General features: G+C 60.2%; 54 protein-coding genes and 2 pseudogenes (2 of these 56 cut by a window edge). 17 read left to right on the forward strand and 39 right to left on the reverse strand.

Annotated features, from left to right (window positions below; genetic code table 11):
• Positions 1 to 889: the 3' portion of an altronate dehydratase family protein gene (locus BSK43_RS30225; protein ID WP_077467212.1), read on the forward strand. 644 nt of this gene lie to the left of the window's left edge; only the last 889 of its 1533 coding nucleotides appear in the window; its start codon lies off the left edge, out of view; the stop codon is at positions 887 to 889.
• A 15-nt stretch (positions 890 to 904) separates the two neighbouring features.
• Here BSK43_RS30225 and BSK43_RS30230 read toward each other — a convergent pair whose 3' ends face one another.
• A complete protein-coding gene (locus BSK43_RS30230) occupies positions 905 to 1900 on the reverse strand; it encodes a GntR family transcriptional regulator (protein WP_077467213.1) in 996 nt (331 codons plus the stop codon).
• 221 nt (positions 1901 to 2121) lie between these two features.
• Here BSK43_RS30230 and BSK43_RS30240 point away from each other — a divergent pair, with 221 nt between their 5' ends.
• Positions 2122 to 2919: a creatininase family protein gene (locus BSK43_RS30240; RefSeq protein ID WP_077467214.1), complete on the forward strand. Its 798-nt coding sequence runs from the start codon at positions 2122 to 2124 to the stop codon at positions 2917 to 2919.
• On the opposite strand, the gene BSK43_RS30245 is transcribed toward BSK43_RS30240, so the two are convergent.
• Positions 2907 to 3875: a LysR substrate-binding domain-containing protein gene (locus BSK43_RS30245; protein WP_068393916.1), complete on the reverse strand. Its 969-nt coding sequence runs from the start codon at positions 3873 to 3875 to the stop codon at positions 2907 to 2909. The two genes, BSK43_RS30240 and BSK43_RS30245, sit on opposite strands and share 13 nt — an antisense overlap.
• Positions 3876 to 4059: 184 nt before the next feature.
• Here BSK43_RS30245 and BSK43_RS30250 point away from each other — a divergent pair, with 184 nt between their 5' ends.
• From BSK43_RS30250 to BSK43_RS30275, 6 genes and pseudogenes are all read left to right on the forward strand, one after another.
• Positions 4060 to 5076: an ABC transporter substrate-binding protein gene (locus BSK43_RS30250; RefSeq protein WP_077467215.1), complete on the forward strand. Its 1017-nt coding sequence runs from the start codon at positions 4060 to 4062 to the stop codon at positions 5074 to 5076.
• A 144-nt stretch (positions 5077 to 5220) separates the two neighbouring features.
• Positions 5221 to 6045 (forward strand): ABC transporter ATP-binding protein, encoded by an 825-nt coding sequence (locus BSK43_RS30255; protein WP_077467216.1) that lies wholly within the window; start codon positions 5221 to 5223, stop codon positions 6043 to 6045.
• On the forward strand, positions 6045 to 6911 hold the full coding sequence (locus BSK43_RS30260) for an ABC transporter permease (protein ID WP_077467217.1): 867 nt from the start codon (positions 6045 to 6047) through the stop codon (positions 6909 to 6911). Before BSK43_RS30255 ends, BSK43_RS30260 begins: the two co-directional genes overlap by 1 nt.
• Positions 6911 to 8223 (forward strand): annotated as a pseudogene (locus BSK43_RS30265) (cytosine deaminase). The gene BSK43_RS30260 and the pseudogene BSK43_RS30265 overlap by 1 nt, the downstream one beginning before the upstream one ends.
• Before the next feature lies 1 nt (position 8224).
• Positions 8225 to 9634: an FAD-binding oxidoreductase gene (locus BSK43_RS30270; RefSeq protein ID WP_077467219.1), complete on the forward strand. Its 1410-nt coding sequence runs from the start codon at positions 8225 to 8227 to the stop codon at positions 9632 to 9634.
• A complete protein-coding gene (locus tag BSK43_RS30275) occupies positions 9631 to 10212 on the forward strand; it encodes an NAD(P)H-dependent oxidoreductase (protein ID WP_077467220.1) in 582 nt (193 codons plus the stop codon). Before BSK43_RS30270 ends, BSK43_RS30275 begins: the two co-directional genes overlap by 4 nt.
• 70 nt (positions 10213 to 10282) lie before the next feature.
• Here BSK43_RS30275 and BSK43_RS30280 read toward each other — a convergent pair whose 3' ends face one another.
• The 16 genes from BSK43_RS30280 to BSK43_RS30350 all read right to left on the reverse strand — a co-directional run bounded on the left by BSK43_RS30280 (position 10283) and on the right by BSK43_RS30350 (position 26368).
• A complete protein-coding gene (locus tag BSK43_RS30280) occupies positions 10283 to 11974 on the reverse strand; it encodes an ABC transporter ATP-binding protein (RefSeq protein ID WP_077467221.1) in 1692 nt (563 codons plus the stop codon).
• Positions 11971 to 12915: an acetamidase/formamidase family protein gene (locus tag BSK43_RS30285; RefSeq protein ID WP_077467222.1), complete on the reverse strand. Its 945-nt coding sequence runs from the start codon at positions 12913 to 12915 to the stop codon at positions 11971 to 11973. The genes BSK43_RS30280 and BSK43_RS30285 overlap by 4 nt, the downstream gene beginning before the upstream one ends.
• Positions 12916 to 12994: 79 nt before the next feature.
• Positions 12995 to 14611, reverse strand: coding sequence for an ABC transporter substrate-binding protein (locus BSK43_RS30290; RefSeq protein WP_077467223.1), 1617 nt, complete (start codon positions 14609 to 14611; stop codon positions 12995 to 12997).
• A 26-nt stretch (positions 14612 to 14637) separates the two neighbouring features.
• Entirely contained in the window at positions 14638 to 15558 is a 921-nt protein-coding gene (locus BSK43_RS30295; protein ID WP_077467224.1) for an ABC transporter permease, read from the reverse strand.
• Positions 15558 to 16406 (reverse strand): ABC transporter permease, encoded by an 849-nt coding sequence (locus BSK43_RS30300; protein ID WP_077467225.1) that lies wholly within the window; start codon positions 16404 to 16406, stop codon positions 15558 to 15560. Before BSK43_RS30300 ends, BSK43_RS30295 begins: the two co-directional genes overlap by 1 nt.
• On the reverse strand, positions 16406 to 16603 hold the full coding sequence (locus tag BSK43_RS35885; protein ID WP_348641773.1) for an ANTAR domain-containing protein: 198 nt from the start codon (positions 16601 to 16603) through the stop codon (positions 16406 to 16408). Before BSK43_RS35885 ends, BSK43_RS30300 begins: the two co-directional genes overlap by 1 nt.
• On the reverse strand, positions 16579 to 16986 hold the full coding sequence (locus BSK43_RS30305) for a hypothetical protein (protein WP_246662730.1): 408 nt from the start codon (positions 16984 to 16986) through the stop codon (positions 16579 to 16581). Before BSK43_RS30305 ends, BSK43_RS35885 begins: the two co-directional genes overlap by 25 nt.
• On the reverse strand, positions 16983 to 18119 hold the full coding sequence (locus BSK43_RS30310; RefSeq protein WP_077467227.1) for a transporter substrate-binding protein: 1137 nt from the start codon (positions 18117 to 18119) through the stop codon (positions 16983 to 16985). Before BSK43_RS30310 ends, BSK43_RS30305 begins: the two co-directional genes overlap by 4 nt.
• 293 nt (positions 18120 to 18412) lie before the next feature.
• Positions 18413 to 19765, reverse strand: coding sequence for an FAD/NAD(P)-binding protein (locus BSK43_RS30315; protein WP_077467228.1), 1353 nt, complete (start codon positions 19763 to 19765; stop codon positions 18413 to 18415).
• A 91-nt stretch (positions 19766 to 19856) separates the two neighbouring features.
• Positions 19857 to 20876: a sulfate/molybdate ABC transporter ATP-binding protein gene (locus BSK43_RS30320; protein WP_077467229.1), complete on the reverse strand. Its 1020-nt coding sequence runs from the start codon at positions 20874 to 20876 to the stop codon at positions 19857 to 19859.
• Complete coding sequence (cysW, locus tag BSK43_RS30325; RefSeq protein WP_077467230.1) at positions 20873 to 21751, reverse strand: sulfate ABC transporter permease subunit CysW; 879 nt, start codon at positions 21749 to 21751, stop codon at positions 20873 to 20875. Before cysW ends, BSK43_RS30320 begins: the two co-directional genes overlap by 4 nt.
• A 2-nt stretch (positions 21752 to 21753) precedes the next feature.
• Positions 21754 to 22575 (reverse strand): sulfate ABC transporter permease subunit CysT, encoded by an 822-nt coding sequence (gene cysT, locus BSK43_RS30330; RefSeq protein ID WP_077467231.1) that lies wholly within the window; start codon positions 22573 to 22575, stop codon positions 21754 to 21756.
• 79 nt (positions 22576 to 22654) lie between these two features.
• Positions 22655 to 23641 (reverse strand): sulfate ABC transporter substrate-binding protein, encoded by a 987-nt coding sequence (locus BSK43_RS30335; RefSeq protein ID WP_077467232.1) that lies wholly within the window; start codon positions 23639 to 23641, stop codon positions 22655 to 22657.
• Positions 23642 to 23788: 147 nt separating this feature from the next.
• Positions 23789 to 24694, reverse strand: a complete 906-nt coding sequence (locus BSK43_RS30340; RefSeq protein WP_077467233.1) for a PhnD/SsuA/transferrin family substrate-binding protein — start codon at positions 24692 to 24694, stop codon at positions 23789 to 23791.
• A 62-nt stretch (positions 24695 to 24756) separates the two neighbouring features.
• Positions 24757 to 25749, reverse strand: a complete 993-nt coding sequence (locus BSK43_RS30345; RefSeq protein WP_077467234.1) for a fatty acid desaturase — start codon at positions 25747 to 25749, stop codon at positions 24757 to 24759.
• Between the two features lie 70 nt (positions 25750 to 25819).
• Positions 25820 to 26368, reverse strand: coding sequence for an OsmC family protein (locus BSK43_RS30350; RefSeq protein ID WP_077467235.1), 549 nt, complete (start codon positions 26366 to 26368; stop codon positions 25820 to 25822).
• 706 nt (positions 26369 to 27074) lie between these two features.
• Between BSK43_RS30350 and BSK43_RS30355 the strand changes: the two genes are divergently transcribed.
• The 4 genes from BSK43_RS30355 (at position 27075) to BSK43_RS30370 (ending at position 28940) form a co-directional block, all read left to right on the forward strand.
• Entirely contained in the window at positions 27075 to 27272 is a 198-nt protein-coding gene (locus BSK43_RS30355; RefSeq protein WP_077467236.1) for a hypothetical protein, read from the forward strand.
• 13 nt (positions 27273 to 27285) lie between these two features.
• Positions 27286 to 27477, forward strand: a complete 192-nt coding sequence (locus BSK43_RS30360; protein ID WP_077467237.1) for a hypothetical protein — start codon at positions 27286 to 27288, stop codon at positions 27475 to 27477.
• Positions 27478 to 27560: 83 nt separating this feature from the next.
• Positions 27561 to 28406, forward strand: a complete 846-nt coding sequence (locus tag BSK43_RS30365; RefSeq protein ID WP_077467238.1) for a VOC family protein — start codon at positions 27561 to 27563, stop codon at positions 28404 to 28406.
• Positions 28407 to 28640: 234 nt separating this feature from the next.
• Positions 28641 to 28940, forward strand: a complete 300-nt coding sequence (locus BSK43_RS30370; RefSeq protein WP_077467239.1) for a hypothetical protein — start codon at positions 28641 to 28643, stop codon at positions 28938 to 28940.
• A 71-nt stretch (positions 28941 to 29011) separates the two neighbouring features.
• Here BSK43_RS30370 and BSK43_RS30375 read toward each other — a convergent pair whose 3' ends face one another.
• The 7 genes from BSK43_RS30375 to BSK43_RS30405 all read right to left on the reverse strand — a co-directional run bounded on the left by BSK43_RS30375 (position 29012) and on the right by BSK43_RS30405 (position 35176).
• Positions 29012 to 29764, reverse strand: a complete 753-nt coding sequence (locus BSK43_RS30375) for a 2OG-Fe(II) oxygenase (RefSeq protein ID WP_077467240.1) — start codon at positions 29762 to 29764, stop codon at positions 29012 to 29014.
• Positions 29761 to 30309 carry a methylated-DNA--[protein]-cysteine S-methyltransferase gene (locus tag BSK43_RS30380; RefSeq protein WP_077467241.1) on the reverse strand — a complete coding sequence of 183 codons (549 nt, stop codon included), beginning with the start codon at positions 30307 to 30309 and terminating at the stop codon, positions 29761 to 29763. Before BSK43_RS30380 ends, BSK43_RS30375 begins: the two co-directional genes overlap by 4 nt.
• Positions 30310 to 30405: 96 nt before the next feature.
• Positions 30406 to 30657: a hypothetical protein gene (locus tag BSK43_RS30385; protein ID WP_077467242.1), complete on the reverse strand. Its 252-nt coding sequence runs from the start codon at positions 30655 to 30657 to the stop codon at positions 30406 to 30408.
• 115 nt (positions 30658 to 30772) lie between these two features.
• Positions 30773 to 31705 (reverse strand): DMT family transporter, encoded by a 933-nt coding sequence (locus tag BSK43_RS30390; protein ID WP_246662731.1) that lies wholly within the window; start codon positions 31703 to 31705, stop codon positions 30773 to 30775.
• 122 nt (positions 31706 to 31827) lie between these two features.
• Positions 31828 to 32925 carry a bifunctional DNA-binding transcriptional regulator/O6-methylguanine-DNA methyltransferase Ada gene (gene ada / locus BSK43_RS30395; protein ID WP_077467660.1) on the reverse strand — a complete coding sequence of 366 codons (1098 nt, stop codon included), beginning with the start codon at positions 32923 to 32925 and terminating at the stop codon, positions 31828 to 31830.
• A 218-nt stretch (positions 32926 to 33143) separates the two neighbouring features.
• Complete coding sequence (locus BSK43_RS30400; RefSeq protein WP_077467243.1) at positions 33144 to 33593, reverse strand: ester cyclase; 450 nt, start codon at positions 33591 to 33593, stop codon at positions 33144 to 33146.
• 248 nt (positions 33594 to 33841) lie between these two features.
• Positions 33842 to 35176: an epoxide hydrolase family protein gene (locus BSK43_RS30405; protein WP_077467244.1), complete on the reverse strand. Its 1335-nt coding sequence runs from the start codon at positions 35174 to 35176 to the stop codon at positions 33842 to 33844.
• Positions 35177 to 35491: 315 nt separating this feature from the next.
• On the opposite strand from BSK43_RS30405, the gene BSK43_RS30410 reads away from it, so the two are divergent.
• Positions 35492 to 39193, forward strand: a complete 3702-nt coding sequence (locus BSK43_RS30410) for an autotransporter domain-containing protein (protein WP_077467245.1) — start codon at positions 35492 to 35494, stop codon at positions 39191 to 39193.
• A gap of 85 nt (positions 39194 to 39278) precedes the next feature.
• On the opposite strand, the gene BSK43_RS30415 is transcribed toward BSK43_RS30410, so the two are convergent.
• Genes BSK43_RS30415 through BSK43_RS30445 form a run of 8 tightly spaced genes read right to left on the reverse strand, consistent with a single transcriptional unit; the run spans position 39279 to position 46351 of the window.
• Positions 39279 to 40595, reverse strand: coding sequence for an ArgE/DapE family deacylase (locus BSK43_RS30415; RefSeq protein ID WP_077467246.1), 1317 nt, complete (start codon positions 40593 to 40595; stop codon positions 39279 to 39281).
• Positions 40596 to 40597: 2 nt separating this feature from the next.
• Complete coding sequence (locus BSK43_RS30420) at positions 40598 to 41554, reverse strand: ABC transporter permease (protein WP_077467247.1); 957 nt, start codon at positions 41552 to 41554, stop codon at positions 40598 to 40600.
• The gene (locus BSK43_RS30425; RefSeq protein WP_077467248.1) at positions 41551 to 42528 is read right to left on the reverse strand and encodes an ABC transporter permease; all 978 of its coding nucleotides are present in this window, start codon (positions 42526 to 42528) and stop codon (positions 41551 to 41553) included. Before BSK43_RS30425 ends, BSK43_RS30420 begins: the two co-directional genes overlap by 4 nt.
• 17 nt (positions 42529 to 42545) lie before the next feature.
• Complete coding sequence (locus tag BSK43_RS30430) at positions 42546 to 43532, reverse strand: autoinducer 2 ABC transporter substrate-binding protein (protein WP_077467249.1); 987 nt, start codon at positions 43530 to 43532, stop codon at positions 42546 to 42548.
• A 31-nt stretch (positions 43533 to 43563) separates the two neighbouring features.
• Positions 43564 to 43896 (reverse strand): ATP-binding cassette domain-containing protein, encoded by a 333-nt coding sequence (locus BSK43_RS35890; RefSeq protein WP_348641774.1) that lies wholly within the window; start codon positions 43894 to 43896, stop codon positions 43564 to 43566.
• Positions 43830 to 44333: an ATP-binding cassette domain-containing protein gene (locus BSK43_RS30435; RefSeq protein WP_246662733.1), complete on the reverse strand. Its 504-nt coding sequence runs from the start codon at positions 44331 to 44333 to the stop codon at positions 43830 to 43832. Before BSK43_RS30435 ends, BSK43_RS35890 begins: the two co-directional genes overlap by 67 nt.
• A 25-nt stretch (positions 44334 to 44358) precedes the next feature.
• On the reverse strand, positions 44359 to 45126 hold the full coding sequence (locus BSK43_RS30440) for a glutamine amidotransferase (protein WP_077467250.1): 768 nt from the start codon (positions 45124 to 45126) through the stop codon (positions 44359 to 44361).
• A 37-nt stretch (positions 45127 to 45163) separates the two neighbouring features.
• Positions 45164 to 46351, reverse strand: a complete 1188-nt coding sequence (locus tag BSK43_RS30445) for a carbohydrate kinase family protein (protein ID WP_077467661.1) — start codon at positions 46349 to 46351, stop codon at positions 45164 to 45166.
• Positions 46352 to 46681: 330 nt separating this feature from the next.
• Here BSK43_RS30445 and BSK43_RS30450 point away from each other — a divergent pair, with 330 nt between their 5' ends.
• The 4 genes and pseudogenes from BSK43_RS30450 to BSK43_RS30465 all read left to right on the forward strand — a co-directional run bounded on the left by BSK43_RS30450 (position 46682) and on the right by BSK43_RS30465 (position 50628).
• Positions 46682 to 48058: a cache domain-containing protein gene (locus tag BSK43_RS30450; protein WP_077467251.1), complete on the forward strand. Its 1377-nt coding sequence runs from the start codon at positions 46682 to 46684 to the stop codon at positions 48056 to 48058.
• Positions 48055 to 48696: a response regulator transcription factor gene (locus BSK43_RS30455; RefSeq protein WP_077467252.1), complete on the forward strand. Its 642-nt coding sequence runs from the start codon at positions 48055 to 48057 to the stop codon at positions 48694 to 48696. The genes BSK43_RS30450 and BSK43_RS30455 overlap by 4 nt, the downstream gene beginning before the upstream one ends.
• 270 nt (positions 48697 to 48966) lie before the next feature.
• Positions 48967 to 49164, forward strand: coding sequence for a DUF3311 domain-containing protein (locus BSK43_RS30460; protein ID WP_068391887.1), 198 nt, complete (start codon positions 48967 to 48969; stop codon positions 49162 to 49164).
• A pseudogene (locus BSK43_RS30465) lies at positions 49154 to 50628 on the forward strand (sodium:solute symporter family protein). The gene BSK43_RS30460 and the pseudogene BSK43_RS30465 overlap by 11 nt, the downstream one beginning before the upstream one ends.
• 199 nt (positions 50629 to 50827) lie before the next feature.
• Here the strand turns inward: BSK43_RS30465 and BSK43_RS30470 are convergent.
• The 6 genes in view from BSK43_RS30470 to BSK43_RS30495 are tightly spaced (each overlapping or abutting the next) and all read right to left on the reverse strand, a layout consistent with a single transcriptional unit that may run on beyond the window.
• Positions 50828 to 51739, reverse strand: a complete 912-nt coding sequence (locus tag BSK43_RS30470) for an RDD family protein (protein WP_077467253.1) — start codon at positions 51737 to 51739, stop codon at positions 50828 to 50830.
• Positions 51736 to 52812 carry a stage II sporulation protein M gene (locus tag BSK43_RS30475; protein ID WP_077467254.1) on the reverse strand — a complete coding sequence of 359 codons (1077 nt, stop codon included), beginning with the start codon at positions 52810 to 52812 and terminating at the stop codon, positions 51736 to 51738. The genes BSK43_RS30470 and BSK43_RS30475 overlap by 4 nt, the downstream gene beginning before the upstream one ends.
• Positions 52812 to 54131: a DUF58 domain-containing protein gene (locus BSK43_RS30480; RefSeq protein WP_077467255.1), complete on the reverse strand. Its 1320-nt coding sequence runs from the start codon at positions 54129 to 54131 to the stop codon at positions 52812 to 52814. The genes BSK43_RS30475 and BSK43_RS30480 overlap by 1 nt, the downstream gene beginning before the upstream one ends.
• Positions 54132 to 55088, reverse strand: a complete 957-nt coding sequence (locus tag BSK43_RS30485) for a MoxR family ATPase (RefSeq protein ID WP_077467256.1) — start codon at positions 55086 to 55088, stop codon at positions 54132 to 54134. It lies immediately after the preceding gene.
• Positions 55075 to 56349 carry a hypothetical protein gene (locus BSK43_RS30490; RefSeq protein WP_077467257.1) on the reverse strand — a complete coding sequence of 425 codons (1275 nt, stop codon included), beginning with the start codon at positions 56347 to 56349 and terminating at the stop codon, positions 55075 to 55077. Before BSK43_RS30490 ends, BSK43_RS30485 begins: the two co-directional genes overlap by 14 nt.
• Positions 56342 to 56834, reverse strand: the 3' portion of a protein-coding gene (locus BSK43_RS30495; RefSeq protein ID WP_077467258.1) for a hypothetical protein. Its footprint extends 263 nt past the window's final position; only the last 493 of its 756 coding nucleotides appear in the window; the start codon falls outside the window, past its right edge; its stop codon occupies positions 56342 to 56344. The genes BSK43_RS30490 and BSK43_RS30495 overlap by 8 nt, the downstream gene beginning before the upstream one ends.

Consider the following 56834-nt stretch of genomic DNA (forward strand, 5'->3'; position numbering starts at 1 on the left):
TCTTGAACACTACAAGCTCGAAGAGGGGAACCGGCTGCGCACCATGACGATTCAGGATCTCGGCGGCACGCGCAAGACGATTGCCGCCGCATCCGAGATGATTCGTGACATGCTGCCAGAGGTAAACGCCGCCAAGCGAACCGTGCAGCCGCTTTCGGATCTGAAGCTTGCGCTGGAATGCGGAGGCTCTGACGGTTATTCCGGGATCTCCGCCAATCCGGCGCTCGGTTACGCATCCGATCTTCTCGTGCGCAATGGCGGCACATCAGTTCTCGCCGAAACCCCGGAGATCTACGGCGCGGAACACCTGCTGACGCGGCGTGCGGCAACACCTGATGTCGCCGAAAAGCTGCTCTCGAGGATCGACTGGTGGCGCGACTATACGCGCCGCAACAATGCCGAACTCAACAACAACCCCTCCTACGGCAACAAGCTCGGCGGTCTCACCACCATTCTCGAAAAGTCGCTTGGCGCCGTCGCCAAGGGCGGCACCATGCCGTTGAAGGCCGTCTATGAATATTCGGAGATCGTCGACAAGCCCGGCTTCGTCTTCATGGATACGCCCGGTTACGATCCGGTTGCCGTTACCGGCCAGGTCGCGGGCGGCTGCAACGTCATCTGCTTCACGACGGGCCGAGGATCGGTGTCGGGCTTCAAGCCGGCGCCCTGCATCAAGATCGCCACCAATACTGAGATGTACAATCACATGCGTGAGGACATGGACATCAATTGCGGTGACATCGTCAGCGGCGAGGACACGATCGAGGCGGCCGGCGAGCGGATCTTCGAAGACATCATTGCTGTCGCTTCGGGCAAGAAGACGCTGAGCGAAACCTTCGACTATGGCGACAATGAATTCGTGCCGTGGCAGGTCGGCGCCATCACCTGATATCATGCCGATGCTCTAGGTGATAAAACTATAGTCATCCGGCTGATAATGCTCGCGAATATAGGCAGCGCGCGCCTGGACGCTCGGCTGCGAGCCACGGATGTGGTCACGCATTGCCTTGCGCAGCCCCTCCTTGTCGCGCTTCATCATCATCTCGAATACGCCGATATGCTCAGCGAGAAACGGCTCATATTCCGGCCTCTTGATGCGGCTGCCGACGACATGCTTGCTGAGCGTCAGGATGCAATGGGTGCGCTTGAGGATGTTCAGGAACTCCTTGTTCGGGCAGGCCTGCAGGCTGCGAAGGTGAAGGTCAAGCTCCAGCTCGTACATGGTCGAAGCCGAAACATCCGGATAGTCGGCAAGCGCTTTCGAGAGCCGCGCCAGCATCGCGCCGATATGATCGTCCGATAGGCTGCCAAGGGCACTTGAGAGGGCCAGCGGTTCGATCTGCTCGCGCACCTCATAGAGATCGCGGATACGTTGGCTGTCGAGCGGGACGATCGACCAGCGAAAATTATCGTCCTTCTCGGTAATCCCGAGCGTTTCGAGCTTCAAGAGTACGTCGCGCGCAACCGCCCGTCCGACCCCGAAATGCCGCGCGAGCTCATTTTCATTGATCCGGCAGCGCCCGAAGAACGAACGATAAACAACTATACGCTCAACGTTTTCGTAAACCGCCTGCCAGGCAAGCATTGGCCGGGCGTCCGTCTCGATCAGCTTGCCGAGATAGTCGGCCAGGTTCGCCCGCCTCGGCGGTGTTCCCAACGAGCCGACGACAAAACCGCGGCCCTCGAAACGATTGATCAACCCGTCATCCACAAGCATCTGCAGCGCCTGCCGCACCGGCGCGCGGCTGCTGCCGACGATACCGGCAAGGGCGGCCTCTGTCAGCACCACGCCTTCCGGCACAGCCCCTTCCAGGATCTCAGCCTTCAGCCGTCCGTGAAGCTCCTCATAAAGGCTCCGCTTGCGCGGACTGCCGCCGCTCTCCAAGTCCGCTACGCTCATGCCATGCCATGTCCCAATTGCCTAGATCTCTCGCCGCAGCGAAAGCATCGCATAATTGCGAGAAGCACAACAACCCGGAAAGTTGATCAACGCCAACCTTCAAAGGCGCGCATCGCAAGCGCGCGCAAAAAGGCAGCGGCACGGCCGCAAATTGATGCTTTTCACCGTCATCATGCTTGCCGTATCCGTTACTCACGAAATGCTGACGCGAGGACACGGCAATGGCAAAGCCCTTTTACTGGAACGAGCTCAACACCTATGATTTCGCCGGTCTCTCGCCCGACACCACGATTGCCATCCTGCCGATTGCTTCGACGGAGCAGCACGGCCCACATCTGCCGATCGCAACGGATGTCGCGATCGCCCAAGGCATGCTGGCGGAGCTGAAGGCTCAGCGCCCCGACGATCTGGATTTCCTCGTGTTGCCCACACAGGAAATCGGCAAGGCCAACGAACATGTCTACGGCCCCGGCACGCTGTCGCTCGGCGCGGAACTGCTGATCCCGGTCTGGACCGCGATCGGCGCGAAGGTCGCCGAAGCCGGCATTCGCAAGATGGTGATCGTCAATTCCCATGGTGGCAATCTCGATATCATGGGCATCGTCGCGCGAGAGCTGCGCGTACGACACCAGATGGCCGTCGTCGCCACCCAATGGACGCGCTTCGGCACGCCTGATGGCATGATCGATGAACATGAGCAGCGCTTCGGCATCCATGGCGGCGACGTCGAAACCTCACTGATGCTGCATTTCCGCCCTGAGCTGGTGCGGATGGACAAGGCTGAGAATTTTGCTTCCAAGGCGGAATGGATGAAGGCGCATTCCAAATATTTGCAGCCGCTACCGCCGCATTCGCTCGCCTGGATCGCGCACGACCTCAACCCGAACGGCGTCGTCGGCAATGCCGCCAACGGCACGGCGGAAAAGGGTGCACTCATCTGCCGCCACGAGGTGGCAGGCTTCATCGAAATGCTGCGCGATCTGCGCGACTATCCGCTCGCCAACCTCTATTCGAAATAGGCATCCGCGCGGCGCCGCTCCGAAGGCGGCATGATATGCCCCTTTGCCTGCAGTTCCTCGACCATCCCGGCGAGTTCGGCGAGCAGGTATTCGACAAACAGGCTGGTGGCGGCGTCGAGCGACGCTCGTGTGCGGGCGAATAGTTTCATCGGCTGAGGCCGCGAATGCGGTTCAGCGATCGGCCGAAATACCAATTCGCCGCGCCGACACTCGGTAATCACATCGAGTGGATTGAGCAACGTCAGACCCGCCCCACACTTCACCAGCTGCTTCAGCATTTCCGATGCGCTGCTTTCCAGCACCGGCTCGACCTGCACGGAAAGGCGAGCAAGCGTCAGATTGATGACATCCCTGAGGCTGGTGCCCGGCTGCGCCAGCAGCAACCGCTCTTCCACGACGTCGGCAAGGTTGATCGGTCCCGGCCCTATCAGGGGATGGCCGGGCGGTAGAACGACGCCGATCGGAATATCGAAATTGCCGAGTGAGCGGATGCCAGGCGTCGCCGGTATGTTGAAGCCAAGGCCGATATCGACCTCGCCCGAAAGCACCGGCGCCATCGTCGTCGAACCGGAATCGTTGCGCAGCTGAATGAAGACGCGCGGATGTTCGGAAAGAAAGCGGGCGATGATCTCGGGCAGTGGTCCAGACGCCAACCCAACCGTCGCCACCATTCGAACCTTGCCGGCCTGTTGCATCTTGAGGCTGCGGATGCGCCCCTCCAGCCGCTCGTAGTTCTTCAACACCTCGCGGATGTGCTCGATACAGAGCTCCCCCGCCGCCGTCAGCCGCAGGCCGCGCGGCAGCCTCTCGAAGAGCGGGGCCCCCATCTCCTCCTCCAGCGCCAGAATCTGGCGGTTTATCGCCGATGACGCCACATTGAGCCGCGCCGCCGCCTTGCGGATCGAGCCGCAGCGGGCGATTTCATGGATGTAGAGAAGCCGTCTCGAGTGCAGCATGCGCATCCCCATTGCATAAATTTTGCCCAGGCCGCACAATTTAGGCACAGACCCAGGGACAGATGCCTAAAAGGCATCAATGCGCACGAATTTTGATGCTTTTCAAAGCGCAAGGCAATCGCTCAAATGCAGAAAATGGGCGTCACTGGCGGCGTCCCATGGCAGATAAGGGGAACAGTCAGCCATGTCCAATGCATTGAAGATCAAAGCATTTCTCGCCGTCATCGGCCTCTCGGCCGCCATAGCAGCGGCAGAGCCGGCAAATGCTCTCGACAAGGTGACCTATGGCACCAATTGGCTCGCACAGGCCGAGCATGGCGGCTTCTACCAGGCTGTTGCCGATGGCACCTACAAGAAATACGGCCTCGACGTGACGATCGTTCAGGGCGGACCCAATGCTGCCAATTCGGCGCTGCTGATCTCCGGCAAGATCGATTTCTACATGGGTGGTCCTCAGCAGGAAATCGACGCGGTGAAGCAGGGCATTCCGATCGTCGATGTCGCCGCGATCTTCCAGAAGGATCCGCAGGTGCTGATCGCCCATCCGGATGCCGGTGTTGAGAAGTTCGAGGATCTCGCCAAGCTGCCAAGCCTGTTCATGAGCAAGGACGGCTACATCACCTATTTCGAATGGATGAAGGCGAACTTCCCCGGCTTCAAGGACGAGCAGTTCAAGCCCTACAACTTCAGCCCCGCGCCGTTCCTCGCCGACAAGCAGTCGGCCCAGCAGGGCTATCTGACCTCCGAACCCTACGAGATCGAAAGGCAGGCCGGCTGGAAGCCGAAAGTCTTTCTGATCGCCGACGCCGGCTATTCGCCCTATTCGACGATGATCACGACGCAGACCGCATTGGTTCAGAAGAACCCGGACCTGGTGAAGCGCTTCGTTAACGCCTCGATCGAGGGCTGGTACAATTATCTCTACGGCGACAACAAGGCGGCCAACGATCTGATCAAGAAGGACAATCCCGACATGACGGACGGCCAGATCGCCTATTCCATCGCCAAGATGAAGGAATACGGCATCGTCGAGTCCGGCGACGCGCTCGACAAGGGCATCGGCTGCATCACCGACGCCCACTACAAGAAGTTCTTCGACGAAATGGTGCAGATCAAGGTCTTCGACGCCGACATCGACTACAAGAAGGCCTTCGATCCACAATTCGTCTGCAAGGGGTTTGGAATGGCCCTGAAGAAGTAAGTTTTAGCACCTCCCCCTTGGGGGAGGTCGCCGCAAAGCGGCGGGTGGGGGTGACGAGCCGAGATTTCGAAGGATCACCCACCCCGGAGCTTTGCTCCGATCCTCCCCCCTCAAGGGGAGGGTGGATCAACAAAGAGCCGAACCATGACCCTGTTTGACGCCACCACGATCACCAAAGCAGAAGTGCGCAAGCGGCCGCTTGTTGTCATGGAGCAGGTCTCCAAGATCTTCTCGAACGGCACGCTGGCGCTTTCCGGCATGTCGATCAATGTGGAGAGCGGCGAGTTCATCAGCCTGCTTGGCCCCTCCGGCTGCGGCAAGTCGACGGCCTTGCGCATCATCGCCGGCCTCGGCGGCGCTTCCGGCGGCAGGATCGACTGGCCGAGCTCGCGCATCAATGCCAAGGGCCTTCCAGACGGCGATATCAGCTTCGTTTTCCAGGAGCCGACGCTGCTGCCCTGGAAAACCGTCTTCGGCAATGTGCATCTGCCGTTGAAGCTGCGAGGGATTTCGAAGGCTGCAGCCTACGAGCAGATCATGGAGACTCTCGAAACCGTCGGCCTTCAGGATTTCGCCGAGGCCTATCCGCGTGAATTGTCCGGCGGCATGAAAATGCGTGTCTCGATCGCCCGCGCTCTGATCACCAAGCCGAAGCTGCTTTTGATGGACGAACCCTTTGCCGCGCTCGACGAAATCACCCGCCAGAAGCTCAACGATGACGTTCTGCGCCTCTGGCAGACGACGGGTATCACCGTGATCTTCGTCACTCATTCCGTCTATGAATCCGCCTATCTCTCCAACCGCATCGTCGTCATGAAGGCCCGTCCTGGCCGCGTCCACACGGATTTCCCGCTTGTGACAAGCGGCGAGCGCGATCCGCTTTATCGCTCTTCGGAAGAATACCGGCAGGTCTGCGAGAAAGTGTCCCGTTCCCTGATCGAGGCCATCGGCTGGCCGGAGGCCCATTGATGAGCGAAAGCACCAGCTTGCCCGCCGATCTCTCAGCCGAGATTGCCGACGCATCTCCGGCCGCAGTGGCGAAAAAGAGAAATGCCGAACGCGCGCTCGGCGTCACCGTACCGGTCCTGACCGTCGTCGTCCTGGTCGCCCTCTGGCAGCTCCTCGTCGTCGGCGCCGACATTCCGCAATATATCCTGCCGAGCCCGATCGCCGTTGCCAAGGCACTCGTCTCCGACTGGGGCATCCTGTGGCCGGCACTCTGGGTGACCACGCAGATCACCTTCATATCGCTGGTGCTGGCCTTGATAGGCGGCGTCGGCTTTGCCGTCTTCCTCGTGCAGTCTCGCTGGATCGAGCTCGCCTTCTATCCCCTCGCCGTCATCCTGCAGGTAACGCCGATCGTGGCGATCGCGCCGCTGATCCTGATCTACGCGCCGACGCGCGAGTCAGCGCTGCTGATTTGCGGCTTCCTCGTCGCCTTCTTTCCGATCCTGTCCAACATGGTGCAGGGATTGAAGAGCGTCGACCACAATCTCCTCAACCTCTTCGATCTCTATGGCGCATCCCGCTGGCAGGCGCTGCTGCATCTGAAGCTGCCGGCCGCCCAGCCCTATTTCATGACCGGGCTTAGAATCGGTGGCGGCCTGTCGCTGATCGCATCCGTCGTCGCGGAATTCGCCGCCGGCTCCGGCGGGCCCAATTCCGGCCTCGCCTTCCGCCTGCTCGAAGCGCAATACCGCCAGAACATGCCGCGCTTGTTTGCCGCCTTGCTGCTATTGTCGGCGCTCGGCGTCGCCATTTTCGCCTTCACCTCCTTCATCTCATGGCTGAGCCTGCATCGCTGGCATGAGAGCAGCCTCAAGCGGGAGAACTGATGTCCCACGCCTTCATGTCGCCGCCGAATGCTGCCCGCTTCGTGCTGAGCAATGCCACCGTTCCCGCCGTGACACTCTCCGGCTTTCGCGGAACTGCCAGCGAAGGGCTGGTCAAGGCCGATATCGTCGTCGCCGACGGCCTCATGAAGGATATCCTGCCGCCCGGCGCTGCACCCGCCGAGTTCGCCAGGGTCGATATGCGAGAGGGCATGGTCTGGCCGACCTTCGTCGACATGCACACTCATCTCGACAAGGGCCATATATGGGAGCGGCGCTCCAACCCGGACGGCAGCTTCATGGGCGCGCTCGATGCCGTGCGCACGACCGCGAGGCCAACTGGTCGGCCGATGATGTGCGCAGGCGCATGGAATTCTCGCTGCGCTCGGCCTACGCCCACGGCACCGGCCTGATCCGCACCCACCTGGATTCGCTGGCGCCGCAGCACCGCATCTCCTTCGAGGTCTTCACCTCGGTCCGGGAGGCCTGGAAGGACAAGATCGCGCTCCAGGCTGTTGCCCTCTTCCCGCTCGACAGCATGGCGGACGATGCCTTCTTCGCGGATCTGCTAAACGTCGTGCGCGATGCCGGCGGCCTGATGGGCGGTGTCACGCAGATGAACCCGGATCTTGACGCGCAGCTCGACAAGCTGATCCGCGCTGCCGCCGACAACGGCCTCGACATCGATCTGCACGTCGATGAGACCGAAGACAGAGAGGTGCTGACGCTGAAGGCGATCGCCGAGGCCGTGCTGCGCAATGGCTTTAGCGGCAAGGTCACCGCCGGCCATTGCTGCTCGCTTGCTCGCCAAGACGAGAAGGTCGCCCGCGCTACCATCGATCTCGTCGCCAAGGCCGGGATTTCCATCGTCTCGCTGCCGATGTGCAACATGTACCTGCAGGACCGCCATCCAGGCCGCACGCCGCGATGGCGTGGCGTCACCCTGCTGCACGAGCTTGCCGCCGCCGGCGTGCCGACAGCCGTTTCCTCGGACAATACCCGCGATCCCTTCTATGCCTATGGCGATCTCGATCCGGTCGAAGTCTTCCGCGAGGCCGTGCGCATCCTGCATCTCGACCATCCGCTGGATACGGCCGCCCGCGTCATCACCACCTCTCCATCAGCCATTCTCGGCCGCCCCGAGATCGGCCGCCTCGCCGTCGGCGGCCCGGCCGATCTCGTCCTCTTCAGCGCCCGGCGCTGGAGCGAATTTCTTTCCCGCCCACAGTCCGACCGCGTCGTCCTTCGCAAAGGCAAGGTGATCGACCGCAGCTTGCCGGACTATCGTGAACTCGACAGCGTCATTGGAGCGTAAAATGCCGGATTATCAGCGCATCAAGAAGGAACTCGAAGGCATCGCCATCGAAGACAATCCGGCGCTCGTGCGCCAGAAAAGCCGGGATTTCTACTGGTATTCGCCGATCCTGAAGGCCCAGCTCGACAACGTCACCGCCGACCTCGTCGTCACGCCGAAAACAGAGGAAGAGGTGATCCGCACGCTGAAGGTCGCCTATGCGCATGACGTGCCCGTCACACCGCGCGGCGCCGGCACCGGCAATTACGGGCAGGCCATGCCGCTCTCCGGCGGCATCGTGCTCAACCTCGCCGCCATGAACAGGATCAAGGAAATCTATCCCGGCCGCGTCGTCTGCGAACCCGGCATCGTCATCGCCGAGCTCGACCGCCAGACCAAGGCCCATTCCGGTCAGGAGCTGCGCTTCCACCCCTCGACCGCGCAAACGGCGACGATCGGCGGCTTCATCGCCGGCGGCTCCGGCGGCGTCGGCTCCATCACCTGGGGCGGCCTGCGCGATCTCGGCAATATTCTGCGCCTGCGCGTGGTGACGATGGAAGCCGAGCCCCGCGTCCTCGACCTCACAGGCTGGGACCTGACCAAGGTCAGCCATGCCTATGGCACCAACGGCATCATCACCGAGATCGAAATGCCGCTCGCCCCCGCCTATGACTGGGTGGACGTGCTGGTCGGCTACGATGATTTCATGGACGCCGTTCGCTTCTCCGACGCGCTTGCCAAATGCAACGGCATCCTCGTCAAGGAAATCGCGCCGATTGCGGCACCTATCCCGTATGAATATTTCACCCGCCACAAGCCCTATATTCGCGAAGGACAGTCGGTCGTGGCGCTGATGATCGCGCCGCACTCGATGGAACCCTTCGTAGCCTTCGCCGCGCAGCAGAGGGGCGAGATTACCTTCCGCTCCGACAAGGTGGAGAGCATGAAGGGCATCCCGCATGCCTATGAGCTCGCGTGGAACCATACGACGCTGCGGGCCATCAAGGTCGATCCAACGATTACCTATCTGCAGGTGCAGTATCCGGGGCCGGATCATGTCGCCAAGGTGCAGAAGATGGTCGAGATCTTCGGCGACGAAGTACCCGGCCATCTCGAATTCATCAGGTTTGACGGCCAGATCCAGTGCGCCGGCCTGCCGCTGGTGCGTTACACCTCCGAGGCACGGCTGGAGGAGATCATCAGGATTCATCAGGATCACGGCTGCCCGATCTTCAATCCGCACCGCTATACGCTGGAAGAAGGCGGCATGAAACAGACGGATGCCGTCCAGCTCGCCTTCAAGAAGGAAACCGACCCGAAGGGCCTGCTCAACCCCGGCAAGATGATCGCCTGGGACAATCCGGACTTCGACTTCAAATCCGGCAAGAACTACCTCTTCCCGGGTTTGGCGGCACTGATGGAGGCCTCATGAAGGTTCTCGTCCTTCATTCGCATCCGGTCGAGGAAAGTTTTGGCGGTGCGCTGCATCGCCAGACCATCGAGAGCCTCAAGGCCGCCGGCCATGATGTCGACGACTGCAATCTCTATGCCGAGGGTTTCGACCCCGTGCTGTCCCGTCATGATCGCCTGATCTACCATGACTATCCCGAGAATACGGAGGCGCTAAAGCCCTATGTCGAGCGGCTGGAGCGCACCGAGGCTCTGGTGATCGTCACGCCGGTCTGGAATTTCGGCTTTCCGGCCATTCTCAAAGGCTATTTCGACCGTGTCTGGCTTCCTGGCGTCTCCTTCGAACTCGTCGACGGCAAGGTGCGCTCCAAGCTGCAGCATATCCGCAAGCTCGGCGCAGTATTGACCTATGGCGCCGACCCTTTCCGCGCCTTCATCGCCGGCAATCCGCCGAAGAAGATCGTCAAGCGCGTGCTGCGGGCGCAGATCAAGCCCTTCGCTCCGGTCGTCTTCCTTGCTCACTACGACATGAACCGCTCGACCGACGAGACGAGAGGGCGCTTCCTCGAAAAGGTGAAGCAGGAAATGACGCGGTTCTGACCGTTGCACCAGTGTGACCGCGACCACATCGACGCCGGAGGTCGGGTCGGCCGAACGCCTTCAAACAGAACTACAGTACCGCCTGGCGCCCCATCCGATAATAGGCGGGATCGGGGACCGGAACCGCGGCCATGAGGTCTCGCGTATAGTCGTCGCTCGGATTTTCGAACACCTGCCGTCGCGTACCCATCTCAACGATCCGGCCGCCGCGCATGACGGCGACGTGATGCGACATTTTCTCGATGACAGCCATATCGTGAGAAATGAACAGATAGGCGAGGCCCATCTGCTCCTGCAGCTCCAGCATCAGATCCAGAACGCGCGCCCGAACCGAGACGTCGAGCGCCGCCACGCTTTCGTCGGCCACGATGAGTTTCGGTTCGAGCGCCAATGCCCGCGCGATGCAAATGCGCTGGCGCTGGCCGCCCGAGAATTCGTGGGGATAACGGCTTGCAGCGTCTGTCGTCAGCCCGACGCGCTTCAGCAGTGCTGCGACGCGGTCTTGTCGTTCGGAGGCATTGCCGACATTGTGGATGACGAGAGGCTCGGCTACCGCCGAACCGACGCTCATCCGGGGATCGAGCGAAGCGTAGGGATCCTGAAAGATCATCTGCGCGGCGCGACGCGTTGGCTGCATTTTCGAAGGGGAGAGACCGCTGGTCTCGCGGCCTTCGATTTTCACGCTGCCTGAAAAAGCGATGAGACTGAGGATCGCCTTGCCCGTTGTGGACTTGCCCGATCCGCTCTCCCCGACCAACCCGAGCGTTTGCCCCGCCTTGATCGCGAAAGAGACTTCGTTGACGGTCGGTGCGTTTTTTGCACCCCTGCCGAACAATCCTGCTTTTGCACCATAGGTCACGCTCAGCTTCTCCACCTCGAGGATGGAGCCAGCGGCTGGTGTCGCCTTCTTCGGCATGTCCGAAACGCGCGGCGGCTCATCGGTGCCGGCATGCGCGCCGAGACGCGGCACCGCAGCCAGCAATTCGCGTGTGTATGTCTGGCTTGGCGTACCGAAGATGGCAAGCGCATCGCCCTGCTCGACAATGCGGCCGTGCTGCATGATGGCGACGCGATCTGCCATTTCAGCCACCACGCCCATGTCATGGGTGATCAGCAGGATCGAGGTGTTGAATTCGTTGCGAAGCTCGCGCATCAGCGTCAGGATCTGCGCCTGCACGGTAACGTCCAGTGCAGTGGTCGGCTCATCGGCGATCAGCACCTTGGGACGGCAGGACAGAGCCATGGCGATCATGACGCGCTGGCGCATGCCGCCCGAAAGCTCATGCGGATATTGCTTCAGCCGTTTGGCGGCATCGTTGATCTGGACGGCGTCGAGCATCGATCTGGCAATCTGCACTGCGCCGCCTGCGGTGTCGGCCTGATGCTCGCGAATAGCTTCGACCAGTTGTTCGCCGATCGTCATCACCGGATTAAGCGAGGTCATCGGCTCCTGGAAAATCATCGCCACTTCGCCGCCGCGGATCTGGCGAAGTGCGCGATGCGGTATGCCGACGATATTGCGGCCTTCCAGCAGGATCTCGCCGGACGCGACCTTGAGCGAAGCCTTAGGCAGCAGGCCCATGATCGAAAGCGAGGTCACCGACTTTCCCGATCCGGACTCGCCCGCAAGGCAAAGCGTCTTGCCCGGCTCGAGGTCGAAGCTCACATCGTCGAGGATGCGCTTCAACCCTTCCGGCGTTCTGGCATCGACGCTCAGATTGCGGACGGAGAGAACCGAGGGGCGGTCGCTTTGAGTGGTCACGCGAAGACGATCCTTGGAAAGTAGAAGGAGACCACCCAGTTGGGCATGTCGACGATTTCGCTGATCCTCAGATCTCCACAAACCGAGCAAAGCATGTAGGCATCGACGGGATTGAGGCCGTGCTCGGCGGTAAGAAGATCGATCATGCGCATGACCGCCTCTTGCGCGCCGGTCATCAGATCCGGGCCGATACCCGTTGTCACTTCGTAGCCGGCGCCATCGAGATGCCGCGTCACCGGCTCGGTGGTCGTAAAGCGCGGCGTCTTGAGGTTTGCGCCCTTCACCAGATCGAGGGTCAGTTCCACATTCATCTGGCTCTCGATTGCCGTGCCGCAGACTTCGCCATCGCCCTGGGCAGCATGCGTGTCGCCGACGGAAAAGAGCGCGCCTTCGGTTTCGATCGGCAGGTAGAGCGTGACGCCCGCCGTGAGATCGCGAATGTCCAGATTGCCACCGACACGACGGGGTGGCACGACGGAATGAAGACCGGGCTCGGCGGGTGCCACGCCAATCGTTCCGGCAAATGGCTTGAGCGGCACCCGACCGCCGGGCCCGAATGCGGACGGCGCCATCGTCACGCTATCGTATTTCCAGACGTGCAGAGCCGGTTCCTTGAACTGGTCGGCCAGAAGGCCGAAGCCGGGAATATTGGCCGTCCAGCCGTGGCCGGTTGGGTGGAATTTGCGGATCGTCACCTTGAGAGCGTCACCTGGCTGAGCGCCCTCCACATAGACCGGACCGGAGACCGGATTGATCTTGCCGAAATCCAGATTTGCAAGCGTCTCCAGCGTAGCGTCGGCACCCAGCTGCCCGCCCGATGAATCCAGGCATTCGAACAGGATGGTTTCGCCCGCCTTGGCTGTCAGGGCCGGCGGAAAGTCCTTGTTCCAGCCGAAATTATGCTGTGCGCGATGAATGGTGTGGGTGCAGGCGATGCACATGATAGTCTCCGGGTTCAAATCCGCTGGCGATCATCTCCCCCGCGCACTGCGAGGGAGATGGCTTGGTTTCTTTGGCTTGCTACTTCACGAAGATCGCGTCGTAGTTGATGACGCGGGTCGGATCGACATAGATGCTGCCCGAACCACCCATGCGCGGCGACTTGGCGACCACGCGGCGCTCGTTGATCACAGGCACCCATGGAGCATCCGCCATGATGTCGGTGAAGATCTTGCCCCAGGCAGCCTGGCGTTCGACGACCTTGGCCGGGTCCGACATGGAGTCGGCGGCGACGGCGCGCTCGTCGAGAGCCTTGTTGCAATACCACGACCAGTTCCAACCGCCGGGAACGGCACCGGAGCAGCCGAGGATCGGGCCATAGAAGTTGGACGGATCCGGGAAGTCGGCGATCCAGGCCATGCCGCCGGACCAGATCATCGGCGCTTCGCCTTCGGTACCGCCGGCGGAGATGACATTGGCTTGCGCAAGCGCGCGTACTTCAGCCTTGATGCCGACGGCTGCCAGATCCTGCTGGATCGATTGAGCGATGCGCGGCTGCGGATCGGTATTGGTGGAATAGAGCACCGTCGAGAAGCCATCGGCATAGCCTGCTTCGGCAAGCAGGGCCTTGGCCTTTTTCACGTCATAGGCAAAGCCCTGAAACGACTTGTCGTATCCCGGCATCAGCGGCGGCAGGACCTGATTTGCCGGCGTTGCACGGCCATTCAGGATGCGCGTGATGCGGTCCTTGTTGACAGCCATGTTGACCGCTTCGCGGACCTTCAGATTGTCGAACGGCTTCACCCGGGTGTTGAGCGTAATGTAGCCCGTGTGAAGCTGCTCGCCGTCGACGATCATGTTCGCGCCATCGGGAGAGTTCTTGATCTCCAGGAACTTGGCCGGCGGTATGCCGTCGCCGACGATATCGACCTCCCCCTTCTGCAGTCGCAGCAACGCCACCAGCGGCTCCTGGCCGACCTCAACGGTGAAACTGTCGACGTGCGGAACATCCTTGGCGAAATAATCCTTGTTGCGCTCGAAGACGAGCTTCTGGCCGATAGTCCAGTCCTTCAGGACGAAGGTGCCGGAGCCGACCGGCTTCTTGCCGAAATCGCCGTTCGCAGCCTCTACGGCCTCCTTCGGCACGACGGAGGCGAAATTGATCGCCAGCACATGCAGGAAGGTCGCATCCGGGCGGCTCAGATGGAAGACGACTGTGCTTGCATCAGGCGCTTCGATGCCCGGAAGATTGTCGGCCTTGCCGGCCGACATATCGTCATAGCCCTTGATCGCGCCGAAGAAGCCGGCGCCGGGACCCTGTGTCTTCGGATTGACTGCGCGCTCGATCGAGTACTTGACGTCGGAGGCGACGACTTCACGGCCGTTCGAGAACTTCACGCCCTTGCGCAGCTTGAAAGTATAGGTCTGGCCGTCGGGTGAGACGGTGAAGCTTTCAGCGAGCGACGGGACCAGCTTTGCCGTACCGGGCTCATAGTCCATCAGCCGCGAAAACAGGCTCTTGATCATCGACCAGTTCACCCAGTCGTAGCCGATAGCCGGGTCGAGCGTCGTGATATCGTCCTTGTAGGTGACGATGATGTCGCCGCCCTGCTTCGGCTGATCGGATGCATGAGCTGCCAGCGGCATAAAGGCGAGGACGGCGGCTGTCGTCGTTCTGAGTAACCAGCTTTTGAACATAGGTTAGTTCCCCTTCTTGGTATGATTCAATGCGAGCGGATACGTGGATCGATAAGCGGTGCGATGAGGTCGGCAATGAGATTGCCGAGAATGATGGCCAGCGCCGAGGTGAGCGTGACGCCCATGATGATCGGGATGTCGACCTGCTGGATCGCTTGCCACGCAAGCTGCCCGATCCCCGGCCAGCCGAAGACGGCTTCCACCACCACAACGCCACCCATGAACTGGCCGATATCGATGCCGATCATGGCGATGATGGGCAGGATCGCGTTCGGCAACGCATGGCGCAGAATGATGCGCCGCCGCGAGAGGCCCTTTGCCCGTGCCGTGCGGATGAAGTCCTGGTTCAGCACGTCAATCATCGCCGAGCGAACCATGCGGGCATACCAGCCGGCGCCGAGCAACCCGAGCGTGGCGGCCGGCAGCACGATATTGGAGAAGCTGCCGTAACCGCTCATCGGAAACCAGCCGAGCGTCGCGGCGAAAAGATAGAGCAGGAGCAATGCCACGACGAATTGCGGCGCAGATACCCCGACGAATGCGGAGGCCATCACCAGGCGGTCGGTTGGGCCGCCGCGATCGAGCGCTGCGATGATGCCGAGCGTCAGCCCGAGCAGCACCTCGACGAAGATGCCCGCGGCCATCAAGGTGATCGTGGCCGGCAGGCGCGCCAGGATCAGCGTCATAACTTGCGTCTTCTGGGCATAGGAACGCCCGAGATCGCCGTGCAGCAGGCCGTTCAGATAGTGCAGGAACTGCGTTAGGAGCGATTGGTCGAGGCCAAGTTCGTGGCGAATATTGTCCACCGTCTGCGGTGTGGCGCTGCGGCCGGCGATCATGCGCGCCGGGTCCGCCGGCAGCGCATAGAGCAGGACGAAGGTGATGGCGGCAACGCCGAGAAGGATGAGTGCCGATTGAACGAGGCGCTTTGCGAGAACGTTCAGCATCAGCCTCTACCCCGCTGGGTCGGATCGAGAATATCGCGCAGTGCGTCGCCGACGAGATTGAAGGCAAGAGCGGTGAGCAGAATGACTGCGCCGGGGAAGAAGACGAGCCAGGGGGCTGCCTGGAAATAGCTCTGGCTTTCGAAGATGATGTTGCCCCAGGACGGTTGTGGCGGTTGAACCCCGACGCCCAGGAACGAGAGCGTCGCTTCCAGAAGAACGGTCGTGGCAATGCCGAGCGTTCCCCAGACGATGGCCGTGGGCACGAGATGCGGCAAGATATGCAGGATGACGATACGGATGCGACCGGCGCCAAGCGCCCGCTCGGCCATGATGAAGTCCCGCTCCACCAGTCCGCGGGTTTCGGTGTAGACGATACGGGCCACCTGGACCCAATTTACCAGCGCGATGACCATGACGACGATCCAGAGACTGGGCTTCAGGATAGCGGCGAGCACGATGGCCAGCAGCAATGCGGGAAAGGCCATCATCAGGTCTGTAAAGCGCATCAGCACGCTGCCGGCCCAGCCGCGCAGATAGCCGGCCATGACGCCGACGAAGAGGCCGATCGCGACCGCAACGCCATTGGCCACCAGACCGATGATTAATGATGTCCTCGCCCCAAACAGCAGCCGCGAAAAAAGATCACGCCCGAGCGTATCGGTGCCGAGCAGGAACTGGCCGCTCGGCGGTATCGGCGCACCCTCCAGCGTAAGGCCATCGAACATCTGATTATCGGGGTCGAAGGGCGCAAGCCATGGTGCGGCAAGCGCCATCGCGACGACGGCCACGACGATGATGAGACCGAACAGCCCCGCGGGCTGCCGGCAAAGTTCCCTGAGCACCCGCATCAGCCGACCTCGGACAGGGTTTCGGAGCCGACGAGAAAGAAGGCGGCGATCTGTTCGACCGGGAGACGCCGGCGCATGGCGCAGTTTCTCAAGATGGCATAGGCGCATTCGTCGTCGATGTGACGCTCGGCCTTCAGCCGCTCGATTGCCGAATAGACGACTGGACGCAGCTTCAGGCGCTCCTCCAGATGGGCGATGCGGCCGGCGCCTTGATGCGCTCTTCATGGATGGAGACCGCCAGCACAAGCGCGGGGAAGACGGCGGATGCCATCACCGGCTTCGGAATGATGGCGCCGGCACCCTGGCGCATGGCCCAGGCGATACGGCCCGGCGCTTCCGAGCCGAGCACGGCAACCACGGGCCGCAACGGCTTGTCGCCACTCCACGGGATGAGCTCATCCCAGCCACGGTCGACGTCAACGATGACGACATCGGGCAGATCGCCTGTCGCGATGGGCTTCCATTGGCGGTTCACCCGCATGCCGAGAACGATGAGCTGGCGGTTCAGCCTCTCGGTATTCGTATCTTCCCCGGCGAGGATCGTGACGTGCCATCCGGCAAAATTGGGCGTGCCGTTCATGACTGCACCACCCGAAGATGCCGGGCAGGCTTCTGCCTGCTGGTGATCAGATAGGGATCGGCGGGAATGGCCTGCTCCGAGGCGATGAGATCGAATCCCTGCTGCGCATTGATCCGCCCGAGATAGAAGGGTAACGCGGCGTGGTTTGTCGTCGGATCGACAACGAGGTCACCGAGAACTGACGGCCATGAGCGTGAGATGACTTCCTGCCTGACCATAACGGGATCGTCACTGCCGCAGGCTTCGATCGCGGCGATGCAAAGGGCGACGGCGGTATAGGAGCTGGCAAAGATGGTGGAAACCTTGCCGATTTCCGGGCGCCATGCGTTGAGGCGGGATTTGAAGGCAAGATTCTCGCTGGAGTTCAGACCATCGAAATAGGAAAGCGCCGAAAGCTGTCCCACCGCCCCACCTGCGATATCGGCCAGCTCGCATTCCGTCAGATCGCAGCTCGCAACCGGGCAGTTTTCCGGCAGGAAGTGAGGGTCGCGCTTGCCGAGTTCACCGATGGCAGCGAGGAAGGCGTAGCTCGACGGGCCGATCAGATTGTTGAGGATGAAGCTCGGCCGCTTTTCGGCGATATCGGCAATGATACGCTCAACCGCGGTCTCTTCCAGCGGCAGATAGCGCTCGCCGAGAATAGTCCCGCCGGCATTGACGATCAGCTCGCGGGCGAGCCGGTTCATTTCCCAACCCCAGACGTAATTCGCCCCGACGAGATAGGGTCTCGAGCCGTGACGAGGGATGAGATGCTCGAATAACGGAATGAGATGCTGGTTCGGACATGCGCCAATATAGATGACGTTTTCGTTGGCCTCGAACCCCTCATAGGGGCACATATACCAAAGCAGGCCATCATGCTTCTCGACCAGCGGGATGACTTCCTTGCGGGCGGCCGAGGTGATGGTGCCGACAATATGCCGGCAACCGCTATCACGCATCAAGCTGCGCGCGCCTTCGAGATAGGCGGCAAGGTCGGCATGCGGATCGAAGAAGACGAGCTCTGCCTTCCCGCCGCCATTCTGGTGATAGTCGTGAAGCGCGAACTCGGCGCCGAGCCGGGCCTCGCGGCCAAGCGAGCCATATGGCCCCGTGGTCGAGTAGAGAATGCCGATCTTCACGACGTCTTGCATCGAAACCCCAAAAATAAAAAATCCCACAACGCGGGTCCCGGAAACCGGGGCGTTGTGGGGCGCTATTGCCCTTCGACGAACGAAGTCATGTCAATAAGACGAGCGAATATGCTCATATCTTGAGCGTGATTAAAATACGGTCATTCCCGCTTTGTCAATGCGGCCGTTATCGTTTCTTGCTGCTGCTGATGCCGGCCGCAAGTTGTAGTGCACAACCCGTCCAAGGATGGGAAACGCCGCCGCCCTTTCGAATTGACTGCCGAGAGTTGCCTCTGCTGAAAGCCTCGAAGGTTTCACTGCACGCCGCCGGCAATCGCCTGCCCGACTTTTCTGGCCTGTACACGAATATCCGGTACGGCGGTAATCTCCCAGAATTGGCCTGCCGTCAGAGCGCCGACGGCGTAGATGGCGGGGCCGCTGCTTGTCGAGCGCGGGATGCGCGATTGGGCGTCGACAGTGATCCCAAGGTTCAACGGATCGGCCTCGATCAGTCCCTGATGCTGCATCTCGCGCAACAGCGGCGAATGCGAGATACCTGCCCGCTCCATGCCGGTGCAATTGACGACCCAATCCGCCTCGAGCGACGAGATATCGCTTCGTCCTCTCGGACGATAGCGCAGCGTCAGACCATTGGAGCCCTCGACATCAAGCAGATAGCCGGCGCGGATCGAGACCTGCCCGCTTCTTATCATCGAGTCGAACTTCCCGAAAACATCGGGCGCGACGCGATGGCGATGAATATTCCACCACGGCAATGCATGGCGCAGAAACCGCCGCCGCTCGACTTCAGGCAACCTCAGCCAAAGCGCCTGGGTCTTCGGGCGCAACCCATCCATGACGCTCCGCCAATCGCCGGAGGTCCGGCTTTGCTGACGTAGAGCGTGCAGAAGCTCGCTCATTCGTGTCGGCAATGCAGCAACGTCGATTTCCATTGCCAGCTTTGGCGCCCTGACGTGATCGAGCGGTGCGAGACCACGGCGCGACAGCACCGTGACTTTTCCGGTGAACCCGTGCGCCGACAGAGCCAGGACCTGGTCGATCATGGTGAGGCCGGAACCCAGAATGCAAACCCTGTCCGTCGCTTCCACACGCCTCAACCAAGAGAGCCGCCAGGGATTTTTGACGACATGCGCCAGCGCGCGCGGGGACAATGCCGAGAGATCGATTGGCAATTTGGCATTTCCGACGCCGAGACAGAGTACAATATTCCGGCCCGCGATCTCATTGCCATTATCCAGCAGAAAGCCGATCACCGTCCCGTAGCGCTCGACACAACCAGTTGCCTTCGCTTTGATGAAATCGACCCGGCAACGCGGCTTCTTGTGGCGCAGAAGCTCCGCCAGACTATCGCGAATATAGAGGCCATAGTCCTGACGCGATGCGAAATCGCCGGCTCCGAGCGGCCGCTTGCGCTCACGCAGCCATTCAACGAAATTGTCCGGCCTGTCCGGATAGAGGCTCATGCGGCCAGCCGGCACGTTCAGCCGATGCAGGTAGAGCTCGGTGCGATAGGCCGTTCCCCTTCCAAAGCCGGGATCGTCGCCGACAATGGCGATCGACGCGGAAGCAGGCAGGAGTTCGACAAGATTGCAGACAGTCGCGATCGCAGAGAAACCCGAGCCTACGATCACGGCATCATAGATCATTGAATGTCCTTCTCCGTCTTCGCGGACCACATGACCCTATAATTTAGGACGCCACGCTGTTCGGGCCAGCCCTCAAGCCAACGCGACCGCCCTACGCCGGGAAAACCTTGGCCCGTCGGAATTGGACAAAACCATCCTCGCCGGCTTCGACCGCCCTCTCCGGCTCGACGTCGAATTCCAGCTGTTCTCCGTTCCGGGTCGTCACCAAGACGCGGCGTCCATCGACCCGATCGAGAACCCGGCCAACATGGGCCGGAATCCCAGGCCCTTCATTTGACCAGATCAGATCGGCAGGGCGAGCGTGGATCTCCGCCTTGCCGTTGGGCAGGCCGGAGGCTGCAATCGCTACGTCGCCAACATGGGCGGCACCGTCGCGCACCTCCGCGGCAATGACATTGGTATCGCCCAGAAAGCGCATGACGAAAGCCGATTTCGGATCTCGGCAGACCTCTCCAGGCGTACCCTGCTGAACGATCTGGCCGTCTTTCAGAACAACGACCCGGTCGGCGAGATCAAGCGCCTCTTCCTGATCATGCGTCACGAACAGCGTCGTGATCCCCAGCTCGGAATGGATTTCCCGCAGCCAGCGCCGAAGATCGCGGCGAACATTGGCGTCAAGCGCGCCAAACGGTTCGTCGAGCAGCAGAACCTTGGGGTCGACAGCCAGAGCGCGGGCAAGCGCTACACGCTGCCGCTGGCCGCCGGAAATTTGCGCCGGAAAGCGTTCGGCAAGTCCGTCGAGCCGCACCAAACGCAGGAGCTCGGCAACCCGCTCGTCCACAGCTGCCTTTTCGCGCTTCACCTTGGAAACCTTCAGTCCGAAGGCGATGTTCTGCGCGATCGTCATATGCGGAAAGAGCGCGTAGTGCTGGAACACGAAACCGACGCCGCGGTCGCGGACCGGAATGTCGGTCGCATCCTGCTCACCGAAATAGATATGGCCTCCGTCGGCATATTCCAGGCCGGCGACCATGCGCAGGATCGTCGTCTTGCCGGAGCCCGACGGCCCGAGCAATGCGACGAGCTCGCCGCTTTCGATGGTCAGCAACACGTCCCGCACGGCTCGAAAAGTCTCGAAGGTTTTGACGACATGCTCGAGGCGAATTTTCATGATGCTTTCTCTGCGGAATTGACGGCGGCGCGGGCCCGGCCAGCGCCCTGACGCTCCAGCGCTACCTTGGCAATGATGGTAAAGACGGCAATGATTGCGAGGATGGAGGCGGCGGCGAAGGCGCCTGCCGCCTGATAATCATGGTAGAGCAATTCGATGTGCAGCGGCAATGTGTTGGTCTCGCCGCGAATATTGCCCGACACGACCGAGACCGCACCGAACTCCCCCATGACGCGAGCATTGCAGAGCACGACGCCGTAAAGCAGCGCCCATTTTATGTTCGGCAGGGTGACGGCGAAAAAAGTGCGCCAGCCGGAAGCCCCGAGCGAAGTCGCAGCCTCTTCAAGGTCACGGCCCTGCGCCTGCATCAGCGGGATCAATTCACGCGCCACGAAGGGCGCCGTGACGAACATCGAGGCCAAGATAATGCCGGGAACCGCGAAGAGGATCTTTATGCCATACTCTTCCAGCGTTGGGCCCAATATGCCCTGCAGGCCATATACGAAGAGATAGGCGACACCCGCGACGATCGGCGACACCGAGAAGGGTATTTCGATCACCACAAGCAGAAGCCGCTTTCCCCAGAAATCGAATTTCGTAATCGCCCAGGCCGCAGCGATGCCGAAGACGGTGTTGACGGGAACGGCAATCAGCGCGGTCACCACCGTCAGTATGATGGCACTGACGGTATCGGGATGAACGATCGCCGCAACATAGACCTGCCATCCCTTGGAAAGGGCTTCGACGGCGATGACAATGAGCGGTGCCAGAATGAGGAGACCCGCAAGGATCAGCACCACGGCAATCAGGCTGCGCCGGAAAACAGGCTGGTCGCCGACGCGTGGCGGCTTTCGGCGGGTTCGAGCGACACTCATGGTCAGTTCCTCACCGTGTAGCGCAGCGCGCGCGCCTGCAGCCAGTTGGTAACCGCGAGCATCACGAAAGCAGCGAGAAGCAGCACGGACGCGATAGCGGCAGCGGCCACGTAGTCATATTCTTCCAGCCGGATGAAGATCAGCAGCGAGGTGATCTCCGTCGACATCGGCTGGTTGCCGGCGATGAAGATGATCGCGCCGAATTCGCCGAGGCAGCGGGCAAAGGAGAGCGATACGCCGGCAAGGAGTGCCGGCGTCAGCAACGGGAAGATCACCTTGCGGAAAATCTCCCAGTCGGAACCACCGAGCGATTGTGCCGCCTCCTCCAGCGCCGGATCGAGATCTTCCAAGACAGGCTGCACCGTCCGCACGATGAAGGGCAGCGACGTAAAGCACATGGCGATGGCGATACCGAGCGGGGTATAGGCGACCTTGATGCCGATCTGGCTCAGCAGGGAGCCGAACCAGCCATTGGGCGCAAACAAGGCTGTCAGTGAAATGCCGGCAACGGCCGTCGGCAGCGCAAAAGGCAGATCGACCATGGCATCGAGGATGCGTCTGCCGGGAAATCTATAGCGAGTGAGCACCCAGGCAAGCGCCAAGCCGAAGAAGAGATTGAAGACAGTTGCCCCAAAAGCCGAAGAAACCGTAACGCGATAGCTCGCAAGCGCGCGCGGGGAAGAAACGACACGCCAATAGTCCTCGAAGCCCAGACTCCCCGTTTTAAAGACAAGCGCGGCCAGCGGCAGAACGACGATGAGCCCCACATAGAAAAGGGTAACACCGAGCGACAGCGGCAATCCCGGAAGGATGTTCCGTCTCAACCTGCTATTTCCTTTTATGGCAAAGCCCGGCAGGACCGAAGTCCGCCGGGCGATATCAAAAGCGAATTCCAATCAGGAGTTAGCGGCTGCCATAAAGCTTGTCGAGCGTGCCGCCCGAGGCAAAGTGTTCCTTCTGGACTTTTTCCCAGCCACCGAAGACATCATCCACCTTGACCAGACGGATATCGGGGAATTGGCCCTTCACCTCGGCGGCGACCTTTTCGTTGTTGACCCGATTGCCGAACTCGGCGGCAATCCGCTGTCCTTCTTCGCTGTAAAGGAAGTCCAGATAGGACTTCGCAAGCGCCTCGGTACCATGTTTCTTGGCGACCTTATCGACAACGGCGACCGGAAACTCCGCGAGCAGGCTCACCGATGGTATGACGCTTTCGACCTTGTCCTTGCCATATTGCTTGACGATGCCGCGGGTCTCGGCCTCAAACGTGATCAGCACATCGCCCGTCTCACGCTCGACGAAAGTCGTCGTGGCAGCACGGCCACCCGTATCGAAGACGGGAACATTGTTGAAGATCTTGGTGATATAGGCCTCGATCTTCCCCTGATCGCCCTTATAGGCCTCTTTCGCCCAGGCGTAGGCAGCAAGGTAGGTATAGCGGGAATTGCCTGATGTTTTCGGGTTGGGGAAAACGGCGTGAACATCGTCACGAGCAAGATCGCCCCAATCCTTGATGTTCTTCGGGTTGCCGGCGCGCACGAGGAATGACGGGAAGGAGTAGAACGGAGACGCATTGTTCGGGAAGGCCTTGGTCCAGTCCTTCGACACAAATCCGTTCTTGGCGAGGAAATCGATATCCGTCGACTGATTGAAGGTCACGACGTCGGCTTCCAGCCCCTCCACGATCGAGCGAGCCTGCTTGGATGTCCCGGCATGCGATTGATCGATGGTGACGCCCGGATGCTGCTTGATGAAAGCCTCGTTCTCGGCGGCAAAGAGCTCGCGCGAAACATCGTAGGAGGCGTTCAGCAGTTTCGTCGGCTGCTGCGCCAATGTCGGGCCAGCAAGGAGGGCGGCAAATGCGGTGCCGAGGATAAGTAGGCGGATCATGCATGTCTCCGGTCATTTATGTCATGCAGGAAACTACCGATACGTGCATCGGATCGCGAGGAACACTGCACCCTACTTCCGCTCAACCTTAGAAATTTTGTCCGCTTTATGCTGTAATTCGCGCAGCTCTTGCCGAGCTTGTATCAGTCAAGCCGAGACGAAAAGGCAGAGCCTTTCTCGATTTTCATTTCGCTCGACGCCGATAGCATCGGATAGATCATCCCTTTCGACGCGAAAAATGAGGCTAGGCAATCTCCGGATAACCCATGCGCGCCGCTTCGCGCCCAAGGTCCAGCAGTGCTGATAGTCAGCATCTTCCAGCACGCTGAACTTTCTGAGCCCTAGGGTATCGCGCACCTCATCCATTCGGCGATCATCAGCGACGGCCGCCAATGCCGCGCGCAAGATCGAAAGCTCCTCGTCGGTTGCCGTCGCGCGCGTAATGTAGGGCAGTCCCGGCCCCTTCGGGGTTTCCGCGATAATGCGGACACCCTCAACCAAACGAGGCTCGAAGCGCAGAATGTTCCCATAGGTTATGCAATCGATCGAGGCGACATCCGCAAGGCCGCTGCTGACGAACCTCAAGCTTGCATTGTGGCTTCCTGTCTCGACGACAGAGGAAAAGAAACGTCCATTTTCCGCCTGAGGAGCAACAAGCGCACAAAAAAGGTTGGTTCCGGAATTGCTTTCGGGATGATTGATCGCCGCGCGAGCGCCCCTCAGATCCGCAAGCGTCTGAAACCTGGATTCTTTCGGCACGACGACAAAGCTGCATTTGAGAGGGCCGACACAGCCCGGATAATCATACTCCGGTGTCGCGACGAGACGAACATGGCCGCGAAGTCGCAGCACATAGGGGTAGCCGCAGGTCTGGGATAGCAGCAGGTTCGGCTGAAGCCAGGCATCATCGTGCCGCACCAGCTTATCAAGCCTGTCAGGCACGCTTCGCAGTCCCGCGGCGCGCAGCTCGTCCCGGATGTACGCCCATAGAAGATCGGTCGCCTCCTCAAGGGCCGGCGGACTGGCATACATGGCAAGACTGGCGAGAGACATGGATGGCAGCTTTCATAAAATAAGCGTCAGAACAAAGGAAAAACTGAACAGGAGTCATCTGTCTATGAGATGTGACTTTCCAGTTTCTCCAAAGCCTGAGGAGTGACCACGCGATCCAGCAGCACTTCCCGGTGGAGCGCGGGATGGGCCACCTGCTCCTTCGGCTTAAGAGCATAGGCACGCAGAATAGCCAGATAGTTCGGAAAGACATAGCCGCCATTGACGCGCTGCCACTCCTCGCGTGTCGTCTCATAGAGTTCCGGCAGGCGATACCAGGGCACCCACGGCAACTTGTGATGAACGATGTGGAGGTTGTTGTACAGAAACAGCGGCGCAAGAAGAGAGCGCTCGACGATGATGGTTCGGCCATCCGGGTCTTCCGACCATTGATGTTCGCAGTATGAGCGGATCGCGACGAGCGCCAGTCCAAGGTAGCCGACCCTCAGCGCATAGAACCAGATCGGCATGGCAAAGAGAAAATGTATGGCGAGCCCCACCGGCACGAGACCGATAAAATGCATGATCCAAGCCATTCTTTTCTGCCTGTTGCCAGCCACAATCAAACGCCATTCGCTGATGGTAAAACCAATGACGTTGAGCGGCGGTCCTAGAAGCATTCGTCCTATCAGCGTGTTGTTGATGGTGAGAAGAAATTGAAAGGCTCTGGGCAGATTCAGCCAATCGCCAAGGGTGCGATAGTAGCTTTCGGGATCGTCATAGGGGTCCGTCAGGTGTTCGTCGGTATGATGTTGAAGATGCGTGTCCCGGTAACTTCGGTAGGGATAAAAAAGCCCGATCGGCAGAAAGACCAACAACTCGTTCAAGCGTTCGTTGCGGAAAGGATGACCGTGAAGGACCTCATGCTGCAGTGAGGAATGAAAAGCGATGCAGATACCTAGCAGGATGAGCGATACATTCGGCAAAACCGGGTACAGGAACACGCCAATCATCAGCCAGATGAGATGGCAGCCGACCAGCAAGAATAATGTTGGCCACTCCACGGCGGGAACGGATTTTCGCTCGCTCAGATGGTGAACGATATGAGAGTCGGCCATGGCATCTCTTCTTGAAGGTAGGATTGAAGAGCTATGCGCGCTGCGCCAACGTGGGGACCGGTCGTCATAGTCAGGCGCTTGTTGCCGATTGACCGGGCTGCTGATGGTCGACCCGACCACGCACCTCGTTTCCACGCTTCAGAAGATTGAGGATCGGGCACAGCGTCTCCACGGTCGCCTGCAGCCGGGCGATCTCCTCGCCGCTTGCGGGAGATACAACCGTGACCAGATAGCTGATGTCCTGGGGATAGACGGGCACATCCTCATGTCCCTCCGCCCCGGCACGAGCATCGATGGTCGCAGAGACTTCCGCGTGAAGTGATTCGAGCGGCACACCCTGGTCGGAAGCATGGATCAGATAGGTATGGGTCAAACAGCTCGAAAGCGCGCCCAGCAACAGCTCCGGCGACGACGGGCCCAGATTATAGCCGGCAAAATCAGGCGGGCTGTCGGAGATAACCTGGAAATCCCGAATTCTGATCCGGCGGACACCGCTGCGACCCTCGGCGCTGGCGCTCGCTTTCAAGGTAACAGCGCCCAGTTCTCCCGATTTTACGCGCGCACGCCGGTTAAGCAGAGCTGCGCGCTTCTGCCCGAGATATTCATTCAAGGTTGTCATTGCTGCTTCGCCCTTTGACCATCAATTCAACTCGCCACCGGCTCCGGCCGGGTCCGCAACGAGTGTCCAATTTATAGCCGTCGGATCGACTAATAGTCGATAAAATTTATAGACTTTATGGCGACGTAAGACAAAGAATATTGCCGATATGCGTCCATCCATGAAAATTTTGATCGCCGGGGTCAGGGAAGAAAAAGAAAGGGCTCTCGGCACAGCCGGAGCCCTTTAAAGTTTGAAGGTCAAAAACCTCCAGAGGGAACAGCCAACGCAGCGCAACAGGGAGGAACGAAACGCTAGTCGCGTTGACTGCACTCACAATGCATCCGCCTGGCTTCGAACGCGACAGATAGAGTGACCGAATTTGCGCCGGTATCCGACATATATGTCTAATATTCCGCAAGAACTTGGAAAATACCGACCTGACACAGGCTGCGCTCAAGCGATCTTTTGAGATCGGGGAAGAGATGCCCCTGGGAGCATATACGCCAAACCGCTGATACCCGAATGCCCAATTCGCGCAGGTCACTCAAAAGATAAAACTCGATAAAGTATGGAATTCTTTTCTACGATTGCCAGGTTCGTTTGGTATCAACCGGAATGGTCATCCATAACAGCACATTATATAGTCTACTAAATTAATAGACTAAAGACCCCTACCCTTTGTCGGACATGCCCGGCAGAGGGGCTGACAGGATCGGATGACCCAATGGCGAAACAGGTGATCGAATATGCCGGCGTGCCTGTCGGCATCGTAGTTCCCGATAGGGACTTGTTGAAATTCATCGCCGTGAAATTTCATGTGCATGAGCTCGATGGCCAGCATTTTGCGTCCTCATCGGATGTTCTGCGCGCGATCCATAAACTGATGTCCACTTCACGCGCAAGCGTTCATCACGCAGCTTGAGTGGAGAGAAATCATGGGCAGGCTACGCCATTTTTTTCGCCTTTCCGCTGAGCGCGACGACCTTGAAACGAGGCTGCTTCTTCGCGAGTTTCGCTCGCTGTTTCTCGACGACCATTTCGAAGACGACACCGAGAAAGAGCTCCAATCGAAATGTGCCGAGCTCTCCACGGCGATCTCGTCGCGCCGCTTCAGGCACCGCCACTGATCAGAGACACTCATCCACACCTCACATTGAGATTGGCTACCCTCGCGGCCATCTAACAGATCTAACCCTCGGAGACTCCATTCATGCCCGTTACGGCTCAGCCCCTCGTCCTCGATCACGCGGTCATCGGCGTACTCGACCAGCTCGACACCGCTGCGGAGCTCTATCGCAAACTCGGATTCGCGCTGACACCCCGAGGCTACCACACGCTCGGTTCCATCAATCATCTTGCCGTCTTCGCCGACAATTATGTCGAGCTGCTTGGCTTCCCACCGGAGGGCGACAAGAAGAGGACCGATCTCTGGTCCTATCCGGTCGGCCTGAACGGGCTAGCCTTTCGCACCACCGATGCTGCCACTCTGCAAGGTGAATTGGCGGCTGCCGGAAAACCGGTGACGGATTGGAGAGATTTCTCGCGCCCCGTTGACGTGGATGGCGAGCAAAAGCCAGCAAGCTTTCGTACCTTCCAGATCGGCGGAGACACGATTTCGAACGGCCGCTTCTTCTTCTGCCAGCACAATACGCCGGAGCTCGTCTGGCGTCCGGTTGATCAGAACCACCCAAATGGTGTTTTAAACATCAGCGACGTCTTCATCGTCAGCCGTGCGCCTCAAACGATCACCGAACTGCTCGACGGATTTCCGTCGGCCGCCGCCCCGCAAATCCACGAGAGCGTGATCTCGATCCAGGCGGGTGTTGTGACAATCCATCTCATATCCGAGGCAAGCGCCCTCACCCGCTTCGGTTCGGCCGTACCACAGGGTTTTGAGGGCAATGAGCGCAAAGTGGCACTCGGCCTAAAAGTCCGCTCATTGAAGACTGCAGCGGATGCTCTGGCGCTCGGAGGCTTTTCACCCCAGCCCTTCGACGGCGGTCTGCTCATTGATGCAGATGCCGCCAATGGCGTCGCACTCTGGTTCAAGGAATAGGCAGGGTTCAGCCAGGTTTGCAGGAATATAAGGCGGGACATCCACATCGCGCAAAATCTGAAGCTGCTGGATCGGGTGTGTAGGCTTTCGATTTGAAGATAAGAAGCGGAGTGACCCGAAGCCTTGTTCGTGTAGATTGGCCGTACGGCGCATTGTCGATGGCAATCCTGCCGTGTGATCCCGCGCTTTCTAGATCAACGGCGTCACAGCGCCAGGAAAGATCCGGAGGGGCATATGTGGAGAACCACGCTATCCATCGCTTTGGTGCTCGGCGTCGCTGCGCCGGCTATGGCGATCGACAAGTTTGACATCCGCACACAGAATTGCGCGAGCGTCCATGCGATCCTCGGGCGAGATCGTCAGGCAATCCTGCGTTTTCCATCCCGTGATGGACGCGTGACGCTCTATGATCGCTACGTCTCGACCCCTGCCCAATGCGGCCCTGGTCAATATGGCATTCGCGCCTCTGTCCCGGCAGCCGACGGCGCTTGCCCCGTCGTGAGTTGCCGCCCTCTCAACGACTTCGCGCCTTGACTGGGGCAGCGGCGTACTAGCCACCGAACAGCGTCTAGCGCCGCGAGGATCGCGGCGCCAGTATTGTTTCCTCATCGGGCATCGTGGAAGATGATCCCGACTGTGTGACGCATCCCGGAGCGGACGCGGCTCACACCGTGGCGCAGGTTGACGCGATAGTTGCCTTTCGTTCCCTGAACCGGACGGTTGTGAACCGCAAAGGCGACGGCGTCTCCCTGGTGTAGCGGCACGACCTCGACGCGGCTCTGCATGCGCGGCCGCTGCTCGGTCAGAGCGAATTCACCGCCTGAGAAATCGCGGCCCGGCTCGGAGAGTAGGATCGCCACCTGGATCGGGAAACACAGATCCCCATACAGATCCTGGTGCAGGCAGTTGAAGTCGCCCGGAACATACTGCAGCAGCAGCGGCGTCGGTCGGGTCTGGCCGGCATCGTGGCATTGTCGCAGATACGAGGCGTGGTCGGCGGGGAACCGCTGAGCCATTCCCATCCGCTCGTTCCAGTCGTTGGCGACGCCGGCGAGGCGCGGATAGAGCGCCGTGCGTAAGCCGCCGACAAGGTCGGGCAGCGGATAGTTGAAGTAGCGATACTCGCCCTTCCCGAAGCCATGCCGCGCCATGATGATATGGCTGCGGAAATGGCTCTTGTCACGATAGAGCGCGGCGATGTGGCTGCATTCCTCCGGCGTGAGAAGCTTCGGCAAAACGGCGCAGCCGTAGCTGTCAAGCTCGCCTGTCAGCGCCTTCCAGTCGTAGGCGGCAACGCGCGCCTCTGCAGACATATCCGCAGAGGCCGAAACGGTGGCGGTGACGAATGGCTGGCTCATGCCATGGCCTCCTTGCGGATCAGCTCGCGCTTGCGCTCGATACCCCAGCGATAGCCTGCGAGCTCTCCATCCATACGGACGACACGGTGGCACGGAATCGCCAGCGCAATCGGGTTAGCCGCGCAGGCGCTGGCGACGGCTCTCGGATTCGTCAGCGGACTGATCGACTTGCCCAACTCCGCGTAACTGACCGTCTTGCCGACAGTAATTGTCTTCAGCTTTTCCCAGACACGGCGCTGAAACGGCGTGCCGCGCAGATCGAGCGTCAGATGAAGGCCGGCGGAGGGCTCTGCGATATAACCCAAGACTTTCGCAACATCGTCCTTCACCGCGGCTGCGCTCGCAATCAGTGTCGACTGCGGGAAGCGATCTGCAAGATCCGCCGTCAGCTCCTCGGCATTGTCGCCGAGAAGGACCGCGCAGACGCCCTTAACGCTGCGCGCGACCAGCACCATGCCGAGTTCGCAGTCGGCGACTGCGTAGGAAAGAGTATCGGTGGCCGTTGAAGTGGAATGCAGGGTGTCAGTCTCAATCGCGAGGTTCATTGTCGTATCTCCTTGATTTGTCCTCATGATCGAAACTACGTCTTCAGCCGCGTCTCAAAACTCCGATCCTTGCTTTCAAATCGAAACTTTGCTCGATCAAGAAAGTCTGAGAACGGTGGTTTCTGCGAGCAGATAGGTCTCACCTGAGGTAAAGCGGACTTCGATTTCCCCACGATCGAGCATGGCCCATTCCGCATAACCATCGGCCACGAGCTGGCCGATATATGTCATGACAAGCGCCTTATCCGCGTTGTCCTGGGCAAGCGCGACGAGCGCGTCGGTAGCCTCTTTGGTTCCGCGTAGCTTGCCCCGGCTCGCCTTTGCGTCGAATCCGCCGCGCGAGAACATGGTAGCGGGTGTCCTTGTTTTCGTCGTTGCCGCTCACCGGCCGTGGACGGCCGCGCCTGAGGCGGTCTGTCGTCATCACGCGATATCGTTCGCCTGCGGGATCAGACGACCCGCCTCAGGCGAATCTAAGCTTGAATCTCTTCATGAGACGGCCATCGATGGCAGCGAGTGCCATGCCGATCAGCATCATGCCAATGAACTGCTTGGTATCGAGCTGTTCGGCCAGCACCAGCGCACCGAGCAGAATAGCACTGAACGGAATGAGGAAGGTGACCAACATCAGGTTGGTCGTGCCGGCGGTGGCAAGGATGCGGAAATACAGCACATAGGCAAGCGCTGTGGAAAGTGCCGCTATTCCGAGCACCGCCGCCCACACCGACAGGCCCGGCATTGCGAGCGTCCAGGGATGGTCGACGAGGAGCGCGACCGGCAATACCATCAGCGTCGAGGCCGTGACCTGGCCGGTGGCAGTCACCATCGGCGCCACGCCCATACGGCGGAAACGGCGGCCGAATAGCGCTGCGAAAGCATAGGATATCGCGGCGCCCAGCACGGCCAACTGAGCCAGAATGGTTGCGCCCAAGCCGTCGAACACATTCGGGCCGATCATGATGGTCACGCCAATCAGGCCGATCACGACGCCGGCGAGACGGTTGCCGGTCATTTTCTCCTCCGCCGTGAAGAAATGCGTAACGATCACCGTCCAGAGCGGCGTGGTGGCGTTGAGGATCGCGGCAAGACCGGAGACGATATGCGTCTGACCCCAAACGATCAGGCAGAACGGGACCGCATTGTTGAGCAAGCCCATGCCGAAAAAGGCGATCCAGCTGCGAGCATCGGTCGGAAGCCGCAGGCCCAGCAACGGGATCGTTGCATTGAGAATGAGCGCCGCGCCGGCAACGCGCAGCAGCACCAATGTGAATGGCGGCAAGGCTCGCAAGGCGACATCGGTGAAGAAGAATGACCCACCCCATAGCGCTGAAAGTGCAAGCAGCATCGCCCATTCATGCGAGGTCATCGGGCGATTGATGGCGGGGGTAGCAATCATGGTTGCGGCTCCTTGAGTTCCGCCCCACCGTGCGACGTGGACACGTCCCCCGCACTCCGATTCCTGCTTTCAAATCGACAATCACGCGGCGGATACATGAAGCTCGGGATATAATGCGGGGTTCAAGCAGTCTGCGCCGCCTCGCGATCGAGCAGCGCCCGCTTGCGGTCGACGCCCCATGCGTAGCCGGAAAGCGCTCCGTCGTTGCGCACCACACGATGGCAGGGAATGGCGACGGCGATATTGTTCGCCGCGCACGCGCCGGCGACCGCCCTCGTCGCGGTCGGGGATCCGATACGACGCGCGATATCGGAATAGGATACGCGCTCGCCCACCGGGATCTCCTGCAGCGCCTGCCAGACGCGGCGCTGGAATGCCGTGCCGCGAACGTCCAAAGGCAGATCAAGCCCGATGCCGGGATTCTCGACAAAGCCGACGATGCGAGCAATCAAGGCCTCGTACTCACGATCCATGCCGATCAGGCGAGCCTTCGGGAAGCGGTCCTGAAGGTTGCGGACCAGTTCATCCGGATCGTCGCCGAGCAGGATCGAGGCGACACCCTTCGCACTCGAGGCAACGAGGATCGCGCCGAGATAGGTCTGACCGACCGCGAACTTGATGTCTTCGTTTGCTCCGCCGGCACGATATTGCGTCGGGGTCATGCCGAGCATGCCGGTCGATTTCTCGTAGAAACGGCCGCTCGAATTGAACCCCGCATCGTAGATTGCCTCGGTGACGCTGGCGCCGATTTCCAGACCCTCGCGGAGCTTTTTCGCGCGATCGGCGGCGGTGTAGGCTTTCGGCGTCAGGCCCGTCGAAGCCTTGAAAATACGATGGAAATAGCTCGCGCTGCAATCGACCGCTGCCGCCAGATCATCCAGCGACCGTTCTTCCTCGCTCTCCTCGATGATGCGACATGCCTTTGCCACCAGGGCGGCATTCTCGCTATCGAGCGACAGACCTTCGGGATTGCATCGCTTGCAGGGGCGAAACCCGGTTGCGCGTGCGCTTTCAATCGTGTCGTGCAACGAGACGTTTTTCGAATTTGCCGTGCGCGACGGGCATGAAGGTCGGCAATAGATGCCTGTGGTCGAGACCGAATACCAGAGCTGGCCATCGGCGGATTTATCCCGCGTGGCAACGCGTGCCCAGCGCGGATCATCCACGACGGAAAAGAATGAAGTGCGAAGTGCCGGCTGAGGCTGTGTCCTGGTCGTCATTGCCATCTTCTCTGGTTGTTCCGGCTCGATCTTGCATCCGATCTGCGCTCGTCACACTCCGATCCTTGCTCTCAAATCGGAATGATACCCACCCGATTCCTGCGCAAAGGCTGAAAAGGACCAGAAAGCAAATGAGGCTCGCACCTGGGTTGGCGCAAGCCTCAATTCTTCATTCGGAGAAAAGCCTATCCTTCCAGGCAGGCCATATCCCGCTTCGATCAGGCCTTGTTGATGAGGCCGAGTTGCATCATGGCCGTCAGCCCGTCGTCCAGGCCGTTCTCCTCGACGATCAAACCATTGACGACCTTCAGGACCGTCTTGCCGGTGAAGTGCATCTTGCGGCCGGTTGCGGCAGGCAGGCCACCGAGAAGAAAGTCGTCGAATGCCGGGCCCGTATGCGTGCCTCCACCTTCCCATTGACCGACGACATAATCACCTTCGGCGATCAGGTCGGCAGTGCCCCAGAAATTGAGGTCGGGGAACGCGGCGCGGAAGTCGGTCATGAACGCCTTGATGTCTGCGCGGCCGCGTCGCGGCTCGTGCAGCGAATACTGCAGGAGCATATCGGGCGCCGCGATCTCATCGATAACGGCAAGATTAACGTCCTTGCCCCAGAATTCGGTGAACCAGCGTACGACGACGGCCTTGTTGTCTTCTTCCTTGCTCATGGAAACAATCCTCTTCTCGCTTCGAGCTACCATCGAAACCGCTCGATGGCCTGGATGAGAGGTATTGGAGCGAGAGAACCGCCAAACTCCGGTTCTTACCTTCGAACTGGAAACCGCATCCCGAGATGCGACTGCTGCCGTTAAAGAAGTGGTCCTCAAGGAGCCGCGCCCTTTTGTTCCGGGAGCCAGAGGATGAATACCCTGCAGGTTTGCGGCCCCTGGTAGGGGACCGCATTCTCTCCATGCGTTCAACGCAAGGGCTTAAAGGCTGCCCTCAACTCCTCGGCGAACAGCTGGGGCTGTTCCCATGCCGCAAAGTGGCCGCCCTTGTCGACCTGGTGGTAATAGTAAAGCGTTGGATAGGCCTTCTTGCTCCAGCTCTCGGGTGCGCGATAGATTTCCTGAGGGAAGACCGAAATGGCTACCGGGATCTTGATGTCCTTGGTCTTCTGAGCCTCGGCACTGAAGTTGTTGTTGTTGTTTTCCCAGTAGAAGCGTGACGACGATGCACCCGTGTTCGTGAGCCAATACAGGGTGATGTCATTCAGCATTTCGTCGCGGGAAAAAACACGCTCCGGAACGCCGCCGCTGTCACTCCATTGGGCGAACTTCTCATACATCCATGCCGCCAGACCGGAGGGTGAATCGGAAAGCGAATAACCGATCGTTTGCGGCCGCGTTACCATCATGGCGCCATAAGCGGCGTTTCGTCCGAAGAAGGTGCTGAGCGAGTGGAACGCCTCTGCCTCCGGCTTCGAAAGGCCTGCCGGGGCCGGATCACCGCTGTTGATGGGCTTCACGAGGTCGCCCGGAATGGTTGCGGGCATGTTGAGGTGGATGCCGAGCAAGCCCTTTGGCGCCTGGCGGGCCAGAGCATCCGATATGACCGAGCCGTGGTCGCCGCCCTGGGAGACGTAGTGGTCATATCCCAGCCGCTTCATCAACACATCCCATGCCCGCGCCGTTCGGTCGGGCCCCCAGCCCAGATCAACGGGCTTTCCGGAAAATCCATAGCCGGGGATCGACGGGATGACGACATCGAATGCGTCTTCCGCACGCCCGCCATAGGCAGTGGGATCGGTCAATGGGCCGATGGCCTTGATGAATTCGAATGTCGAACCCGGCCAGCCGTGGGTCAGGATGACCGGAAGCGCGTTGGGATGACGGGAACGAACATGGATGAACTGGATGTCCAAACCATCGATCGTGGTGACGAATTCCGGCAAGGCGTTGAGTTGCGCTTCAGCCTTGCGCCAGTCGTAATCCGTGCCCCAGTACCGCACGAGATCCTGGACCTGTGCCAGCTGGATGCCCTGCGAGGAATCGCCAACCGTTTCCTTGTCCGGCCAGCGCGTATCCGCGATACGCTTGCGCAGGTCGTCCAGTTGCGCCTGCGGAACATGGATCGGGAATGGCCTTATGCTTTCATCCGAACTTGCCTTTACAACAGCGGTCTGGGAGGTATCGGCCGCGTTGGCCGGCGTCAGATATCCGACAGGCACGAGCATAATAGAACCGATGGCGAATGAGACCATCCGCGCGGTGAGACGATTTCGGCTGGAAACCCCTTCGATCTTTGTCATGAGATACTCCTTGTTCTGTGCCGCACCTACGGCACCCGTTGACGAAGGGACCTTGAAAGATCGACGTATCCCGCATGTTTCGGGAACGGCTCGAATTGTATCGGCTTGTAGGAGAGGCGCGGTCGCCCGACGAGAATTGATTGACCGGCTGAATGCTCCGGTCGCGGAAAACGACAGTTTCCCTTGCGCGGGCGGAATGAATTTCCAGAGGCTTCGCGGACCTAAGCGATCAATTCTGGCGCCGAATTTACAGAACGTTAACCATAAATGTCGTTTCTACAGATGTGCAACATCACGTTGTAGGAAGCATTTTCAATGTTGGCTGCGGCTCGCGCCATCTTGCGCATCTCGACCTTTCTCGTGCCGATTTCGGCCTGCCTGACGCCGGTAGCAGCCGGCGCGGCGTCGTTGTCGTGGACGGGCGCGGTCGATAGCGACTGGAGCAACGCCGACAACTGGTCGGCAGCCTCGGTCCCGAGCTCCATTACATCCGTCGTGATCGACGGCGGCAATCTTCCTGCCGAAGTCCTGGGTGGCAGCTCGGTTTCCGCGAGCGACCTGACGGTCGGTCTCGACGCCAATGGCGCCCTGACGGTTTTCGCCACCCTACATACATCGTCGGCCGCCTTGGGCTCCCACGCCGGCGCTACCGGTCTCCTTGACCTGACGGGTGCCGGTGCCAGCTGGCAAAATGACGGTACACTTGTCGTAGGCGATCAGGGAGCGGGAACATTCACGATCAGCGCCGGAGCGCAGTATCTGGGCGATGGAGCTGCCTATATCGGCAATGCAGCCGGCAGCGCCGGCAGCATCGCCGTGAACGGCCAATCGACCTTCACGCTCTCCAGCGGTCAGCCCCTGTTCATCGGCTATAACGGGCAAGGCTCTTTTGATGTGACATCGGGTGCAACCGCCAGCACCGGCGATGCGACACTCGGTTATGGCGCGGGCAGCACTGGCAACGCCTCGATTTCCGGCTCCGGAACCAGCTGGCAGATCAATGGCGATCTGATCGTTGGCGACAACGGTACTGGAACGATGGCCATATCCACGGGTGCAACCGTTTCAAACGACAATGCCACGATCGGCCTTGGGAGCAGCAACGGTACCAGTTCCCTGACGGTGTCGGGTCTCGGCTCGCAATGGACCACGAGCGGTGTCTTGACGGTGGGATCGAGTGGCGATGGTGCTCTCTCGGTTTATTCCGGAGCAACGGTTTCAAGTGCTTCTGCCATCGTCGGTCGCTTCGCCAGCGGCTCCGTCACGGTTGGTGGCTCCGGTTCGCTTTGGGATACCGGCGCGCTGCTGGTCGGCGGCGATCACGCCGACGCCGATAGTTCCGGCGCGGATGGCAGGCTTGATATCAGCACCGGTGGGGAAGTCAAAAGCACGTCGGCTGTCATTGCTGACGGCAAGAATTCGATTGGGGCGGTGACAGTCGATGGTGCCGGCTCGCATTGGGATATCAATGCCGATCTCGGGATCGGCAATCAGGGTGACGGATCGCTGACCGTATCGGGAGAGGCAAGTGTTAGCGCTGCGACGGCAACGCTCGGCAAGGAGACTCCATCGAGTGGCAGCGTGGTCGTTGTTGGAAGCAACAGCCATTTCGATATCAACGGCGACTTTGAAGACGGGGTAGCCGGCTCCGGGTCGTTGAAAGTTCTGGCCGGGGCCACGGCTTCCACTGGAAACGCCTCGCTCGGCACCGCTTCGGGCGGCAATGGCCAGGCACTTGTCAGCGGCGCTGGCAGCCATTGGGATATCAATGGCAAGCTGGAGATCGGCAGCGCAAATGGGGGAACGGGAGAGCTTGCGGTTTCATCGGCAGGCACGGTGAAAAGCCAGGGCGCCAGCATCGCGGCATCGTCAGGCTCAAGCGGTTCGGCGACTGTCACGGGTTCCGGTTCAAGCTGGAGCAATCAGGGTACGCTTGCCGTCGGTGATGCCGGAAACGGCAGCCTGGATGTCATTCTCGGCGGCAAGGTCAGCACGGCAAACGCTATCATCGGCAATGCTACGGGAAGCCGCGGCGCTGTGACCGTCACCGGCGAAGGATCGACCCTTTCCGTCGACAACGCGCTCACCGTCGGGCAGGCCGGTGACGCCGCCCTCACCTTGAGCGGCGGCGCAGCGCTTTCCGCCTCGAGCCTGACGATATCAGCCCAGACAGGATCGACAGCCTCGGTCAATATCGGATCGGCGCTCGGCCAGACCGCGACGGGGACTGCAACCCTCGACGTCGACGCCATTCATTTCGGCAGCGGCAATGGCTCTCTCGTCTTCAATTTCGCCGGTGCTCCCCAATCGTTGAATGCCGCAATCGATGGGACCGGATCCATCTATGTCGCATCCGGCAACGTTACGCTGACCGGCAATTCGAGCGCCTTCAGTGGTCTGACGACGATCACGGGCGGCAGCCTCATTGTCGATGGCACCTTGGGCGGCACGATTGCCTTGAGCGGCTATGGACAGCTCGGTGGAACAGGCACTGTCGGCTCGACGATTGTCGGAGCCGGTTCGACGCTAGCACCCGGCAACAACGGCGCCGGCACGCTGACGATCGATGGCGATCTTACCGCGCAAAGCGGCTCCACCATCCTCATCGAAGGGAATGGAACGACGTCCAGCCGGATCGACGTTACCGGGGCCGCCAACCTGACCGGCGGAACGCTCTCGCTGGTCGGCGCTGATCTGAAGGCCTTCACGAATTATACGATCATTTCGGCAGGAAATGGCATCTCCGGCAGCTTCGATGCCATTCAATCGAACTACGCCTTCGTCACCCCTGTTCTTGGCTACTCCGGCAATACGATCGATCTCACACTGGAGCGCAATGGCATCTCCTTTGCCACCGCCGGGGCGAATGCCAACCAGCGTTCAGCGGCACACGGCATTGAAAGCCTGGGGGCGTCGAACGCGCTCTATAATGCCGTCGCCGTGTTGAGCCTCAATGAAGCGTCCGGCGCGCTGAAGCAACTGGCCGGCGAGATTCACACGTCCCTTGCCAGCACGGCCTTCGACAATGGCCGCTTTGTCCGTGACGCCGCGATCGATCGCCTGCGCGGCCTGCAAGGTGGTGTCGCCAACAGCACCGCGCAGACACGAATATCGGGAGATGCAGGCCTTGCCTATACAGATGTCGGCCAGCGCCAGAAGACGGGATCGGAACGAGCGATCGATGACATCCTTTCCGACCCAGCCAACGGCCTCGCGACATTCTGGAGCGCGCCTTACGGGGGTTGGACGTCTTCGGACAATGGCAGCAGCAATACCGGCGGTATATTGTTCGGTTTCGATACCATGCTTGATGGCTCGGACTGGCGCGTTGGCGCGCTTGCAGGTTACGGCCGCAGCCGGTTCAGCCAATCGGGCGTGTCGGCCCATGCCGATACCGACAATTACAATGTCGGGCTCTATGCCGGCAGGCAGTGGGGCGCCCTGGCGCTTCGGCTCGGCGGCACCTATACCTTGCAATCCGTTTCAACTCTGAGAGACATTAATTTCTCGGGTTATTCGGACGAACTCAGAGCCGACTATTATGCGCATACGGCGCAGGTGTTTGGCGAGTTGGCCTATCAGGTCTCCGCAGGCGAGACTCGCCTCGAGCCTTTTGCAAACCTCACCTTCACCGATGTGCGGACCAATGCATTCTCTGAGCGCGGAGGGGCAGCGGCCTTGAGCGGAAGCGCCGATCAGTCTGCCATTACCTTCGCTACATTCGGTGTTCGTGCGGAGCGCGAGATCGCTCTGGCGGGCATGCCCGGCAAGCTCTACGGTTCCCTTGGCTGGCGGCACGCCTTCGGTGATCTCGATATCACGTCCCGCATGGCCTTTGCCGGCGGCGATATTTTCACCGAAAACGGCACGGTGGTCGATCAGGACTCGCTGGTGCTTGATGCCGGTTTCGATATTGCCCTCAGCCAGCGGGTGTCACTCGCAATGAACTACAGCGGCAGCTTCGGTGCTGAAAACCGAGCCCATCTCTTCAGGCTGCTCTTGCAAGCGCGCTATTGATTGCAGTGGGAAGGCCGACGCCGTGTGTTCAGCGTCGGAACTTGCATCAATCAAAATATCCGGGCCACATTACATGGACGCCCGGTCAGGCACACCATTTCTGCACGGCGAGTGCGATGGCCTTGGTGCAATTGACAAGGTCGCGAACTGAAACGCGTTCGTTCGGCTGATGCGCCTGAGCGGGATCGCCCGGTCCGAAATTGACCGTCGGCGTATTGCCAAGAGAGGTCGGGAGCCCGATATCGCTATGCGCCCCGAACCCGGAAAGTACGGGCGATAGTTCTGCGGTTTCGACCGCTTCCTGAAGCAGCTGCACGAACGGATCATCGGCCGGCACCTCCGCGCAATCGGCATCGAGGATCCATTCGACCCGCGCCGGATGCTGGCGAAGATAGGGATCTGCCTGGCAGATGTTGCGGACATGCTCCTCGATCTCCCGCTTCACATGACCGCCAAGGCCAAACTCGTCCTTTTCACTCGGCAGATATTGCGCATCGATGATGATCTCGGCCTTGCCTGCCATGGACGATGGATGCTCGCCCGCCTTCAGCTGGGTGACGATGATCTGGTTCGGCAGGTCCATGAGTGGATGGTTCTTCTTCGGGTCGAACATCCAGCGGCGGTTGAGAATGTCGATGCCATCAAGCATCTGGCGGCAAAGCTGCACTGCATCCACCGGGCCGCTCGTGTACCAGGAATTCGGCGTCAGCTCGGCGTGACCGCCGATCCCGTCGATGATGATCTTGCCCCACAGAATGCCGTGGCAGAGCGGAGCGATGCGGTTTGCCGTCGGCTCCGTCATGATGCCAGCATCCGCTCGGAAGCCGCGATCGACCATGGCAAGAGACCCCATGCCGCCGATCTCTTCATCGACTACCGTCGTGAAGACCACGTCGCCTTTCAGCGGGATATTCATCTCCTTCAGGATCTCGACTGCCATGAGCATGCAGGCGACCCCGCCCTTCATGTCGACGGTGCCGCGTCCATGCAGGAAACCATCCTTGAGCACCGGGCCGAAAGGATCGGTCGTCCAATGCTCGGGCGCGCCGGGCGGCACGACATCGATGTGACCAGTCAGCATGATGGAACGCCCGCCGCCGGTTCCTTTCAGCACGCCGCCGAGATTCGGCCTTCCCTCGAAGGTCCTGCCTTTGTTTGCACCCGGGCGCCCCTCGTATTTGGCATAGAGCGCCGGACCATCCGGATCCCACAGATCAGTGGTAAAGCCGAGGCTTTCGAGACGCTTTTGAAGATAGAGCTGGCAATCGCGCTCGCCGGGGCCGGCTTCCTTCGGGTTCGATTTAACGATCGACGGAAAAGAGACGAGATCGCTCAGCGTTGCGACGATGCGCTCATGTGCGGCCTCGACCCGTTCGGCAATCAGTTTTTCAATGGATGGCATGGTTATCTCCAGCGTTTCGAAAGGCGGTCTATCAACAGGACGGCGATCAGCAGCGCGCCGACGATGCCGACTTGCCAGACCGTATTGACGTTCAGTTGCAGCAGGCCGGTTTTGAGAGTGATCAGCAGAATGACGGCGGCGAGAACGCCGCCAACTCCGCCGACGCCGCCGGTAATGGCGACGCCTCCAAGCATCACGGCCGTCAGGGATTCAAGTTCGAGGTTCTGCCCGATATTCGGCCGGGCGCTGCCGAGCCAGGCGATCGAGACGAGCCCGGCAAGGCCGGCCAAGGCGCCGCTGAGCGCATACATGGTGAGCCGGGCGCGATCGACCGGAATACCCACAAGCCGCGCAGAACGTTCGTTGTAGCCCATGGCGAAAATCCAGCATCCCCATGCCGTTCGCATCAGCAGCAGGGAACCGACGGCAAATACCGGAACGACAATGGTAATGAAGGGAACCGGCAAACCGAAGACCACTCCCCTTCCCCATGTCAGCAGCCAGGCGGGAACGCCGGATTGCGCGGCTCCACCCGTCAATGCGACGGCGAGGCCCGAGTAGATGAAGAGCGTCCCGAGTGTGGCGATCAAGGGGAGTATGGAGAGGCGCGTCACCAGCAGACCGTTGAAGGCGCCGAGCGCCGCTCCGGCAACGATGCAAACAAGCGGGATGGCAAGCACCGGCATGCCGCTCTTGACCGCAAGCATGGTGATGACCGCCGATAGCGACGCGATCCCGCCGACCGAGAGATCGATGCCCGCACCGCCGGCGAGTACGACCAAGCCCTGCCCCAGTGCCACAAGCGCCAGAATGGTCGAGAACTGGAGGATGGTGGTGACGGTTGCCTCGCCAAACATGGATGGCTTGAAGAACGCAAGCAGGATGACCACCGCGATCCAAAGGGCCGCCAATAGAAGCAGGATGCGAGAGGAACCGTTCATTGCTGGATTGCTGGTCATCCGCGCATCCACTTCGTCTTCAGTGCAACGAGTTGCGAGGTCGGCATCTCCAGTGCGAGGACGCCGATGAGAAGGGCGCCCGTCACCACCGGCTGCCAGAGCGAGGGCACGCCGACCAGCAGCAGGCCGTTCTGCAGAATTCTGAGAAGAATGACGCCAAGGGCCGTGCCGATGAGGCTGCAACGGCCGCCCATGATGCTGGTGCCGCCGAGGACGACGGCGGCGATTGCATCCAGCGCCAGTGTCGATCCGATCGCCATTTCCACATTGCGGTAGTTGGCGACGTAAAAGCTTGCGGCAAGACCGGTCAGTGCGCCGCTGACGACGAAGGTCGCAAGACGTACCTTCGTCACCGGAACGCCGGACAGACGCGCCTTCTCCTCGGAATTGCCAATCGATAGAAGGTGCGGGCCGAAGGGCGTGCGCCGCAATGCTAGCCAAAGCGCGAGATAGACGATGGCGATGGCAATGGCAGCAACGGGGATGCCCAAGACCGTCGCTCCCAGGAACCCTGTCAGGTTGGTCGGCAGGCCCGACAGCCACTGGCCGCCGAGCAATGCAAAGACCGCCGTTCGATAGACGCCAAAGAGACCGAGCGTTCCGACGATTGCCGGAATGCGCCCGATGACGACGACGCTGCCTGTGAGCAGACCGAGTGCCGCGCCGATGGCCGGCCCCAACAATGCCGCGGGCAACGCGCCCCAACCCGCGAGCAAGGCATTCGCAACCCCGATTGCGGCAAGACCCATGACAATGCCGATGGAGACATCGATGCCGCCCATGGCAAGCAGCAGGGTCATGCCGAGACCGACGAGCATCAATTCGATGCTGTTACGGATGATGGTATCAATATTGCCCATTGTCGCAAAAAAGGGCGATGCGACGGTGAAGACGAGCGCGGCGAGAATGATTGCGCTGAATAGCGCCCATTCACGTCCGCCCATGGCTAAGAAGTGTGGACTAGACCGTCGCATTGCCTGATCATCCACGTTCAGAAGTTGAACTTGTCGACATTGTCGGCAGTGAAGATCGCTGGAGGTCCGAGCAGCAGGATGCCCTTGGCTGCGTCGTAGGTGACGGGAGCAGCAAAGCCTGGAACCGTATTCTCAGCCGCAAAGGCCTTGCCGTCAATCAGCTGCTTGCCGGCCCAAACAGTCAGATAGCCGAGTTGCGCTGGATCCCACAGAACCGTGAAGCCGAATGCGCCGCTTTTCAGATAGGCGCGAGCGGTATTCGGGCTGCAATAGCCGGTGCCAATAACCGTGCCGATCTTGCCCGCCGTCTCGATGGCCTGCGCCACGCCAGGGCATGTCGAGGAGGCAACCGCGATGATCGCCTTGAGATCGGGGTTGGCAGTCATGAGGTCACCGGCAATCTGGCCGGCGCGCTGTGCGGTGCCGCCGGCATATTGCGGCTCGAGCAGCTTGAGCTTGGGATATTTGGCAGCGGCACGCTGCTTCATGAAGCCGATCCAGGCGTTGAGGTTTGACGCCGTAGCCTCACCGGAAACGATCCCGATCTTGGCGTCGTCTCCGACCCGCTTGACCAGTTCATCGATGATGGCACCGCCGAGGCCTTCATCGGTCGCCTGTGCGACATAGACGGCACGGCCGCTATCGGGAGCATCGCTGTCGCTGGTGAACAACTTGACGCCCTTCGCCTTGGCCGCCTCGACGACGGGCGCGATGGAGGACGCGTCGAGCACGCTGACGGAAACCGCATTGACGCCCTGATCGATCAGGTTCTGCACGATCTGGAGCTGGTCGACGGGGTTCGTATCGACGGGACCGGAGTAGATGAAATCCACGCCGAGGTCGTTAGCGGCGCGCTTGCCGCCTTCTTCCATGGCGTTGAAATAGGGAATGCCGATCAGCTGGGGCACGAACGCAACTTTAGGCTTGTCCTGAGCGACAGCCGCCGATGCAAGAGCCAGGCCCAGTGATGATGCTATGAATGCCTTCTTGAATTGATTGAACATTTTATGATCCTCTGGAGATTGAACGCGCTTTTTATTTATTGTTTTCAAGCGCCCGCACGTCGGGATGAGCGCCTGTTATGAGGGAGACGATTTCTTCGGGTGTCGTTTCGAGCCGCCGTCTTTCGGCGACCTTGCGGCCTCGGCGGAAGACGACCATGCGGTCGGCAACCTCGAAGACGTCGGCAATGTTGTGGCTGATCAGCACGACGGCGCAGCCGCGCTCGGCGAGCCGCCGTGTCAGCGACAGCACCTTGCGTGTCTCGGCAACCGCGAGCGCTGCCGTCGGCTCGTCCATGATCACCAGCTTGGCATTGAGATTGAGGGCACGGCAGATGGCGACCGCCTGGCGCTGACCACCGGACAGACTGCGACCGGTGCCTCCGGATCGGAAATATGAGCCTCAAGCTCGTGCAGGAGGGCATCGACGCGCTCGCGCATTTCCGTCCGCCGCAGAAAAGGGATGCCGAGTACGGATCGCTTCAATTCGCGGCCGAGGAAGACATTTTCGGCAATCGACAGGTTCTCCGACAGAGCAAGCTCCTGGAAAATCGTGGCAATACCGGAGCTTGCCGCATCCTTCGGCGAGGAGAAATTGACCGGTTGCCCCTCGACGAGAAGCTCGCCGTCGCTCTGGGCATGGGCGCCGGCCAGGATCTTAACGAAAGTGGATTTGCCGGCGCCGTTGTCGCCGAGCAGGGCCAGGACTTCGCCGCTGTTGATATCGAGATCGACGCCGGTCAGCGCCGCCAGTGCGCCGAAGCGCTTGCTGATGCCGTTTGCCCGCAGGAATGGCTGTGTCATTGTCGATCCCCTTGCTTGGTGGGCCTCATGCAGCATGGCTGACCCACCGCAGGATGTTCTTCCAGAGAGTGGCGTAGCCCGGCCAGGCGACGAATTCGTTCGGCAGCCAATGCGGCCCGATATCCGAGGTCCAGGCGACGGTGCGGCCCTTGCCGTATCCGCCGGTCACGAGCAACGGATGGCCGCCCTCGGTTTCGGGCAGCGTGGCAAGAACCTCGACGCCGGGCTGCTGCTTGACCACGACCTCGTTGGCGCCGAGAAGCAGCGGCCATTCGCCGTCTATACCGGCCAGAATTGGATGCTTCTGCTTGATGTCAGCCCGAAATCCCTCCGGAATCTCAAGCCGATCGTCATAGGGCAGGCAGGTCACAGGCAGCGCTTCTTCGACCGGCGTCCGGCGCCAGCGCGCCTTCCCGTCGATGCCCTGGAAACTGAAATACCCGCCGGCCATCACCAGGCCGCCGCCCGCTGCCGTCCAATCGCGAATAATCTTGAGCCGGTTTGCCACGGGCTTGCCGTGCAGCCAGACGGCCGGCGGCAGAAGCAGGGAATTCGCGCCGATATCCGAGAGGATTATGGCCTGATAGGCGGACAGTTCCTCCAGCGAAAACGGGAACTTCTCCACCGTGTCATGCGCGGTCATGTAGGTGATGTCGAATTCGCTGCCCTGGAGCGCGGCAACCAGTGGCTCCGCGCCGAGGTGAAACGTGACGCTGCCAAACTGATCGAAGCCCTTGTAATGAGTGGCCGAGCTCACCCAACTTTCTCCGACCAGCAGAACCTTAATCGTCATCATTATCTCCTTGCGTAATTTCGGTTGGACATGGCGGTCACATCCGGACCGCGGTTTTTACTTCGATCGATGGCAGCAGGGCCTTGATCTCGTCGGCGCTTGCAGGCCGTCCCTGCGCGCCTTCGGCCGTTGTTGTCAGGCTGGCGCCGATCGCGGCGTGACGCGCGGCGTCGGCAAGCGACTTGCCGTGCAGCCAGAGGCTGAGGAATATTCCCGCGAAGGCGTCACCAGCGCCCGTGGCGTCAACCCGCGTCACCGGCAGTGCCGGAACCTCAATGGTCGTGCCGCCGCCTTTCTTGAAGACGACAGCTCCGAATTCGCCGAGCGTCAGCACGACGTCGCCACGCGTCTTGATCCGTTTGAGAATGTGTTCCGCTTCATCCAGCATCGATGCCAGCGGCGTGCGTATGCCGAAGACTTCCCGAAACGTCTCATCATTGATGAAGGTCAGATCGACTTGCCCGATCAGATCGGCAAAGGCTGCCGGCGTCCGCGAGCCGGCGGGAAGCCCGGCGGTGTGCAGGCTCACCTTCCAGCCAGCGGCATGAAACCGGGCGATCGAAGGGATCATCCGTTCGTAGTGAAAACCTTCAATGTGAACGCAGGAGCGGACATTGGCCGGAGCGATCTCCATATTTTCGGTCAAGTCGATCTCGCTCAGCTCGAATGTCTCGTGGATGATCGTCCTGCTGCCATTGGCCTCGATGATCACGATCGCCCGCGGCAGGCGGTTCTTGATGGGCCGGCGAATGGGGAGAACATTGACGTTACGCGCCAGCAATTCGGCCAGCGCCCATTCACTGTCCCCGTCATCTCCGATTGCCGTCGCAAGGTCGATCTGAAGCTCGTAAGGGGCGCCGACGCCAGCGGCGGCAACGGCCAGATTGGCGGCGGGGCCGCCAAGCGCCTTGTTGATGTGCTCGGCCGCCACGCGATCGTCCCGATGGGGAAGAACGGGGACGCGGCAGAGATAATCGAGGCAAATATGGCCGACGACGAGCAGCCGCGGATTGCCCTCCTTTGCCTGAACCGTCTTTGCTGACAGCATCGGCAAGGAACGGGCAAATACGCTCGGGCGATAGGCGAGCTTCTGTATGGCTGCCTGGATCCGCTCGGCCGTCTCGGCTTTGACGGGAACCGTTTCGTTCAGGAAATTGGACACGGTTCCGACGGAGACACCGGCGGCGCGCGCTACATCTGCAATTGTCGGACGTCCCTTTTTCATGGCTTCCCGATCCATTGAAACGCTTCAAATGCTATGGAGCCATCAGGGGTACGTCAAAGAAATCGAAATCTAATTTTGACCTGCATTTCGCTTTCAGAGGCAAGAATTGCCGATTTTCGGAAGAAAATTGACTACGCCGGGCGGAAATTGAATTTCCTTCAATTGATCGCAAAGTGCGCGCCAGATCGCCGTCAGCTCTCAAGGTGGACTTCCGAGAGGGGTCTATGCCCGATACTCCTTGACACTTATGGATGTGCACCGCTGAGAAGCCGTTGAATTCGTATCCAACACGCGCCATGGTTCCGCGTCGGTTCTTGGGAGGAGCAATCGTTGACACTACGCAACCAGATTATTGCGCTCGCGCTTGCGCCTCTCGTGATTTCGATTCTGGCAATCACCGCCTTCATTACCTGGCAATCGATCACCCTTACCAAGAGCAATATCGAGACCTTCGAGCAGAACATGCTGAAGGCGAAGGAAAAGGAAATCGTCAACCTTACAAATCTTGCAGTGTCGGCCATTCAGGCGACCTATCGGGATGCAGCGCCGGACGACCAGGCTGCGAAGGACGAGGTTGCCGCGATCCTGACATCCCTTGACTACGGCCCGGACGGATATTTCTTCGTCTACGATTATGATGGGAACAACATCGTTCATCCGCGCGAGAAATTTCGCAACGGACGCAATTGGCTTGATTTGACCGACCCGGACGGTGACAAGGTCATCGCGGAGCTCATCAAAACAGCAAAAGCCGGCGGAGGCCTGCATCAGTATAAATGGGAGAAGCCCTCCACCGGCCGTGTCGCCGATAAGCTCTCATTCGCTGTCGGCCTTGACAAATGGCACTGGGTTGTCGGAACCGGCGTCTATCTGGACGATATTTTCATCCAGACCGCGGCTGCCAATTCCGCCATGCGAGCCAACATAAGAGGAACCTTCATCGTCGTCACACTCATTGCCGTTCCTGCCGTTCTGGTCGTTTTCACGACCTGCATGCTGCTGACCTTCCGCGAGCGACGCATGGCCGATGGCCGGCTCAAGGAGCTGACGCAAAGGGTGATCGATACGCAGGAAGAGGAGCGCGCGCGGCTTGCCCGTGAACTGCATGACGGCGTGTCGCAGAACCTCCTCGGCGTGCGCTACGTCATGGATCTTGCCAACCGCAAGGTACGAAACCAGGTCGATGACGCCGCCACGACGATCGAGAAGGGTATCGATACCCTTAACAGCGCGATCAAGGACATCAGGCGACTCTCGCATGATCTCCGTCCCCGCGTGCTCGATGATCTCGGCCTGACGGCGGCACTCACCGCACTCGCGAACAATTTCGCCGAGCGGACCGGGATCGCGACCGAGATCGAGACTTCGGGCTTCATCAGTATGTTGAAGCCTGAGGCGAGCACGGCACTCTACCGGGTCGCTCAGGAGGCATTGAACAACGTAGAACGCCATTCCGGCGCGACGTTTCTCACGATCAAGCTCTGGAGCGATCGGGGGCGCGCACGCCTGCGAATTGCGGACAACGGCATTGGTTTTGACGGCACTGAGGACAGCAAGGGCGGGCTCGGGCTCCGGAATATGCAGGAACGGATGGCGCATTTCCGCGGCCTGCTTCTCGTCCAAAGCACGGCCGATGGCACGACACTTATTGCGATGCTGCCGAAATCGGCCAATGCCTCGCCAAGAGCAAGGGTGGACGCAGCATGAAAAGAGACAGGATCAGCGTTCTGCTGATCGACAATCATCCCGTGGTGCTGGACGGACTGAAAGCCGTGCTGGAGACCTTCGATCATATCGAGGTGGTGGGTACGGCAGGCCTTGCGCAAATCGGCTTGGAGATTGCCCGAAGGACGCTGCCACAAGTGACCTTGATGGATATCAACATGCCGAAGCTCAGCGGCATTGATGCGATCGAACTCTTTCGCCGCGAGGTTCCGCAGACGCGGATCGTGATGCTGTCCATGCATGACAGCCGCGAATATATTTCTTCGTCGATCATGCACGGCGCAGTCGGATATATTCTCAAGGACGTGTCGACCGACGAAGTCGTCTGCGCCATCGAAACCGTGGCTGGCGGTGGGACTTATTTTTCATCCGGCGTGCGCGACATATTGATAGCGGACCAGATCCAAAGGGAAGCCGACCCGCTGACGGCGCGCGAACGCCACATCCTGGGTTTGATCGTCATAGGCCGCAGCAACCGCGAGATCGCCGAAGAACTCGGAATTACACCCGCGACGGCCGAAACGCATCGCAAGAATTTGAAGAAGAAGCTCGGCATCGCCACAACGGCCGGTCTGATCCGCTACGCTCTTGACCACGGGATCGCTGCAGGAGCGGCTTAACGTGCGTCTACCCACTTCTGGGTAGGCCCGCACACTTCGCATCTGCATGCATCTTGTTCGGGCAGCAGGCTCGCCGTAGGACATTACCAGCGGCTGGCCATCGGCGGGCCGTTGGGAGGAATTCACATTCGTCAGTCTGTTTCCGCATAGCCAAAGCTTCTTGGTTTACGCCAATGAATGCGCGCTGCAATCGCGGACTGACGCGCGCCGCCTTCCACTCTGACAACTGCAACATGGTGGCGCGGACGCGCCGCCTGAGAGGTATCGGATATGGACAAACGCTTTGGGACGGCGGCCTGCTGGCTGCTGGTGATACCGTATATAGGCTTGCTCTGGGTGCCGTTTTACAACAGCCACGATCCGGTCTTGCTGGGCTTTCCGTTCTTCTACTGGTACCAGCTCGCCTGGGTGCCGATCACCGCGTTCCTGACCTGGATCGCCTATCGGAGCATGCGCCATGATGACTGAGATCGATCCGACAGCACTGGCCGTCTTCATCTTCTTCCTGGCGCTCGTCACCGTCATGGGCTTCGTCGCCGCCCGCTGGCGCCGGCCAAAGACCCTTGCCCATATCGACGAATGGGGTCTCGGCGGCCGCACCTTCGGCACCTGGATCACCTGGTTCCTCGTCGGTGGCGATTTCTACACCGCCTATACCGTGATCGCCGTCCCCGCTTTGGTCTATACCGTCGGCGCCTATGGCTTCTTCGCGCTGCCCTATACGATCGTCGTCTATCCCTTCGTCTTCATGGTCATGCCGCTTCTGTGGCGGCGCGCCAAGGATCACGGCTATGTCACGGCCGGCGATATCGTCCATGGCCAATATGGCTCACGGTCGCTCGAACTGGCGGTGGCACTGACAGGCGTCATCGCCACCATGCCCTATATCGCCCTGCAGCTCGTCGGCATGACGGCGGTGTTCAAGGCGCTGGGGCTGCATGGTGAGCTGCCGCTTGCCGTCGCCTTCATCATCCTGGCGCTCTATACCTATTCGGCCGGCTGCGTGCCCCGGCGCTGATCGCTTTCGTCAAGGACATCATGATCTATATCGTGGTCATTGCCGCCATCGCGCTCATCCCGGCCAAGCTTGGCGGCTATGCCAATGTCTTTGCCGCCGCCGATGCCGACTTCAAGGCCAAGGGAGCGGGCAGCCTGCTGCTCGGCGGCAACCAGTATGTCGCCTATGCGACGCTGGCGCTCGGCTCGGCGCTGGCCGCCTTCATGTATCCGCATACGCTGACCGGCATCTTCGCCTCCAACAGCGGCAACACCATCCGCAAGAATGCGGTGCTGCTGCCGGCCTATACGCTGCTGCTGGGTCTGCTTGCCCTGCTCGGCTATATGGGCCATGCGGCCAATCTGAAGCTGGATAGCCCGAACGATGTCGTGCCGGCGCTGTTCCAGACCCTGTTCTCCAGCTGGTTTGCCGGCTTTGCCTTTGCGGCCATCGCCATCGGTGCGCTGGTGCCGGCGGCGGTGATGAGCATTGGCGCTGCCAATCTCTTCACCCGCAACTTCTGGAAGGCCTATGTCGATCCGAATGTGTCCGATGCCGGCGAGGCGAAGGTGGCCAAGATGACCTCGCTGGTCGTCAAGGTCGGCGCGCTGCTGGTCATCATCTTCCTGCCGACGCAGTTCGCGCTCGATCTGCAGCTCTTGGGCGGCATCTGGATCCTGCAGACGTTGCCGGCGCTGGTCTTCGGCCTCTACACCAGATGGTTCCGGGCACCGGCACTGCTGGCCGGCTGGATCGTCGGCTTCTTCGGCGGCACCTATCTCGTCTGGGATGCCGGCTGGAAGCCGTTGCATGCGATCACACTCGGCGACACCAGCTTCACCGTCTATACCGGCCTCCTGGCGCTTGCCGCCAACATCGTCGTGTCGGTAGTCCTCAATGCCGTCATACCGGCAAGGGCGACGGCGCGAGGCTAAAATATGCCAGGCCGAAGGACGGCAAGATACCATCCTTCGGCCTGGATATTGATCTTCGAAAAACTGTCGAGCGGAACACAGTCAGCTCAAAGCAAGTTTTCGTGATAGTGAAGAAGATATAATTATTTCAACGAGCTGGAAGAGGCGTCTTAAGTTGCCATAGGACGCGTAATTCGCTCATCCTCTTGTTGAAGTTCAATTACAGCCGAATATCGAGCCCGGTTCCGCCAGTCGTTTTCTCGGCCTGATGAAACTTGTTTTCCCGGCGCGTACCGAAAAGCCTCAACGTTTCCAGATGTTCGCGTTGTGCGCGATAGAAGGCCGTCAGGAAAAGCATTTCCTGGCCGGTCTTGACGGCATCGGGAAACTTAATTTTCCTGACAATGGTTCGCACGATCACCGTGATTTCTTCGCTGCCCGAACTTTTGGTCGGGTCACGCAGCACATCTTCCAGCGTCTGCAGCTCGTACTTCCCGTAAACATCAAGGTGTTCGGGAAGGAAATCGAACGCCACCTGTGCTGGCAGGATCATTGGCGCTGATATGACGAGATCGGACAACAGCACCGAGCGTGGATTGTCGACCACCAAGGTGCCGGCAATCATGTCACCCAGCCGCTGCCTGCGCTTATTGGCCGGCGGCACAATCAGGACCGTCAGGATCCAGGCGCTCGTCACGCCGCCTTCCCAGACCGACATTGAACCCATGGCAAGAGCCAAAGTCAGAGGAGTGAAAATCTCCACCTCTTTCATGAGGTTTCTGGCTGTGACCTGGTGTGGGGTGAGACGCCGCCCATTGACGTTGACGACGCGAATGCCCGTTATCCTTTTCCCGAGCGTACGGCCATTCCAGACAAGTTCCGAGAGGATGTAGTAGGGAGTGCGTATCAGGAACGCCAACAGGATGACCAGTGTTACCGCGGCTTCAGGAGGCAGAAAGCCGCCGAAGGCCAGGGCCACCGCGCAAACGAGCACCAGCAGAAAAGTGAAGATGAGGTCGAGGCATTGGGCGCCGAGGCGGGTTCCGAGCGATGCGATGGCGAAGCTGATCGGCACGCCCTCCGGCGGGATGAACTGCTCCATTCGCGTTGTGCCTTGCGGATATTCGCTCATCGCACAGGCTCACGCTCAGTTTTGCTTTCGCGGCCTGCGAATAACAGCCAGCTCACCCAGAAGACGCCCATCCCCCAGCCAATGACCAGGCGCAGGGTCGGGTCCTGTATGAGCTGGCGGAGAAATCCCTCGATAAAAGCGGCCACGATCAGCATCAGCGCCGCCAGAATGGCGAGCTTGACCGCATCATGTGCCTGATGGCGCAACGCCTCCCTGCGACTCCGCGATCCCGGCAACAGGACGGCTAGGCCGAGCCTTGCGCCGCCCGCACAGGCAATGGCGATGGCGGCAAGCTCGGTCACGCCGTGGATCGAAAGCCACGCGAACACATCGTAACCCAGCCCCTTTTGAGCGAACATCGCGTAAAACGCGCCCAGCATCAAACCGTTGTAAAAAGTGAGCACGAAGCTTGGCACCGAGAGGAAAATACCGAGTGTAAAGATCAGGATCACGATCGAGGTATTGTGGGAGAACAGGAAGGTCGAAAACGCAGCCAACTTGTCGCTACCATGCTGCTCGTCGCCATAGATGGTCGAGCGCAGATAATCGGCTGATGCATCCGGCGTCCGTTGGTCGGCCAATTCCGGGGGTACGAATGTGTAGAGCCAGCTGGAGTCGTTGGTGTAGAGTTTGTAGCCGGCCGCCGCTCCCAGGATCAGGGCCAGAAAGCCTATGAACAGAGGCAGGGCCGAGCGACGCACCGCCTGCGGAATGCCATGCGTCAACAGCCGAGTCGTCAAGCCGCCGAGGCTTTCCTGCGGCGCATAGACGACCAGATACGCACGGGCGCACAGACTTTCCAGATAGGCGATCAGGGCACGGTCGAGAGAAATATCGCGCGCGACGCTCAGGGAATTCATCGCCTGCCTGTAGCCGGCGGCAAGATCGCGGACTTCGTCGTAACTCAAGGCGGCGGCACCACCCTTTTCGGCGCGTGTCACGAACTCGTCCAGACGACGCCAATGTGCCTCGCGCTCCATCCGAAACCGCGCGGAACGAAGCGTGTCGGCCTGTGCCACACCGGCGTTTGCCGCCGTTGCCACATCTTTCGTTCCATCGATGCTGATATCCATCATATCATCTCACGAGATTTGATTTCTATATAGCGCGCCACGAGGTCCGAAGTCAGCGCTTCCGGTGTGCTGTCGAGGCACAGAACACCCAGGCGCGCCAGCTTCTCCAATACGGCGCGCCTCTCCTGCAGAATCTGCCGCGCGGCCACGGAGCGGGCGACCGTGTCCAGCGTCATCTCCTCCGGCTCGGTGAACTTGGCCAGCATGGGATCGCGCAAGGCGACATAGACGATGAAATGATGCCGGGCCAGAACCTGCATGTTCTCGATCATCAACTCCGCCGTGATGCTGTCGACGAAATCGGAGAATATCACGATCAGCGAACGTCGCTTCAGCCGCCCGGACAGATGCGTCAGGCCGAGCGTGTGATTGGTCTCCTGAGTTTCATAACGCAGCTGCGCGCAGACGGTCTGCAAGCGTGGAAACGCGGAACGCCCAGGCAGGGCCGGAACGAAGAGGCGCGGTCGGCTGTCGAAGCTGTAGAACCCGACCAGGTCGCCGGCCAATCCCGCCGCCCAGCACATGGCGAGCGCCGCATTGATGGCACGATCGAGCTTCGGCACTCCAGCGAGCCGTTCGGCCATCAACCGTCCGGAATCGACGCACAATACGATCTGGTGGTTTCGCTCGGCCCTCATCTCGCGCACGACCAGGCTGCGCATTCGGGCGGATCGCTTCCAGTCGATGCTGCGCGAATCCATGCCGGTCGCAAATTCGCGCAGCTGATGAAATTCGGATCCTTCGCCCCTCAGCCGCAAATCCTTCTGACCATTTTCAAGCGGCAGGATCTGGGCCTGTATCGCCCCCGACAAAACCGGCGAGATATCGGGCAGGACGGCGATATCCCTTTCGATTGGCATCGAAGCGATGATGTCCAGCAGTTTCAGTCGCGATGGCCATTTCAGCCAGAGCCTATGTATCCTGTATTGCCCTCGCCGCGTGAGGTGGAGGCCAGTGGAAGTTTTCGCTTGCTTGCGTCCGGCGTCCAGGGTGACCTCAGGCAATGCGTTCTCAGCTGAGCCAAGTTCCGGAGCGAGATCCAGACGCGCCTCAATTCCGAGAGGCAGCAATCCTCTGTGCGGCTGTATGTCAACCGTGAGCTGCGCTGTATGGCCGACAAAGCCCTGCGGCGGCAGATCGACCTCGATCTTCATGCGGCTCGATGGCGCCGACAATGCCAGATCGCCGACGGTCAACGCTGCAACGGCCACCCACGCCCAGATCAGCGGCAGGCTCATGTCAGCCCGCCACACGCAGATGACGAGGGTCACTGCAGTCAAGATCAAGATGAGTGCGATCAGGTAGGATGATGGCCGCATTTAACGAGGTGCATCCACGCGATTTCTGATATTTCTCAAGACTTCATCGGCCGTGCGGCCATCGATTTCAGCCGCAGGCGACAGCACGATGCGGTGGCGCAACGCCGGCACCAGCAGGGCCTGAACGTCATCGGGCAGTCCGTAATCTCGGCCTTCAAATGCCGCCCGCACTCTGACCGCCGCCGCAAGAGCATCTGCGGCACGCGTCGATGCGCCATGCAGAATATCGGGGTCCGAGCGAGTAGCGCGCACGAGGTCGACCACATAGGTCAAAATCGTGGTGTCCAGATGGATCTGATCGATCAGCGCTCGTCCTGCGGCAAGGGTCGCGCTCGAGATGAGTGGCTGAATACCGGCATTGCGTACGTCCGATTTCAGAGCCTGGTTCGCATGTTTGGACAGGATGGCGATTTCGATGGCGCGTTCCGGAAAGTCAACGACCAGCTTGAAGAGAAAGCGATCGAGCTGCGCCTCAGGCAATGGGTAGGTGCCATGCTGCTCGATCGGATTTTGCGTGGCGAGCACGAAGAAATCCGATCCGAGGGAGTAGTCGGTGCCGTCAATCGTTATCACCCGCTCATTCATCGCCTGCAAAAGGGCCGACTGCGTCTTTGGAGGCGCGCGGTTGATTTCATCGGCGAGCAGGATGTCGGTGAAAACCGGACCCTTGGTCAGATGAAACTGATTTGTCTGGAAATTGAAGAGATTGATGCCGAGCACGTCGCCGGGCATCAGGTCGGGCGTGAACTGGATACGGCGGTATTCCAGCTCCATGGCCGCCGAAACGGCGCGGGCAAGCAGGGTTTTCGCCGTGCCGGGCGGACCTTCGACAAGGCAGTGCCCACGGGCAAAGATCGAGATCAATACAAGGTCGATAAGGGTGTCCTGCCCCTGCACGGCCTTGCCGATTTCGCCACGAACGGCGGCAATCAGATTGCGAAACTCACCTAGATCCAAGATCTGCACTCCCTAGCAACTTTCTGAATGTTTCGAGATTGCGATGCAGCTCCGACCGCGTCATGGCATGCCCTCGTTCGATGAGCGCCTGCGCCGTGGAACGCAATGCATGCGCCAAATTTTCGTCGCGGCGCGCCAGGCGCTGGAACATCCGCTCGATCCCCGGCTGATTGCCGGCCCCTGCTCCAAAGAGCAGCATCGCCTTGTCGGCCAGCAGATGCTGCACGAATTGCGCCGCCATGCGGCCGTCATTGCCGGAGAGGCGCAGCAGCCGCGCCATCGCTTCGATGGCGGCGGTTTTCGATATTTCGATATGAGAGGATCCGTCGGTCATAGGCGGCCCGAACCGATAGGCTCCCCGCCAGAAGCATATGACGACGACAAGCAGGATCGTCCCCCAGATGACCGACAGAGGATAGGCGAAAAAGCGCTTCAGATCGGTTGCGGAGCGCTCATAGGTCTTTCCCTCATCGACAGGTTTCTCGCCGTCGAGTGCCTGACCTTTCGTATCGAGAAAAACCGGCCGTGCCTCACCGGCACCACGCAGGTTCTTGATCAACGAGACAGCAAAGGCCGCGTTATCGGCAAGTGCGAGCCCATGGTTGTTCAGCAGATCCGGATCCGACAACAGATAAACTACGAAGCCGTTATCGCAACGCAGAAGCAAGGCGCCAGATGGCGTGCCTGCAAGCTCAGTGCAATGGCCGGGCAACTTGGACCGGTCGAACAATTGCGCCCGGTATAAGGCTATTTTCTCAGGTTGATCCGACGGCAGCTGTAACTGCGCCTCCTCGAATTCCGGCCCAAGCCGCTTCAGTCGCAGATCCGGAAGATAGATTTTCGCAAGTCCGCTATGAAGATCGGCAGGAGGCAGCAGCCCGGATTCCCGCGCAATGCCGTCCTTCGACACGCTGGCACGCCATTTTGGCAATATAACCAGCGTCGGCAAATCATAGAGCTTTGCCTCGTAGATCCAGGGCTTCAGATGGCCATCGGTTTTCTCGTCGTCGCTCTGAGTTTCGGCGGTACCGTCCTGAGACGTCGGCAAAGACAGGATGCGCAGCGAGATTTCCGAACGCGACCGGGTGACATGATCATCGGATCGGACAACGGCTATTCCCTTGGATTGCAGCCATAGCTGAAGTCCCTTGTTGCCAAGTGGCGAGCGATCGTAATCACCGTCTCGCGGTGATCCGAATAATGCCAGTGCTGCCAGCGCGAGAAGCAGCCCGAGAAACAGCAACGGACCAATTTTACGCATTGGCCACTCTGCCGTTGGAAAGAAATCCGCGCGCTATGGCAAGGAGATCGGTGAACTGGCTCTCCACCAGATCGCGACCGCCATAGTGGACAAGCTCCGCCTCGATCAGCAGGTTTTCAAGCCGGTCGCGCCCCGCCATATTCACCGGCAGACGTCCCAGAACGGCGCGTTCCGTATCGTAGCGAAAAAGCCGCGTTCCCGTTGCATCGGCGGCGTGAAGGAGGCAATGCCTCAACAGCAGAACAAGCGCCTGCCGCCGATCCCGCATGGCCGCGATCCTCTGCAGGAAATCGTTCGGCCGCTCTTCCATTTCGCGCGCGGGCGAGCCCCAGCTTTCGGGCACCTCTCCCTCGCGCCGTTTCATTTCCGGTGGAGCCGGCGCCAGCAACATGCCACCGCCTCCGAAGCGCATCCATAGGCCTATGATTGTCGCGAACGCGAGCAGCACCACGACAATGGCCACCGGCCCGTTTAAGATCGGGTCT

This window comes from Rhizobium sp. P44RR-XXIV (assembly GCF_001999485.2).
GTDB lineage: Bacteria > Pseudomonadota > Alphaproteobacteria > Rhizobiales > Rhizobiaceae > Rhizobium.

Bases quoted from the DNA above. Each gene is read 5' to 3' on its own strand.
- BSK43_RS30230 (WP_077467213.1), bottom strand. From the start codon at position 1,900: ATGAGCGTAGCGGACTTGGAGAGCGGCGGCAGTCCGCGCAAGCGGAGC.
- BSK43_RS30240 (WP_077467214.1), top strand. From the start codon at position 2,122: ATGGCAAAGCCCTTTTACTGGAACGAGCTCAACACCTATGATTTCGCC.
- BSK43_RS30245 (WP_068393916.1), bottom strand. From the start codon at position 3,875: ATGCTGCACTCGAGACGGCTTCTCTACATCCATGAAATCGCCCGCTGC.
- BSK43_RS30250 (WP_077467215.1), top strand. From the start codon at position 4,060: ATGTCCAATGCATTGAAGATCAAAGCATTTCTCGCCGTCATCGGCCTC.
- BSK43_RS30255 (WP_077467216.1), top strand. From the start codon at position 5,221: ATGACCCTGTTTGACGCCACCACGATCACCAAAGCAGAAGTGCGCAAG.
- BSK43_RS30260 (WP_077467217.1), top strand. From the start codon at position 6,045: ATGAGCGAAAGCACCAGCTTGCCCGCCGATCTCTCAGCCGAGATTGCC.
- BSK43_RS30270 (WP_077467219.1), top strand. From the start codon at position 8,225: ATGCCGGATTATCAGCGCATCAAGAAGGAACTCGAAGGCATCGCCATC.
- BSK43_RS30275 (WP_077467220.1), top strand. From the start codon at position 9,631: ATGAAGGTTCTCGTCCTTCATTCGCATCCGGTCGAGGAAAGTTTTGGC.
- BSK43_RS30285 (WP_077467222.1), bottom strand. From the start codon at position 12,915: ATGTGCATCGCCTGCACCCACACCATTCATCGCGCACAGCATAATTTC.
- BSK43_RS30290 (WP_077467223.1), bottom strand. From the start codon at position 14,611: ATGTTCAAAAGCTGGTTACTCAGAACGACGACAGCCGCCGTCCTCGCC.
- BSK43_RS30295 (WP_077467224.1), bottom strand. From the start codon at position 15,558: ATGCTGAACGTTCTCGCAAAGCGCCTCGTTCAATCGGCACTCATCCTT.
- BSK43_RS30300 (WP_077467225.1), bottom strand. From the start codon at position 16,406: ATGCGGGTGCTCAGGGAACTTTGCCGGCAGCCCGCGGGGCTGTTCGGT.
- BSK43_RS30305 (WP_246662730.1), bottom strand. From the start codon at position 16,986: ATGAACGGCACGCCCAATTTTGCCGGATGGCACGTCACGATCCTCGCC.
- BSK43_RS30310 (WP_077467227.1), bottom strand. From the start codon at position 18,119: ATGCAAGACGTCGTGAAGATCGGCATTCTCTACTCGACCACGGGGCCA.
- BSK43_RS30315 (WP_077467228.1), bottom strand. From the start codon at position 19,765: ATGATCTATGATGCCGTGATCGTAGGCTCGGGTTTCTCTGCGATCGCG.
- BSK43_RS30320 (WP_077467229.1), bottom strand. From the start codon at position 20,876: ATGAAAATTCGCCTCGAGCATGTCGTCAAAACCTTCGAGACTTTTCGA.
- cysW (WP_077467230.1), bottom strand. From the start codon at position 21,751: ATGAGTGTCGCTCGAACCCGCCGAAAGCCGCCACGCGTCGGCGACCAG.
- BSK43_RS30335 (WP_077467232.1), bottom strand. From the start codon at position 23,641: ATGATCCGCCTACTTATCCTCGGCACCGCATTTGCCGCCCTCCTTGCT.
- BSK43_RS30340 (WP_077467233.1), bottom strand. From the start codon at position 24,694: ATGTCTCTCGCCAGTCTTGCCATGTATGCCAGTCCGCCGGCCCTTGAG.
- BSK43_RS30345 (WP_077467234.1), bottom strand. From the start codon at position 25,749: ATGGCCGACTCTCATATCGTTCACCATCTGAGCGAGCGAAAATCCGTT.
- BSK43_RS30350 (WP_077467235.1), bottom strand. From the start codon at position 26,368: ATGACAACCTTGAATGAATATCTCGGGCAGAAGCGCGCAGCTCTGCTT.
- BSK43_RS30355 (WP_077467236.1), top strand. From the start codon at position 27,075: ATGGCGAAACAGGTGATCGAATATGCCGGCGTGCCTGTCGGCATCGTA.
- BSK43_RS30360 (WP_077467237.1), top strand. From the start codon at position 27,286: ATGGGCAGGCTACGCCATTTTTTTCGCCTTTCCGCTGAGCGCGACGAC.
- BSK43_RS30365 (WP_077467238.1), top strand. From the start codon at position 27,561: ATGCCCGTTACGGCTCAGCCCCTCGTCCTCGATCACGCGGTCATCGGC.
- BSK43_RS30370 (WP_077467239.1), top strand. From the start codon at position 28,641: ATGTGGAGAACCACGCTATCCATCGCTTTGGTGCTCGGCGTCGCTGCG.
- BSK43_RS30375 (WP_077467240.1), bottom strand. From the start codon at position 29,764: ATGAGCCAGCCATTCGTCACCGCCACCGTTTCGGCCTCTGCGGATATG.
- BSK43_RS30380 (WP_077467241.1), bottom strand. From the start codon at position 30,309: ATGAACCTCGCGATTGAGACTGACACCCTGCATTCCACTTCAACGGCC.
- BSK43_RS30385 (WP_077467242.1), bottom strand. From the start codon at position 30,657: ATGTTCTCGCGCGGCGGATTCGACGCAAAGGCGAGCCGGGGCAAGCTA.
- BSK43_RS30390 (WP_246662731.1), bottom strand. From the start codon at position 31,705: ATGATTGCTACCCCCGCCATCAATCGCCCGATGACCTCGCATGAATGG.
- ada (WP_077467660.1), bottom strand. From the start codon at position 32,925: ATGACGACCAGGACACAGCCTCAGCCGGCACTTCGCACTTCATTCTTT.
- BSK43_RS30400 (WP_077467243.1), bottom strand. From the start codon at position 33,593: ATGAGCAAGGAAGAAGACAACAAGGCCGTCGTCGTACGCTGGTTCACC.
- BSK43_RS30405 (WP_077467244.1), bottom strand. From the start codon at position 35,176: ATGACAAAGATCGAAGGGGTTTCCAGCCGAAATCGTCTCACCGCGCGG.
- BSK43_RS30410 (WP_077467245.1), top strand. From the start codon at position 35,492: ATGTTGGCTGCGGCTCGCGCCATCTTGCGCATCTCGACCTTTCTCGTG.
- BSK43_RS30415 (WP_077467246.1), bottom strand. From the start codon at position 40,595: ATGCCATCCATTGAAAAACTGATTGCCGAACGGGTCGAGGCCGCACAT.
- BSK43_RS30420 (WP_077467247.1), bottom strand. From the start codon at position 41,554: ATGACCAGCAATCCAGCAATGAACGGTTCCTCTCGCATCCTGCTTCTA.
- BSK43_RS30425 (WP_077467248.1), bottom strand. From the start codon at position 42,528: ATGCGACGGTCTAGTCCACACTTCTTAGCCATGGGCGGACGTGAATGG.
- BSK43_RS30430 (WP_077467249.1), bottom strand. From the start codon at position 43,532: ATGTTCAATCAATTCAAGAAGGCATTCATAGCATCATCACTGGGCCTG.
- BSK43_RS30435 (WP_246662733.1), bottom strand. From the start codon at position 44,333: ATGACACAGCCATTCCTGCGGGCAAACGGCATCAGCAAGCGCTTCGGC.
- BSK43_RS30440 (WP_077467250.1), bottom strand. From the start codon at position 45,126: ATGACGATTAAGGTTCTGCTGGTCGGAGAAAGTTGGGTGAGCTCGGCC.
- BSK43_RS30445 (WP_077467661.1), bottom strand. From the start codon at position 46,351: ATGAAAAAGGGACGTCCGACAATTGCAGATGTAGCGCGCGCCGCCGGT.
- BSK43_RS30455 (WP_077467252.1), top strand. From the start codon at position 48,055: ATGAAAAGAGACAGGATCAGCGTTCTGCTGATCGACAATCATCCCGTG.
- BSK43_RS30460 (WP_068391887.1), top strand. From the start codon at position 48,967: ATGGACAAACGCTTTGGGACGGCGGCCTGCTGGCTGCTGGTGATACCG.
- BSK43_RS30470 (WP_077467253.1), bottom strand. From the start codon at position 51,739: ATGAGCGAATATCCGCAAGGCACAACGCGAATGGAGCAGTTCATCCCG.
- BSK43_RS30475 (WP_077467254.1), bottom strand. From the start codon at position 52,812: ATGGATATCAGCATCGATGGAACGAAAGATGTGGCAACGGCGGCAAAC.
- BSK43_RS30480 (WP_077467255.1), bottom strand. From the start codon at position 54,131: ATGCGGCCATCATCCTACCTGATCGCACTCATCTTGATCTTGACTGCA.
- BSK43_RS30490 (WP_077467257.1), bottom strand. From the start codon at position 56,349: ATGCGTAAAATTGGTCCGTTGCTGTTTCTCGGGCTGCTTCTCGCGCTG.